Raw genomic sequence first — 56,027 nt, 5'->3', positions numbered from 1 at the left:
TGTCCATCATCACCAGAGAAAACCCACGCGGGCGCAGTTTGCGGCGGATCTCGGACGGGGTTGCGGGGTCGGTATCGGTGATCAGCACCACATCCCGCGCCGTCAGCTGCGGGTAAAGGTCGGGCAGGATCTCCATCTGCCGGATGAAATTCGGGTCGTGCGGATTGTCGGCAAAGACGATCACAGGGCGCCGAACGAACAATTCGTCTGCTTCGGAAATCTCTGAGGCAGGCACCGGGCCGAACGGGACGCCCAGATCGGGCAACTCTGCTGTCGGCTCTTCAGACGAGGCCTCCTGCGCCTGCAGGAGGGAGGGAACAAGGCCCGCAATTGCGGCCATGAGAACGAGGGAACGGCGGTCGAGCTTATGATCCATGCTCCGGATATAGAGTGGATCGGGCGAAACCCCAAGCGGCGAGATGCGTCTGATCGACAGATCGGGCCAGTCTGGCGAACGGAGTGACGAGAATGAGCGATCAGAACACCCCTGACCTGGCCTCCTGGGAGGCTCTGGCCTCGAAGGAGCTGAAGGGCAAACCTGCCTCCAGCCTGAACTGGCAGACGCTGGAGGGGATCGAGGTCAAGCCACTCTATACGGCGGCCGATCTGGAGGGGCTGCCGCAACTGGGCGAGCTTCCGGGTGTGGCGCCCTTCACCCGTGGTCCGCGCGCGACGATGTATGCGGGCAGGCCCTGGACGATCCGGCAATATGCGGGGTTTTCGACCGCTGAAGAGAGCAATGCCTTTTACCGCAAGAACCTTGCAGCGGGGCAGCAGGGCGTCTCGGTCGCTTTCGATCTGGCCACGCATCGGGGCTATGACAGCGATCACCCGCGCGTGGTGGGGGATGTGGGCAAGGCCGGTGTGGCAATCGATTCCGTCGAGGATATGAAGATCCTGTTCGACGGCATTCCCTTGGATAAAGTCTCGGTTTCCATGACGATGAATGGCGCGGTGATCCCGATCCTCGCCTCGTTCATCGTGGCGGGCGAAGAGCAGGGCCATTCGCGCAGCCTTCTTTCGGGCACCATTCAGAATGACATTCTGAAAGAGTTCATGGTCCGCAATACCTATATCTATCCGCCTGAGCCAAGCATGCGGATCATCGCGGATATCATCGAATATACCTCGAAAGAGATGCCGAAATTCAATTCGATCTCGATCTCCGGCTATCACATGCAGGAGGCGGGGGCGAATCTCGTCCAGGAGCTGGCCTATACGCTGGCCGACGGGCGCGAATATGTCCGGGCCGCGCTGGCGGCCGGGATGAATGTCGATGATTTCGCCGGGCGGCTGTCATTCTTTTTTGCCATCGGCATGAATTTCTTCATGGAAATTGCGAAACTCAGGGCGGCGCGGATGCTCTGGACCCGCATCATGCAGGAGTTTGAACCCAGGAAGCTGTCCTCGCTGATGCTGCGCACTCATTGCCAGACATCCGGCGTCAGCCTGCAAGAGGCCGATCCCTATAACAACGTGGTCCGCACCGCCTATGAGGCGATGTCGGCGGCTCTTGGGGGGACGCAGAGCCTTCATACCAATGCGCTCGACGAGGCGATTGCGCTGCCGACCGAATTCTCGGCCCGGATCGCAAGGAACACCCAGCTGATCTTGCAGGAAGAGACCGGCATCACCCATGTCGTCGATCCGCTGGCAGGGTCTTACTATGTCGAAAGCCTGACCGCGCAACTGGCAGAAGAGGCCTGGAAGCTGATTGAAGAGGTCGAGGCGATGGGGGGCATGACCAAGGCGGTTGCCTCGGGCATGCCGAAGCTGAGGATCGAGGAAACCGCGGCCCGGCGTCAGGCGATGATCGATCGCGGCGAAGAGGTCGTGGTCGGCGTCAACAAATACCGCAAGGCGAAAGAAGACCCGATCGACATTCTCGAGATCGACAATATGAAAGTGCGCGATGCCCAGATCGCGCGGCTTGATCAGATCCGCGCGACCCGTGACCAGGTGGCCTGTGATGCGGCGCTCCTGGAACTGGGGCGACGCACTGTCGAGGGCGGCAATCTGCTGGAAGCGGCCGTCGAATGCGCGCGGATGCGGGCTTCCCTTGGGGAAATCAGCCTCGCGATGGAAGGTACATTCGGGCGTCACAGGGCGGAGGTGAAGACTTTGGCAGGGGTTTACGGAGCCGCCTATGAGGGCGATGCGGGATTCGAGGCGATCCAGAAAGACGTCGAGGCTTTCGCGGAAGAAGAGGGCCGCCGGCCCCGGATGCTGGTCGTGAAAATGGGCCAGGACGGACATGATCGCGGTGCCAAGGTGATCGCGACCGCCTTTGCCGATATCGGCTTTGACGTGGATGTGGGGCCTTTGTTCCAGACCCCGGAAGAGGCCGCGCAGGATGCCATCGACAATGACGTCCATATCATCGGTATCTCGTCCCAGGCGGCGGGGCATAAGACACTCGCGCCCCTGCTGATCGCGGCGCTGAACAAGGCCGGTGCGGGGGATATCATGGTGATCTGCGGCGGCGTGATCCCGCAACAGGATTACGAATACCTGAAGACGGCCGGCGTGAAGGCGATCTTCGGGCCCGGCACCAATATCCCCGATGCGGCGAAAGAGATCCTCGACCTGATCCGGGCGACACGCGCCTGATACCGGCATTTTTACAGTGGAAAGGGGGCGATACCGCCCCCTTTTTCATTTGATGAGGTTTGCTTTGCGGCTTGCTGGGCTGATGGCCCTTTCACTGATCCTGCTATGGCTGAGACATTGCTCCTGGACCTTCTCGACCCGGGCGCCCGCGCCGCCCCGTCATACGGCTGTCCCGCCGGACATAGAGGCGAAGGCACAATGGCAGACAGACATCCCGGGCCGGGATCAGAATGCGTCGCAGGAGCGGCAATGCGCGATGATCCCGACGCATCCTCTCTCGCAAAAAAGGTGCAACACCGCGCGCCGCAGGCGTGGATCCGGCGGGCACGCTTTGGGGCCGCCCCTCTCTACCCATCCACGGGAAAGACAAGAGGCAGATGACATCGCCTCCATTCCCCTTCATCTGTCCTTAAATATCCCGGGGGACGCGGCAAAGCCGCGCGGGGGCAGGGCCCCCGACTGGCGCCCTCACTCCTCTCCCCGGCCGAGCCGGGCCGCGCGACCGCCCCGACGCTTGACCAGCGAGGCCGCGCGCGAGGGCAGCTCATCCATGATACGCCGGCGCTCGGGTGCGGTGATCGAGGACCAGGCGCCGATCTCTGAAAGCGTGCGGTAGCACCCGACGCAGATCTTCGCCTCGGAATGGATCACACAGATCTTCACGCAGGGGCTCTCGATTTCGTTGCGGGCCCAGATGTCGTCCTTCACGATCTGCCTTTCTGGCTTCGGCCCCGGATCTTTGGTCATCCGCTCACCGGTCCGGCTGTCACCGGTGCCTGGATCCTCAGAGACCCGATCATCGGGACCGCGCTCATCCATGGCGCGCGATCTGGTCCAGCCGGTCCAGTGCGCCTTGCAGAATATAGCCCGCCGCCACCGCGTCGATCACCTCTTTCCGACGCTTTCTCGACGCATCCGCCTCAAGAAGCGCCCTTTCTGCCGCAACGGTTGACAACCGCTCATCCCACCAGGTGATCGGCAGTGGCGTCAGCTTTTCCAGATTGCGGGCGAAGGCGCGGGTGGATTGTGCCCGCGGCCCCTCGCTGCCATCCATATTCAGCGGCAGGCCCAGCACGATCGCCTTCCCCTCGCGCGCCTTTATCAGATCCAGCAGCTTCGCCGCATCGAGGGTGAATTTCTCGCGCCGGATCACCAGGGTCGGCGTGGCGACCGAGCGGCGCAGGTCCGAGATCGCGACGCCGATGGTTTTGGTGCCCAGATCCAGACCGATAATCGCGCCGGAAGGCGGCAGTTCGGCTATAAGCTCCGAGATATCATCAAGGATCATGGCGTGACCTCGGCCGCGGGGATGGCTTTGGCGGCGGCTTCGATCAGCGCGCGCTCAGCGGCCCCGGATTCCCCTGGCTCCTCCGGCCAGGCGCTGCGGGCGCGCGTCAGCATGTCCCGCGCCTCGTCCATCCGTCCCAGCACCACAAGGCCGCGGATCAGCTGTGCCCATTCCGCGCCCGAGCCGCCCTCGCTTTGCAGCCGCGCGCCGAGGCCCGCAACCATTCCCGCCGCCATCTCGCTGATCTCGGCCTCGCTTTTACCGGCGGCGGCCGCGATGTCTTCGGCACCAGGCCCGCGCAGCGCCTGGTCTCCGGCTGCCGCTTCTGCCTCGGGCAGCTGATAATCCCAGGCCCCGGCGAACCAGGCCGCAGCCCGGATCTGATCACGCAGGCGCGGCACCCAGAACCCATCCAGCGGCCCCTGTTCGATCAGCGGCCGCCAGAGCGCGAAGGCCCGGTCCGGCCGCCCGCCCTGGGCATAAAGCTCGCCGGCAAAGAGAAAGAGGGGGCCGGTGGCCTCGCTGACCGGCGGCAGCGCCGTCAGCACCGCGCGGTCCTCGCCCCGGGGCTGGAAGCCCTGGGCTGCGGCCAGCAAAAGATCCGCCACCCGGTCAAGCCCGGCGCGCCCGTCAAGGCCAAGGCCCCGGACCACCTCGGCCTCGGCCTCGGGCGAGACATAGCCCGAGGCCTGTTCCACCAGCAAAAGCGTCAGAAAGCTGTAATCAGTTGCGCTGGCCTCAGCCCCGCGCACCTCGATCAGACGCCGCTGCGCGCGGATCGCATCGGCGTAATTCCCCAGCCGCGCCTCGATGGTCGCGCGCAGCCCGAGGCCCTGGAGGTTGTCAGTCACCGCCGGATCCACCGTTTCGCGCAGCTTTTGCAGCGGCTCGACCATGTCCGGCTCCGGCTCGGCCGGGATGATCGGGGGCAGATTTGCGACATAGACCGCCTGCGAGGGTCGGGTTGCCATGCGGGCTTCGGCCTCGGCCAACCGCGTCGCCATTGGCAGATCAGGCTGCCCGGGCCGCCCGAGCTGCAGATAGAGAAATACCGCCCCGGCCACCGCAATTACGATAACCGCGGCCGCCAGCACCAGATCGCGCGGCGAGCCGGCATCCGAAACAGCGCGCCGGTTCTGACGGTCTGCCTCCAGGAGCCGGCGCCCGATTTCCGCCCTGAGCCGCTGTGCCTCGGCCCCGGCAAGCGCCCCGCGCGCCTCATCCTTTCCGATCCCGGCAAGCTGCTGGCGATAAAGGCTGACATCCCGTGCGAGTTCCGGTTCCGGCGGGGTGCGGCGGGCAAAGAACAGGCTGAGGGTCAGGAGGATCGCAATCCCGCCCGCAAGCATCGCCGCCACCATCCAGAACCCGGTGGCATCGCCCAGTCCATCCATCATCCGCCCCATCATCCGCGCATCAACCCTGATGGTGATGTAATGGTTTTAGCCGCTTTGCAAAAGCCCGCCCTGCCGGGCCAATCGACGCAGCCCGGCGGGCAGGTGCTGGCCAGCGGCGCCACGAGGCCAGCGCCAGGTCGCTGTGTCGTAATTTTCCCGATTGTGCCGCGTGAAGGCGGTGGCGTTTTCCAGCTGTCGGGCAGAAGATAGGAGGCCGGATTCCGGCCCTGCAGTCCCCGTCCGCCACGGCCACGACAATGGGCCCCAATACTAGGCCGGGCAGGGGGCGGGACGGAAATCGGAGGCTATGAAAGCGACATGCGAAACGCGCGGCGGAGGTTCACCAGATGAGGCGTTATTCGGTCTTTGCCCTTGCCCGCGAGGCGTTGCGCTACCATTCCGGCTGGGGAAAGGCCTGGGCCTCGCCCGAGCCGAAGAAGCAATATGATGCCATCATCATCGGTGCTGGCGGTCATGGTCTCGCAACGGCTTATTATCTTGGCAAAAACCACGGCATCAGGAATGTCGCGGTGATCGAGAAGGGCTGGCTCGGCGGCGGCAATACCGGCCGCAATACGACCATCATCCGCTCGAACTATCTGCAGGATCCTTCCTCGGCCATCTTCGAAAAGGCGCGCGCGCTTTACGAGAACCTGAGCCAGGATCTGAACTACAATATCATGTTCTCCCCGCGCGGTCTTCTGATGCTGGCGCAGACCCATCATGAGGTCCGGGGCTATAAGCGCACGGTCCACGCGAACCAGCTGCAGGGCGTCACCACCGAATGGCTGGAACCCGCGCAGGTCAAAAAGGTCGTGCCGATCATCAATCTGCACGGGCCGCGCTATCCGGTTCTGGGCGGCCAGTGGCAGGCGCGGGGCGGCACAGCGCGCCATGATGCCGTGGCCTGGGGCTATGCGCGGGCCTGTTCCGACATGGGCATGGACATTATCCAGAATTGCGAAGTCACCGCCGTGCGTCAGGAAAACGGTGTCGTAACAGGGGTCGAAACCACGCGTGGCGAGATCTCCTGCAAAAAGCTCGGCATCGTCGTGGCCGGCCATTCCGGCGTGCTCGCGGAAATGGCGGGCTTCCGGCTGCCGATCGAATCAATCGCGCTTCAGGCGCTGGTCTCGGAACCGATCAAGCCGGTGCTCGATATCGTCGTGATGGCCAATACCGTCCACGGCTATATCAGCCAGTCCGACAAGGGCGAGCTGGTGATCGGCGGCGGCACCGACGGCTTTAACAACTATACCCAGCGTGGCTCCTTCCATCATGTCGAGGAAACGCTGCGCGCCCTGGTTGAGACCTTCCCGATCATCTCGCGGCTCAAGATGCTGCGCCAATGGGGCGGCATCGTCGATATGACCGGCGACCGCTCGCCGATCATATCGAAAACCCCGCTCGGAAACTGCTTCATCAATTGCGGCTGGGGCACCGGTGGCTTCAAGGCGATTCCCGGCTCAGGCTGGGCGATGGCCGAGCTGATCGCCAAAGGCGAGCCGGGCGCTTTGGCCCGGGAATTCGATATGTGGCGCTTCAAGGAAGGCCGCTTCATCGACGAATCCGTCGCCGCAGGCGTTGCCCATTGATGCGCCTGCTCATTCATCTGTCCAGAAATATCCCGGGGGTCCGGGGGCAGCGCCCCCGGCTCCTGGCCAGCCCGGGGGCACCCCAATGCTGATCCTTGAATGTCCCTGCTGCGGTGTCAAAGCCGAGGAAACCGAACTCGCCCCGGGTGGCGAGGCGCATCTGAAACGCTTCGGCCCCGGCTCCTCGGATGAGGAATTCGAGACCTATATGTTTGCGCGCAAGAACCCCAAAGGCGTGCATTTCGAACGCTGGCGCCATGCCTATGGCTGCGGCAAATGGTTCCTCGCCGCGCGCGACACCGCGACCCTCGAGGTCTTCGGGACCTATCCGGCCCAGACCACGGAACCCCCTGCAGAACTGATAGCAAAGATCCAGGCGAAACGGCCGGGTTGGAAGGGCTGGAAATGAGCGCGAGGCTGCAAAATGGCGGGCGCCTGATCAACAGATCGGCCCGGATGGAATTCACCTTCAACGGCAAAAGGCTGAACGGGCTTGCCGGCGACACGCTGGCCTCGGCGCTTCTGGCCAATGACCAGCTGCTGGTCGGGCGCTCGTTCAAATATCACCGCCCGCGCGGCATCATGGCCTCGGGTCCGGAAGAACCCAATGCGCTGGTCGCCCTGGGCGAGGGCGCAAGGTTTGAACCCAATCAGCGCGTCACCACGACCGAGCTTTTTGACGGGCTGACCAGCGCCAGCCAGAACCACTGGCCGTCTCTGGAATTTGACATCGGCGCGGTGAACAACAAACTCGCGCGCTTCCTGCCGGCGGGCTTTTATTACAAGACCTTCATCCATCCGCGTTCGGCCTGGAAGCACCTGTTCGAGCCGGTCATCCGTCGCTCGGCAGGCCTCGGCAAACCACCGGAAGAGGCAGATGCCGACCGTTACGAATATACCTATGGCCATGCCGATATCCTGATTGCCGGCGGCGGCATTGCCGGGCTTCAGGCCGCGCTGGTTGCGGGGGCTTCGGGCGCGAAAGTACTGCTCCTCGAGCAGACCGCACATTGGGGCGGCCGCGCGCCGGTCGATGGCGATATCATCGACGGCAAACCGGCCGAAGCCTGGATCGCCCAGGCGCTCCAGACCCTTGGCGCGATGGAAAATGTCAGCTTCCGCGCACGCACGATGGTTTCGGGCGTCTATGATCACGGCTATGTGCTGGCCGAAGAACGCATCGCCGACCATACCCCCGGCGACGGACGGCCCCGCAAACGCCTCTGGCGTATCCGGGCTGCGAAAGTCATCGCCGCGACCGGTGCGCTGGAACGCCCGCTGTCTTTCGCGGGAAATGATATTCCCGGCGTCATGCTGGCCTCTGCCACCCGCGATTATGCGGTGAATTTTGCGGTATCGCCGGGCGAGCGCACGGTTGTCGTCACCAATAATGACGATGCCTACCGCACCGCGATCACGCTGAAAGAGGCGGGGCTTGATGTCACCATAGTCGATGCGCGTGCCTCGACCTCCGGCGAGCTGCCGTCCCGTGCCCGCGCCATGGGCATCCGGATCGAGACCGGGCGCGGCATCGTCAAGGTGAAAGGCGGCAAGCGCGTCACCGGTGTCGCCATCGGCCTCCAGGCCGGTGAGGGCGGTGCGGTTGAAGAGATCGCCTGCGATGCGGTTGCGATGTCGGGCGGCTGGTCGCCGGTCGTGCATCTGTGGTCCCATTGCGGCGGCAAGCTGATCTGGGACGAGGCGCGTGCGCTGTTCCGCCCCGATGCCACCCGCCCGCCGCTGGGCGAGGATGGCACCGCCATGGTCTATCCGGCAGGTGCGGCCAATGGTGCGCTGGCGGCGGCAGAGGCGCTGAGCGATGCGGCCTCGCAGGCCGCGCTGGCGGTTGAGGCTGTCGGCCATAAGACGGACGCGGCAGCGACGGCTTCGGCGGATGTGGTCGAAGAGGGCGCGATGCTGCCGGTCTGGATCATGCCGGCCTCGGCCGGGATCGATCTGAAATCGAAGATGTGGCTCGATTTCCAGAATGACGTGAAGGTCTCTGACGTGCAGCTTGCCGCGCGCGAAGGCTATGTCTCGGTCGAACATACCAAGCGCTACACCACGCTGGGCATGGCGACAGATCAGGGAAAACTCTCGAATATCAATGGCCTGGCAGTGCTTGCTGAGGCTTTGGGCGAACAGATTCCCCGGGTTGGCACCACCACCTTCCGTCCGCCTTACGCGCCCGTGACCATCGGTGCGCTGACGGGTGAGGCACGCGGCGACATCTTCCAGCCGCTGCGCAAGACGCCGATGCATGACTGGCACCTGGCCCATGGCGCCTATATGGAGCCCGTCGGCCTCTGGCAGCGGCCCTATACCTATCCGCGCGCGGGCGAAACGCATGAACAGGCGGTCAACCGCGAGGTGGTCAACACCCGCGAGCGTCTGGGTCTGCTCGATGCCTCGACGCTGGGCAAGATCCTTGTGAAAGGGCCGGATGCGGGGAAATTCCTCGATATGCTCTACACGAATGTCATGTCTAATCTCGGGATCGGCAAATGCCGCTACGGGCTGATGTGCAACGAACAGGGCTTCCTGTCGGATGACGGTGTGGTGATCCGCATCGCCGAAGACACCTGGCTTTGCCACACCACCTCGGGTGGGGCGGACCGGATCCATGGGTGGATGGAAGACTGGCTGCAATGCGAATGGTGGGACTGGCAGGTCTATACCGCCAATCTGACCGAGCAATATGGCCAGATCGCGGTTGTCGGCCCCAATGCCCGGAAACTGCTGGAAAAACTTGGCGGGATGGATGTCTCGAAAGAGGCGCTGCCCTTCATGACTTTCAGAGATGGTGAACTGGCGGGTTTCCCCGTCCGCGTTCACCGGATCTCTTTCTCGGGCGAGCTGAGCTACGAGATCGCGGTGCCCGCGAGTCATGCGCTCGCCTTCTGGGAGCTTTTATATGCCGAGGGCGAGGAGTTCGGCCTCCAGACCTATGGCACCGAAGGCCTGCATGTATTGCGCGCCGAAAAGGGCTTTATCATGATCGGGGACGAGACCGACGGGACGGTGATCCCGCAGGATCTCAACCTCGACTGGGCGATTTCGAAGAAGAAAGAAGACTTCCTCGGCAAACGCGGCCAGCAGCGCACCTTCCTCGCGGCAAAAGACCGCTGGAAGCTGGTGGGCTTTGAAAGCCTGGACGGGTCGGTGATCCCGGATGGCGCCTATGTCATTGCTGCGGGCACCAATGAATACGGGTTCCGTAATTCCCAGGGCCGCATCACCTCGACCTATCATTCGCCGACGCTGAAAAGAGGCATCGCGATGGGGCTTCTGAAAGACGGCCCGGCACGGATGGGCGAGGTGGTCGAATTCACCGCCATGACCGGCGGCGTTTCGGTCGCGGCAAAGGTGGTTGACCCGGTTTTCTATGACAAGGAAGGGGAGAAGCAGAATGTCTGATCCGGTTTCTGCCCTGAAAGGCGCGGTTGCCCATGGGTTCGCCCATGTGGAAGAGATCGGCCCACTGGGCATGATCACATTGCGCGCCAAACCCGGCACCGAGGGTCTTGCGGCGGCGGTCAAAGCCGCAACCGGCTGCGACCTGCCCGGTGCGCGCAGGATCACCCATGCCGGCACGAACAGCTGCGGCTGGATGAGCAATGACGAATACCTTCTCGTGCTGCCATACGGCGATGTGGCGAAGGCCCTTGCCGCGATTGCTGCGGCGATGGCGGGCGCGCATCATCTGGCGGTTGATGTCTCGGATGCGCGGGCGGTGTTCCGCGTGACCGGGCCGCAGGCCGATCAGGTGCTGCGCAAGCTGACCCCGGCCGATCTGGATAAGGTGGAGGCGGATGAGATCCGTCGCTCGCGCTTTGCCCAGGTCGCAGCGGCCTTCTGGCCGGTCGCAGCAGAGGGGGCAGATGGTGGCTATACGCTGGTCTGTTTCCGCTCGGTTGCGGGCTATGTCATGGGCCTTCTGACACATGCGGCGCAGGCGGGCAGCGAACTCTGACCGGCGGCGCTTTTGGGCCTGGATTAATATTGCGCAGACCCGTTTCTGACGGGTCTGTCCTGAATTGCTTTTGAACCGCGAAAGCACATTGGCGTTAGCCAGAGACGCCCCCGTTTCCGCAATCGGGGCGAATGATTGCACATAAAGACGGATCGGCTAATCTCGCCTTGTATTGCGTACTGATCCGGAGATTTTGCAGATGCCGAGATTAACCCTTCTGGCTTTTTTCGTCTTCATTGTAACATCCTCCCTGGCCAGGGCCGAGATCGGCGTCTGGCGCTGTACGCTCGGACCTGTCACTGACCGGACCCCCTTTTTTTCGGGGAATCTTCTGATTGCCTATGACACCGAAACGACGCAGCTTTGGGTCAATGATGTCGGGATTGCCGGGATAGATAAGGGCTTTATCCCGGCAAAGGTCACGAACAGCGCAGGCGAGGTCGTTCTGCGCTGGAAGCTCAGACTGGCGCAGCATCTGGGCGAAAAAATCGTACGCTTTGCCTATAAGGCGCAATTTGATGCGACCGGGCGCAGCCTTACCGCAACCGGCTGGGTTGAGGGCTGGCGCGACCCGCCCGCAGCCACAGTTTCGGGCCCCTGCGTTAAGGCATAAGGCAAAACCCGCGCGTTTTGCGGCGCGCGATCAGGTGACCTTACAGGGCGTTGTTTCGCTTTGTCTTGCCCGCAGGGCTTGACCTTCGGGGCGGATACGCCCTTATTCCAGACGTAACGCCCCATCCGAACAGGAGTGAGTCCGATGACGTTTCATCTTCCCGATCTGCCCTATAAATACAACGCCCTTGAGCCGCTTGGCATGTCGATGGAAACGCTGGAATTCCACCATGACCTGCATCACAAGGCCTATGTCGACAATGGCAACAAGCTGATCGCCGGCACCGAATGGGAGAAGAAGTCGCTCGACGAGATCGTCGTCGGCACCTATCAGGCTGGCGCCGTGGCGCAGAACGGCATTTTCAACAATGCCTCGCAGCACTGGAACCACAACCTGTTCTGGGAAATCATGGGGCCTGACCAGGTCGGCATCCCGGGCGCGCTGGAAAAAGCGCTGACCGAAAGCTTCGGCTCGGTCGCGAAATTCAAGGAAGATTTCGCCGCAGCCGGCGCCGGTCAGTTCGGTTCGGGCTGGGCCTGGCTGGTGAAAGACAAAGATGGCGCGCTCAAGGTCACCAAGACCGAGAATGGCGTCAACCCGCTGGTCTTTGGTCAGACCGCGCTTCTGGGCTGCGACGTGTGGGAGCATTCCTACTATATCGACTTCCGCAACAAGCGTCCGGCTTACCTGTCGAACTTCCTCGAAAAGCTGGTGAACTGGGAAGCGGTCGCCGCGAAACTCTGATCCGCCACTGACGGACAGCAAAAGGGCCCCGCCGCATCGCGCTGGCGGGGCCTCTTTTTTTGGCGCGGCTTTGCCATGTGATCCTGCGCACCAGATCCTGGCCTTGCGCCGCTTGGCCTGTATCACCCCGGCGCGGCGCGGAAGTTCCGGACCTGTGAGGAACGCATCTTTCCTTTCCCCCGGCCCGGGGTGAAGGTCGTGGTCAGAAAATGGTTAAGGGCAGGAGCCGGCGGCATGGGATGGAGAAAGACGGTGCCTGCGCTTTGCCTGGCGCTCGGTGCAGCGGGCGCGCTGCCAGAACCGGCAGCGGCCCAGGACTGGTTCACGCGTGAGGCCTGTACCACGGGTGAGATCCGGGTCTGGCGCGAGGTTCTCTCCGGGGCGGATGAGGCGCGCTATTCCGCCATTGCCGGGGGCGTGCCGAACAGCCTGGGCCGGTTCTGGAAGATCACCGCGCCGGGCGGCCAGACCTCCTGGCTCTGGGGCACCTATCATGTCTCTGAGCGCCGCCTGCTTGCTTTGCCACAAGAGCTGCGCCAGGTGCTTGAAACTGCCGATGTGGTCGCGCTGGAGTTCAATCCGCAGCCTGACACCCGCGCTGATATCCGCCGCGCCAATGACCAGGCCTGGATGTTCATTAGCCCGGGAGCACCGCCGGATGACCGCGCGGATTTCCCGCCACAGATCCTGGACCATATCGCGCTGCGGCTTGAGACCTACGCCTGGGATCCTGGCTATATGTCGATGATGACCGATGCCGGTCTGTTCAGCCTGTTGCTGTCAGACCCCTGTTCGGATTTCACCCCATTCATGCCGGCCCAGGACTATTTCATCGCCCAGACCGGCTGGCTTGCGGGCGCGCGGATTACGGGGCTGCAAGAACCATGGGAGCTGGGCGCAGAGCTGACGGCGCCGGAGCGCGCGGCGGCGGCACGGGCGGCGCTGCTGCTTTACGGGCTTTATCTCGGTCCCGACTCCGCGCGCGCCGGGCTGCGGGAGACCGGTTTTGCGCTTTATCTCGAAGGGCGGATCGGGTTGATGGATGCTTGGTCGGATGCCTGGACCGGGCAGGTGCTGGGGGCTGCGCGCGGGCGTGAGGTGGTGGATCTTGCCGAAAGCTATCTGCTGGTCGAACGCAATGCGATCTGGATGGAAAAGATCCGGATGCTGGCCGATCAGGGCAATGCGGTGATTGCGGTCGGGGCCTCGCATCTGCCGGGAGATCTGGGGCTGGTGAGCATGATCCGCGATGCAGGCTACCAGGTTGAGCGGGTGGCGCTGCCGGGCGAGATGCCCTGAGCCCGGTCGCGGAGGCCCGGCTGTGGCCCGCCGGGGGTGCCTCCGGCGGGGATATCCGGATCAGGGCAAATGGCTCAGGCCGTGAGGCGGGCCTGGAGCGCGGCAGTGAGCGCCTCTGTCAGCGCGGGCACATCGGGGACGGCGCTGAACTGGGTCTTCAGCGAGGCATCGGCGAACCCTTCGCGGATGATATGGTCGATCAGCGCGAGGAGCGGCTGCCAGTACCCATCGGTATCGAGCAGGAAGATCGGTTTCTTATGCAGCCCGATCTGCGCCCAGGTCAGCACTTCGAAAAATTCGTCCAGGCTGCCGGCGCCGCCCGGCAGCACCACAATCGCATCCGAATTCATGAACATGACCTTTTTGCGCTCATGCATATCTTCGGTGATCACAAAAGTGGTCAGATCGCGTTTGCCTTTTTCAAGCCCGAGCAGATGCACCGGAATCACGCCCAGCGTGGTGGCGCCCGCCCCCTGGGCGGCGCGGGCGACCTCGCCCATCAGGCCGACATCGCCGGCGCCGTAGACGAGACGCCATTTTTGCGCGGCGATTTCGCGGCCAAAGCTCTGGGCAGTGGCGACATGTGCGGGATTGGATCCGGGGCGCGAGCCGCAGAAGACGCAGATTGAGGGAAGCTGCATGGAGACTCCTGAATTCGATTGCCAGCGGGGGCGATATCGGGGTTTGCTTTAGGGGAAAACCTGCCGGGATGCGATGGGAAACCTGACGAAGAAGCGTCGGGGAAACCTGTCCGGCCGGAAGGGAGCTGAGACCGCGCGGATCGCGCGACGGTGACGGAGAGGGGAACGGATGAAGGCCTGGAGTGACTTGGGCGCGGGCGCGCGTACGGTGGTATCGGTTGCGGGTGCGGGTGCGGTTCTTGCTCTGGGGGTGATGGTATCGGGCTGGCGGCCAGAAGCCGGTGGTGGCACGGGCGGAGGCGAGGGGACAGAGCCTGCCACGCAGATCGCGCAGCTTCCGCAGGATGGGCAGATTGAGACCAGCGCCGTGCAGGCAGGGCAGGAGGGGGCGGTTGCAGCCGCCGATGCGCCCTCTGCGGCTGCAGATATTGCGGCGCCGGTCATCACCACCTGGGCGGTGGCTCCGGGCGGTCATGCGACCATCGGCGGGCTTGGCGAGCCGGATGCGCAGGTGCTGGTTCTTGTAGACGGGGCAGAGATCGGCGCGACGCGGGCGACCCGTGGCGGCGAATTCGCGCTGGTGACCACGCTCGCGCCCAATCCGGCGCCCGCGATCCTCAGCCTTGTCATGGTGCTGGAGGATGGCAGGCGGATCCCTTCGGCCGAAGTGATCGCGATGGGGCCAGTGACTGGCGTCGTTGTTCCGCCTGCGCAGACTACTGCGGCGGAGACCGCAACGGGAGAGGCCGCACCAGAAGCGGCCGGCACGGCAGAGCAGCTTCCCGATATCGCACAGGTTGCGACTTTGGAAGCAGGCGCAGAGGGTGCTCCGGTGGCTCTGAAGATCAGCGAGGAAGGGGTCGTGCTCCTCCAGCCCTCAAACCCGGCGAACACAAATCAGATGCCCCCGGTTCTGGTCCAGACCATCTCTTATCTGTCGCCCGGGATCGTGCAGATTGGCGGCAGTGGCGCGCCCGGGGCCTATATCCGTCTCTATCTCGATGACCAGCCGGTGGGGCCGGCAGAGGTCGGGGTCGAAGCGGCGGGTGGCTGGCAGGCAGAGATCCCGGGCATTGCGGCGGGGCTTTACACGTTGCGGGTCGACCAGCTGGATGCCGGGGGCAAGGTGACCTCGCGGGTCGAGATCCCGTTCCGCCGTGAAACACCCGAGGCGCTGGCCACACTGGCCGGGGGCGGGGCGGATGCGGCAGGCACCGGTGAGGCGCCGGCCGAAATCGCGCTGCAGCCGTCAGTTGCGACCCATCCTGTCGTGGCGGCGGGGCCAGAGCCGGAGCCCGGGGCTCAGACCGCAGGCGAGACGGCGCCCGCAGAGCTTGCCGCGCTGACCGGAGCGGAACCCGCTTTGCCGCAAACATCAGAGCAGCCGCTCGCGTCAGCGGCTCCCGCCGTCGGCGAAACGCCCGCACCGGCCTTGCCGGGGAGCCCGGAGCAGGCCGCCTTGCCGGTGACGCCGGCTATTTCGGTTACGGTGCAGCCCGGCCATACGCTCTGGGCCATCGCGCGCGAGGAATTCGGGGAAGGGGTCTTGTATGTCCAGCTTTTCGAGGCCAATCGCGACCGTATTCTCGATCCGGATCTGATCTATCCCGGCCAGGTCTTTACGATTCCGGGACGCTGATCCGGGCCACTGACGGGCTGATCTGAGACGGGCCGGATCGCGCCGGGCCTGCCGCTTTATGGCGGCCCGGCTCTGGTCATATTGCCCTGGCAGCAGGCAATCACTTCGGGATGATCGGCACAGCAATCATTCAGCAAATGGGAAATCGCGGCTCCGAGGCCGCTGGGGTCGACCGCATAGAACACATTCCGCGCCACTTTACGCGCGGTGAGCAACCCGGCCTGTTCCAGTTGCGACAGGTGAAAAGAGAGCCGCGAGGCCGAAAGCCCGAGCCGTCGCGCGATCTCTCCCGCAGCCAGCCCGTCAGGCCCAGCGGGAACCAGCAGGCGGATGAGGTCAAGCCGGTCGCCATGCGACAGAGCCGAGAAGGCGCGCAGGGCCTGCCCGCGCTGAAGCGGATCAAAGGGCGCGGCCAGCCCGGTCTCGCCGGAGGGCGCCGCGCCTAAATCCGCGTTCGGAGCTGCCGGGGCCGGAAGATCCGGTGTGGCCAGTTGATCGGGGTCTTTACTCTGATCCATAATTCAACTATTCATGAATCCTTGAAATAACTCAAGCCATCATTGCGCCGGGCCGCAGAATTTGCGGCCACAGCCTGTAAAGCCCGCAATGGCAGCTCTTCGCGAAGGCCATCCATGTCCGCTCCCGACCCAATTCCCTCCGCATCGCCCGATGCGCCGGCCTCCGGCTGGCAGACCATCCTGCGGGTTGCACCGCATCTGTGGCCGAAAGACCAGCTCTGGGTCCGGCGCCGGGTAATGATCGCGCTGGCCTTCCTGCTGGTGTCCAAAGTGATTTCGGTGATCACACCCTGGTTTTACAAACTGGCGGTGGACGGTCTCGCCGGAGAGGGCGCGGCGGATCCGGCGCGGATCATGGCGCTTGGCGCGGTGGGGCTGGTGGTGGCTTACGGGCTGGCGCGGCTTGGCGCGGTGCTGTTCCAGGAATTGCGCGATGCGGTCTTCGTGCGGGTCGCCCAGAGGGCGCTCAGGCGGCTGGCGCTTGAGACCTTCAGCCATATCCACCGCCTGTCGATGCGCTACCATATCTCGCGCCGTACCGGCGGCCTGTCGCGGATTATCGAGCGCGGTGTGAAAGGGGTCGAGTTCCTCTTGCGGTTCCTCCTGTTCTCGATCGGGCCGCTGATCCTTGAACTGGTGCTGGTCACGCTGATCTTCGCCTTCGCCTTTGGCTGGAGCTATGCCGCCGTGGTGGCGGTGACGATCACGCTTTACGTCTGGTTCACCTTCGCGGTGACAGAATGGCGGGTGAAAATTCGTCAGGAGATGAATGATCAGGATACCGATGCCAATCAAAAGGCGGTGGACAGCCTCCTGAACTATGAAACCGTGAAGTATTTCAACGCGGAGGCTCGCGAGGCCGAGCGCTATGACGGCGCCATGCGGCTTTATGAGACGGCAGCGGTGAAGACCGGGCTCTCGCTCTCGCTCCTCAATGTCGGCCAGACATTCCTGATCACGGCGGGGCTGATCGCGGTGATGGTTATGGCGGCGCTCGGGGTGCAGCAGGGGCAGCTGACGGTCGGCGATTTCGTCATGGTCAATGCCTATATGATCCAGATCACCCTGCCGCTGGGCTTTCTCGGTACGGTCTACCGCGAGATCCGCCAGGCGCTGGTCGATATGGGGGCGATGTTCGGCCTCCTGTCGCAGCCGGCAGAAGTGGTGGACGCGCCCGATGCAAAGCCGATCGCGGTAAGCGGCTGCGAGATTACCTTCGACAATGTGTCCTTCTCCTATGATCCCTCGCGCGAGATCCTGAAAGGCGTGAGCCTGCGCGTGGCCCCGGGCGAGACGCTCGCGCTTGTCGGACATTCGGGGTCGGGCAAGTCGACCATCGCGCGGCTGATGTTCCGCTTCTATGACGTGACCGGGGGCGCGATCCGGATCGACGGTCAGGATATCCGCGATGTGACGCAAAGCTCGCTGCATGAGGCGATTGGCGTCGTGCCGCAGGATACGGTGCTCTTCAATGACACGATCCGCTATAATATCGGCTATGGCCGCGCCAATGCGACCGAGGCAGAGATCATCGCGGCGGCGCGGGCGGCAAAGATCCATGACTTCATCGAAAGCCTGCCGGACGGCTATGACACCACCGTCGGCGAACGCGGGCTGAAGCTTTCGGGCGGCGAAAAGCAAAGGGTCGGCATTGCGCGTACCATCCTGAAGAACCCGCCGATCCTGATCCTGGACGAGGCCACTTCGGCGCTGGACACCCAGACCGAGCGTTCGATCCAGGAGAGCCTGCATGAGATGGGCGAGGGCCGCTCGGTGATCACCATCGCGCACCGGCTCTCGACCATTGCAGATGCGGATTGCATCCTGGTGATGGAGGCGGGCCGTGTGATCGAACAGGGCCGCCATGAGGCGCTTCTGGCCAAAGGTGGCCGCTATGCCGCGATGTGGGCGCAGCAGCGCGCCGAAGAAGAGGATGCGGCGGCGTGACCTTTCTCCGGGCTTTGCAGCCCGGATGCCTCCGGCGGGGATATTTAAGAGACAGATGAATAATACTTTCCCTTTTCATCTGTCTCTAAATATCCCGGGGGTGAGCGGCGAAGCCGCGAGGGGGCAGGGCCCCCTTTCCTGCCCGGTCAGGATTACCGCATCCGGATGCGGGGATTTTCCCTTTGACCCCGGCGCGCGGCAGGGTGAGACTGGCGGCAGTTCCGGATCACCCAGATGCTGCGCCGCTTTCTCTTTGTTCTCCTTCTGATATTCGGCCTCGCCACGCCGGCTCTGGCCGAACGGCGTGTGGCGCTTGTGCTTGCCGCGCAGGACTATCGCCATTTGCGCCCGCTCTCGAACCCGGTGAATGATGCCCGTGCGATTGAGGATATGCTCAAGGGGCTGGGGTTTGAGGTCTGGACCGAGACCGACCGCGATCTGAGGCGGATGCGCCGGGCGCTGGAGGATTTTCGCGCGGATGGTGCCGGTGCCGATCTGGCGCTGGTGTTTTATGCCGGGCATGGCGTGGCGATTGACGGGGTGAATTACCTGCTGCCGGTCGATGCTGAAGCGAAAAGCGCCGCAGGGCTCGCGGCCACATCCCTGCCGCTGTCAGAGGTACAGGAGGCGCTTGCCGCCATTTCGCCCAATGCGGTCTTCCTGCTCGATGCCTGTCGCGACGATCCTTTTGCCGGCAATGGCGCCTCGGACCCGGACGGGCGCGGCGCGGTGGCTCTGGCGGATGACAGCGGTGATGCGCCAAAGACGGTGCCGGGGCTTGGTCGCATAGGGCGGGCCGATGGGGCGCTGATCGCTTTTGCCGCCGCCCCGGGCGAGACCGCCGCCGATGGCAATGGCAAAAATTCGCCCTTCACCGAGGCGCTTTTGCGTCATTTCGGCCGCGAAGGCACCGAGCTGCGCCTTTCACTGACCCTTGTGCAGCAAGATGTCTATGACCGCTCGCGCGGGCGCCAGATGCCCTATATCGAAAGCGGCTTGCCGCGTCTTGTCTATCTCTCGGGCGAGGGGGATCTGCCGGAACGCGAGCTTCTTCTGGTCGCGATGGAGAAATACCCGCCCGAGCTGCGCGGCGAGCTCGAGGCGGTGGCGGCGCAAAATGACATGCCGCTGGCGCCGCTTTACCGCGCGGTGGTGACGGGTGATCTGGAAAAGCTCTCGGCCGGGGAGCGCCTGATCAAGCTGGAAGAGGCCGCCCGGTCTTATACCGCCTTTGAATCCGATCTGCTCCGGCTGGCCTCGGATGATCCGCGGGTCTCGGAACTGAGGAGGAAGGCTGAGGAGCAATTCGCGCTTGGGGCCTCGGAGGCAGGCCGTGTTCTGATGGCCGAGGCGGCGGCAATCGATGCGAAATCGGAAAGCTCGATCCGCGATAATCTTGTGGCGCGCACCCTGTCGCAGGCGGCGACCCATGTGCTCAATGCCAATGCGGCGCGGGCCGGCCTGCGCTATGATCTGGCGATCAGCGACCTCACCCATGCGACCGAGCTTTACAACCGGGTCCGCGCCGGTCTGCCCGACCGTGATGCGAAAGAGGCCTATGCGCTTGCCCTCAGCGATCTGGCCTGGCTCTATCTTGTTGCGGGCAACAGCTCGTCCGCGCTGAGCATCACGCTCAGCCAGGTGGATTATCTTGACAGCCTGACCCGCGCCGAACCGGATGATATCGGCTGGCGCCGCCAGTTGATGTGGGCGCTGAAAGGATCGGGCGAGATCAAGGCGCAGCAGGGGTTTCTTGCCGAGGCCGATGCCGATTACGTCCGCGCCGACGAGCTGACCGCCGCGCTGATTGCGGCATGGCCAGATGACCAGGATCTGCGTCGCGAGCGCGAGGTGATCCTGAACAGCCGTGGCTCGATCCGGCTGACATTGTCGGATTTCCAGGGCGCGCTTGCCGCGCATCAGGCGGCGCTGGAAATTGCGCTGGCGCTTTATGATCTGTCGCCCGACAGCGTGACCCATGCGCGCGATGTCTCGTTCACCCAGGAAAAGCTTGGCGATGTCTGGTCGGCGCTTGGTGATTATGAGCGCGCCCGCGCGGCCTATGACATCGCGCTCGGGATCAGCCAGGACCTCGTGAACAGATATCCCGGCATTGCGGGCTACCAGCTTGATCTGGCCGTCGGCTATGAGCGGCTGGGCGAGATGCTGATGGGCGAGCAGCAATATGATTCGGCGCTGGCCGTGCTGATGGAGGCGCAGAAGATCCGCGATGAGCAGCAGGCGAAGGATCCGGGCAATGTCGTGCATAAGCGCGACAGCGCGGTGACCCTTTCGCGGATCGGTGATGTGCTGCTGGCGATGGGCGATACCGGCTCTGCCCTGATGAACTGGCAGCATGCGCTCGGGCTCCGGCGCGAGCTGGTCGATCTTGACCCGCAAAACGCGATCTGGTTGCGCGATTTGTCGATTTCCTATGAACGGATCGGTGGGCTCTATCTGGGCGAGGGCGCGCTTGACGAGGCGCTCGAGGCGGCGAATGAGGCGCTGATCCTGCGGCAGGCGGTGGTGGATATCGACCCGCAAAATCTGCCGCCGCAACGCGATCTGACGATCTCGCTGGAGCGGCTGGCACGGATTTACGGCGAGCTGGGCGATACGACCACCGCGCGCGAGTTTTATACCCGCTCGCTTGAGATCCGCCGCTGGCTGGCCGCGACCGCGCCGACGGTGCAGCTTTATCAGCTGGATGTCGCCTTTACCCTCGTCTCGATGGGCGAGGCGCTCTGGCGCAATAACGAGCCGGCGGCGGCGCTGCCGCTGCTGGATGAAGGCCGCGAGATCCGCGAGGCGGTGAGGGCCGCAGCACCCGCAGACCGGCCTGAGGATGTCTCGCTTCTGCGCGAGCTGAGCATTGGTCTGAACATCCAGGTCCAGGTTCTGCTGGCCTTGCAGGACATTCCCCGCGCAATCGATCTGGCTCGCCAGTCTGTTGAACGGATGGACCGGGTGGCGGTGCTGCGCCCGAATGATCCCACTTTGCATCTGGACCGGATGTTCGCTGCCAACCGGCTGGGGGGCGCGCTGGAAGCCTCTGGTGATCTGGCGGCGGCACTTGCGGCCTATCGCGAGGCGGCGGGCTATGCTTTCGCGGCGTCCTCGGCTGATCCCTGGAATGTGATCGCGGCCCAGGATTACGCCACGGCGCTGGAAAATGCGGGCCGGGTGCTGATGGCGCAGGAGAGTTTCACCGCCGCAAAACAGGATTACGAGGCGGCGGTGGCGCTGCGGAAATGGATCGCGGGGCAAAAGCCGGCCTCTGTCGCCGATCAGCGTGCTCTGGCCTATGCGCTGCGCTTTCTGTCAGACGCGAACTATTTTCTAACGGAACTCGAAGCCGGGCGCGGCAATGAGGAAGAGGCGCTGGCGATCCTGCGCTGGATTGCCGGGGTCGAGGCGGAAAACCCCTATAATGTGACCGATCTCGCACAAAGCCTTTATCGCGCGAGTTTCTATTACCGCGATGGGTCGGTCTATATCACCGAGTCGGTGGCGCTTTTGCGCGGGCTCGAGGCGGCGGGGCGGCTGCCGGAGGGGCCGTTCCGCGACTGGATCACGATTTACGGCGAACGGCTCGAGGCGTTGCGGGCCGGGACGGGGGCGGATGCCGCGCCGGTGCCCTGACCCGGCAGGGCGAAGGCGCGGGGGGCAGAGGCGGGTACCGGCACAGGTCATGGGGGCGGATAGGGGCCTAAAGGGGCGCGCGGGACTTGGCAAGTTTGCCGGAATCCCTGTAAGACGTGGCGGAACAAGGACTGACGGCAGGAAGGCCTGGGGCAAGTGAGCGACACCAACAGTTTCATTGACGAAGTCACCGACGAACTTCGCCGCGAAAAGCTGACACGGGCTTTCCGCCGCTGGGGCTGGGTCGGCGGCGTCCTGATCCTGGTGATCGTGGCCGGGTCGGGTTGGCAGCAATGGTCACAGGCGCGGGACGAAGCGCGGGCCGAGCTTTTTGGCGATGCGCTTCTTGAGGCGCTGGATACCGGCTCGCCCGAGGCGCGGCGCGAGGCGCTGGCGGCGATTCCCGCCACCGGCTCCCAGGCGGTGATCCGCGACATGATCGAAGCCTCGGATCCGCAGGAAGACAAGCCGGCAACGCTGGCGGCACTGGATAAGGTGATCGCCGATCAGACCCTTGACCCGGCCTGGCGCGATCTTGCGATCTTGCGGCGCGTGATCGTTGCAGGGGCCGATCAGCCCGTGGCCGAGCGTCGTGCGGCGCTTGAGGGCATTGCGGTCCCGGGCCGGCCCTACCGGTTGCTGGCGGCCGAACAGCTGGCCTGGCTGCTGATCGAAGAGGGCAATGCCACGGCGGCGATTGCGGCACTGAACAGCCTCTCGACCGATCAGGAGGCCAGCGCGGCCTTGCGGGGCAGGGCAGGGCAGATCGTCACGGTGCTGGGCGGCAATCCGGCCGAAGTGGTGAGCGATGTGGCTCCGTCTGACGCGGCGGCAGCTTCTGGCGCAGCGCCGGCGGGCAACGAATAAACGGCACAGACCACGTGCTGCGGGAGAGGCCAGAGTGCCGCCGGCAGAACAGAGAAACTGGAATGATGAGGCAGGGCGTGAGCATGAAACGGCGGATCGGCTGGCTGATGGGCGCGGTGGCGGGGCTGGCACTTCTGGGTGCCTGCGGGGAACGTGAACTGATCCTCTCCGGTGAGCGGATCGATGTGCGCGATGTGCTGGCCGGCTCTTCGTCGCGCGATGCAGGCCCCGTGGCACGTTCCGCCCCGATCAGCCTGCCTGCACAGCAAAACAATGCCGACTGGGCGCAGCGCGGCGGCAATGCCCGCCATGACGCGCCGCATGCGGCGCTGCGGGCCACGCCGCAACTGGCTTTCGCGACCTCGATCGGCGAGGGCTCTTCGCGCCGTCACCGCATTGCAGCCGCGCCGGTTGTTGCGGGAGGGCGGGTTTTCACCATCGACGCGGCCATGGTCGCCTCGGCAGTTTCCACCAATGGCGCGCTGTTGTGGCAGGCCAATCTGACGCCCGCTACCGATCGCGGTGGCCGGGTCTCGGGCGGCGGTCTCGCGGCGGATGGTGGCCGGCTTTATGCCTCGACCGCTTATGGCGAAGTGATCGCCATGGATGCGGCCACGGGCCAGATGCTCTGGCGGCAGCGCGTCGACAGCCCGATCCAGGGTGCACCTGCGGTGGCGGATGGCGTGGTCTATGTCGCGGGGCGTGATGGCGCGGCCTGGGCGATCAATGCCGCTGACGGCAAGGTGCAATGGCAGGTGATCGGAACGCCGGGCGCTGCGGGCTATATGGGCTCGGCCGCACCGACGGTTGCGGACCGCGCGGTGATCTTCCCTTCGGGCGCGGGTGACCTGCTGGCCGTGATGAAAATCGGCGGCGGCTCAAAAATCTGGCAGAAATCCATCGCGGGGCGCCGCCCGGGCATCGCCTATGGCGAGGCGCAGGACGTGACCGGCGACGCGGCCCTGGTGGGCGGCACGCTTTACACCGGCACCGCAGCTGGTCGCACGGTTGCGATGGATGTCAGCTCGGGCGAGCGGATCTGGGAGGCCGAAGAGGGCGCGCTCGGGCCCCTTGCGATGGGCGGCGGCTCGGTCTTTATCGTTTCAGACGAGGCGCGGCTGGCGCGGCTTAACGCCGCGACGGGCGAGGTGATCTGGGCGGTGGCACTGCCCTATTTCACCGCCGAGAAGGTGAAAAAGCACAAGGCGATCACCGCCCATTACGGACCGGTTCTGGCCGGTGGCCGGATTTGGGTGGCCTCGTCGGATGGCGTGCTGCGCGGCTTCTCGCCGGTCGATGGCGCGCTGGTTGCGAATGTCGAGATCCCCGGCGGTGCGGCCACACAGCCGGCGGTCGCGGGCGGAACACTTTACGTGGTCTCGAACAGCGGTGAACTTCTGGCTTTCCGCTGAGGCGATTGCCGTGTAACAGGGCGAGCTTCAGGAGAACCGTGTCATGAGCTTCACCCTCGCCATTGTTGGCCGCCCGAATGTGGGCAAATCCACGCTGTTCAACCGGCTGGTGGGCCGCAAGCTTGCGCTGGTCGATGACCAGCCCGGCGTCACGCGCGACCTGCGCGAGGGCGATGCAAAGCTGTTTGATCTGCGCTTTACCGTGATCGATACGGCGGGGCTTGAGGAGGTCACCGATGACAGCCTTCAGGGCCGGATGCGCCGCCTGACCGAACGCGCGGTCGAGATGGCCGATGTCTGCCTTTTCGTGATTGACGGACGGGCAGGGGTCACGGCGACTGATGAAACCTTTGCCGAGATCCTCAGGAAGAAAAATGCCCGCGTGATCCTTGGCGTCAACAAGGCCGAGGGCAAGGCCGGCGATTCCGGCGCGCTGGAGGCCTATTCGCTGGGCCTTGGCGAGCCGGTCCGCATGTCCGCCGAACATGGCGAGGGCATGGATGATCTCTATCACATCCTGCGCCCCTTTGAGGCCGAATTCGCGGAACGCGAGGCCGAGATCACGCCGCAAACCGATCTCGACCTGCCCGAAGACAGCGAGTTCGACAGCGATGACGAGGGCGCCGATGAGAGCTGGCGGCCCTCGCTCACCAAGCCATTGCAGATTGCAGTGATCGGGCGCCCGAATGCCGGAAAATCGACGCTGGTAAACAAGATCCTTGGCGAGGACCGGATGCTGACCGGCCCCGAAGCCGGGATCACCCGCGATGCGATCTCGATCAAGACCGACTGGATGGGCACGCCGATCCGGATCTGGGACACGGCCGGTATGCGCAAAAAGGCGCGGGTGGTCGAAAAGCTAGAAAAGCTCTCCGTCTCGGACGGGTTGCGCGCGGTGCGCTTTGCCGAGGTCGTGGTGGTCTTGCTGGATAATGAGATCCCCTTCGAGACCCAGGATCTGCGGATCGCGGATTTTGCCGAGACCGAGGGCAGGGCGGTCGTGGTTGCAATCAACAAATGGGATCTGGAAACGGATCGCCAGGACAAGCTGGCCGAGCTGAAAGAGATGTTCGAGCGCCTGCTGCCGCAGCTGCGCGGCGCGCCTTTGGTGACAATCTCGGGCAAGACCGGGCGCGGCATGGACCGGCTTCATGACGCGATTCTGCGCGCCCATGCGGTCTGGAACCGCAGGGTGGCGACAGCGCGGCTGAACTCCTGGCTCTCGGCTATGACCGAAGCGCATCCGCCGCCCGCGCCGGGCGGCCACCGGATCAAGATGCGTTACATCACCCAGGCCAAGACACGGCCGCCGGGCTTCGTGATCAAGTGCTCGCGGCAGGATGAAGTGCCGGAGAGCTATAAGCGCTATCTGATTAACGGGTTGCGGGATCATTTTGAGATGCCGGGCACGCCGATCCGTCTCTTCTTGCGTGGCCAGGGGGAGCAGAACCCGTTCCGTGAGAAGAAATTCCACACACCGTCGCGGCTGCGGAAACACCAGGGCAAACAGGTGAAGAAGTAAGAGAGGGGGCCAGCCCCCTCGCGGCTTTGCCGCTCACCCCCGGGATATTTTCAGACAGATGAAAATATCCCCGCCGGAGGCAAGGGGCCCGCGAGGGCCCCTGTTTTGTTTCAGACGAGGACCCCATCCGCGCCGATGCGGGTTTTGTCACCGAGATAGCGGTGCAGCACATCAGGAATCTCGACCGAGCCATCCGCCTGCTGGCCGTTTTCCAGGACCGCGATCAGGCAGCGCCCGACCGCAAGGCCGGATCCGTTGAGCGTCGCGATGAAATCGGGCTTGCCCCCTTCGGAAGGGCGGTAGCGTGCGTTCATGCGCCGCGCCTGGAACTGGCCACAGGTCGAGATCGAAGAGATTTCGCGATACCGGTTCTGCCCTGGGAGCCAGACCTCGATATCATGGGTTTTCTGTGCGCCAAAGCCCATATCCCCGGTGCAAAGCACCACGGTACGATAGGGCAGGCCCAGCTTTTGCAAAATCGCCTCGGCCTGTGCCGTCATACGCTCATGTTCCGCCAGCGCGGTTTCCGGCGTGCAAAGTGTCACCATCTCGACCTTTTCGAACTGGTGCTGGCGCAGCATACCAGTGGTGTCCTTGCCGGCCGAGCCGGCTTCCGAGCGGAAACATTGTGTATGAGCGGTCATGCGGGTCGGCAGCGCTGCCTCGTCGATAATCTCGCCGGCGGCCGAGTTGGTGAGCGTGACTTCCGAGGTCGGGATCAGCCACCAGCCATTGGTGGTCTCATAGCTGTCTTCGGCGAATTTCGGCAGCTGGTTGGTGCCGAACATCGCTTCCGACTTCACCAGAACCGGGGTCCACATTTCAGTCAGCCCATGTTCGTCAACATGCGTGTCGATCATGAACTGCGACAGCGCGCGGTGCAGCCGGATCACCGCGCCTTTCAACACCACAAAGCGTGCGCCGGAGAGTTTGGCGGCGGTGGCGAAATCCATGCCCGGTCTGACACCGGCAATCTCGAAATGCTCGACCGGTGTGAAATCGAAGGTTTGCGGTGTGCCCCAGCGGCGGATCTCGACATTGTCTGTCTCATCGGCCCCTTCGGGCACTTCGGCGAGCGGCAGGTTCGGGATCGTGGCCAACCGGTCGCGCAGGGCTTTGTCTTCGGCCTCTGCCTCAGAGGTCAGGCGGGCGATCTCGGCCTTTTTCTCCGCCACCAAAGCGCGCAGCCGCTCGAATTCGGCATCATCGCCACGCGCTTTTGCGGCGCCAACCTCTTTCGAGGCGCGGTTCTGATCTGCCTGAGCGGTTTCGGCCGCGAGGATCTTCGCGCGGCGGGCCTCATCCAGCGCCAGCAAGGCAGGCGAAAGAGCGGCCAACCCGCGACGGGAGAGCGCCGCATCAAAAGCGGCAGGGTTTTCGCGGATCATGCGGATATCATGCATGGAACTGGCCTCGCTGGCTTGCAGGAATTGCGGCGCTGTTTATGGCAGATGCCTGCGGGCGGGGAAAGAGGGCGAGGCGCGCGCCCCTGGCTGTGGGCGGATGCCTCCGGCGGGGATATTTAGAGACAGATGAAATCCGCACTGGTTATTCATCTGTCCTTAAATATCCCGGGGGGTGAGCGGCTTTGCCGCGAGGGGGCGAGCAGCCCCCTTCTGCTGCCAGACAGGGCTGCCATCACGCCTGTGCCTGTCATGGTGCGGTTCCTCTGGCGCAAGCGGCAAAAACCGCTTACATGGGCCGGTGATCAGGGAGGCGGGGCACGCGCCGGATGGTGCGACCTGCCTTCTCACTGCCAACCGACAGATGCCGGAGACATAGCCACAATGTTCGTGACCCCCGCTTTCGCCCAGGCCGCCGCGCCCGGAGCAGGTTCCGCCCTAGCTTCCTTTGTTCCGCTGATCCTAATTTTCGGCATCATGTATTTCCTCATGATCCGCCCGCAGCAAAAGAAGATGAAAGAGCATCGTGCCATGGTCGAGGCGCTGCGCCGGGGCGACCAGGTGGTCACCCAGGGCGGTATCGTCGGCAAAGTGGTCAAAGTGCAGGAAGACGGCATGGTCGAGGTCGAGATCGCCGAGGGCGTCAAGGTCAAGGTGGTGCGTCAGACCATCACCCAGGTCCTGAATCGCACCGAAGCTGCGGCGTCCTGAGACCCCGCGCAATCCCGGGCTTTGCCCGGGGCCGCACCTGATGCCGGTCCGCCTCCCGGTCCGGTATATGATATGTGAGTTCTGAGGCTGACATGACGCCGACCGAGACCTGGAAAAGAGTTCTGATCCTGCTGGTATGTGCCTGGGGGATCATCGCTGCGCTGCCCAATGCGTTTTACGACCGTGTGGAGCGGCATAATGATGCGGCAGCCGATATCGCGAAAGCCGATGGTGTGGCCACGACAGAAGAGGCCGCGGATCTGGCGCTCTGGCCGAACTGGGCGCCTTCGGCGCTGATGCCGCTGGGGCTTGATCTCAGGGGCGGCGCGCATCTTCTGGCGCAGGTCCAGGTCGAGGATGTTTACAAGGCGCGGATCGACGGGCTCTGGCCCGAAGCGCGCGATGCGTTGCGCGATGTGCGCGATGATGTCGGGGCCGTGCGCCGCGCGCCGTCGCCCGAAGATACATTGCGCATCACCATCTCGCGCCCCGAGAATATGGCGAAAGCCATGGCGGCGGTGCAAAAGCTCGCTTCACCGGTGATGACGCTGACCGGTTCGCAGGCCTCTGATATCACCATCACCTCGCAGGGTGCGGATATCGTGATCCAGCTGACCGCGAGCGAAAAGACCGCGACCGATGACCGCACGATGCAGCAAAGCCTCGAGATCATCCGCAACCGTGTCGACCAGGCTGGGACGCGCGAGCCGACGATTCTGCGCCAGGGCTCTGACCGGATCCTGATCCAGGTGCCGGGCATCGGGTCGGCGGCCGAGCTGAAATCGCTGATCGGCACCACCGCGAAACTGACCTTCAACGCCGTGGTTGGCAGCACCTCGGATGCCGGTGCCAATCCGGGGCCGCGCAATATGTTGCTGCCGTCGAAAGACCAGCCCGGCCTTTACTACATCGTCGAGGAGACCCCGGTGGTCTCGGGCGAGAACCTTGTCGACAGCCGCCCGGCCCAGGATGACATGCAGCGCCCGGCGGTGAGCTTCCGCTTTGACACGGCAGGCGGGCGCCGGTTCGGCGATTACACCGCCAATAATATCGGCAAACCCTTTGCCATCGTGCTCGACAATCAGGTGATCTCGGCGCCGACAATCCAGGCCCATATCTCGGGCGGGGCAGGGATCATCACCGGCCGTTTCTCGGTCGAGGAAACCACGGAACTTGCGGTTCTTCTGCGCGCCGGCGCCCTGCCGGCCAAGATGGACTTTCTGGAAGAGCGCACCATCGGGCCGGAGCTTGGCGCCGATTCCATAGAGGCCGGCAAGACGGCGGCGATCATCGGCCTTGCTGCGGTGCTGATCTATGTGGTCGCCTCCTACGGCCTGTTCGGCTGGTTCGCCAATGTGGCGCTGGTTCTGAACGTGATCATTCTTGTGGCGCTGTTATCGGCGATCGGGGCGACCCTGACATTGCCCGGGATCGCGGGGATCGTGCTGACCATGGGTATGGCCATTGACCAGAACGTGCTGATCTTCGAGAGGATCCGCGACGAATTGCGCGACGGCGCCAATCCGCAGCGCGCCTGTCAGGTCGGGTTTGAACGCGCTTTCTCGGCCATTATGGACGCCAATATCACCGCATTGATGACCGGTTTCATCATGTTCTGGATCGGTTCGGGTCCGGTCAGGGGCTTTGCGGTGACCTTCACGCTGGGCGTGATCACCTCGATGTTCACGGCCGTCTATGTGACGCGGCTGGTGGTCGAGCTGTATATCAACAACAAACGCCCGAAAACACTCGTGGTTTAAGGGGAGGATACGGTTATGGCATGGCGTCTTAAACTCGTCCCCGCAAAGACGAATTTCGACTTCTTCAAACATCAGTGGATCACCTTCTCGCTTTCGATCGGGATGATTGTCGCCTCGCTTGTCTGCGTGGCGGTGATGGGGCTGAATTTCGGGGTCGATTTCAAAGGGGGCACCACGATCCGCACCGAATCGACCGCAGCGGTCGAAGTGGCGGAATATCGCGAGGCGCTGGCCGCCCTGCAGCTGGGCGATGTCTCGATCTCGGAAGTGAAGGACCCGTCCTTCCGCCCCGATCAGCATGTCGCCCAGATCCGCATCGGTGCGCGCGAAGGCGAAGAGGCGGTGACGCCCGAAGTGATCCAGGAAATCGAAGAGGCGCTGAAAGCCGTCGATCCGGCGATCACATTCCCGTCGGTGGAATCGGTTGGCCCGAAGGTCTCGGGCGAGCTGATCTGGAAAGCGGTTGCCGCGATTTTTGCAGGATCGGCAGCGATCCTCGTCTATATCTGGATGCGGTTCGAATGGCAGATGGCGGTTGGCCTGGTGGCGGCGCTTTTGCATGACGTGATCGTGACGGTGGGGATCTTCTCGCTGTTCCAGATCCGGTTCGACCTCTCGATCGTAGCGGCGCTGCTGACGATCCTTGGCTATTCGGTCAATGATACCGTGGTGATCTTTGACCGGCTGCGCGAGAACCTTGCGAAATACAAGGCGATGCCGCTGCGCGAGATGATGAACCTCACCACCAATGAGACGCTGTCGCGGACAGTGATGACGGCGACCTCGACGCTTCTGGTTCTGATCGTTCTGCTGATCTGGGGCGGCGATGTGATCCGGGGCTTTGTCTTCGCGATGACGCTGGGCGTGGTGCTCGGTACCTGGTCGACGCTTTATATGGCGAAGAATATCGTGCTTTATCTGGGTGTTGATCGCGGTGACAAGCCAAAAGCCCCGAAGAAGTCGAGCGAATTCGCCGATGTCGATGCGTAAGGGCGGGGCATGCGCCTGACCGAAATCAGCTATGCCGAGGCCCGGCCGATTGACGGCTACGGGCCCGGCTTTTTCCGGGTGAATGATCATGTGCTGCGCGGGCCTGCGCTGATCACGCCCTGGGATGCCGGCCCCTGGGGCGGGCTCGGAGATACGGAGAGCCTGCTGGACCTGACCGGGCGGATCGATGTTCTGCTTCTGGGTATGGGCGCCGAGATCGCCTGGCCACCGCGCGCATTGCGCGAGACATTGGAGGCTGCCGGGATCGGCGTCGAGCCGATGTCTTCGCCCGCCGCCTGCCGTACCTATAATCTCCTGCTCTCCGAGGGCCGCAGAATTTCGGCCGCCCTTTTACCCCTCGGCTGAGGCAGCCCGGAATTTTTGAAAATTCCGGCCCAATTCCTTCACAGGAATTGGCGCGGCGCGCGAAACGGGCTAGGGCTGTGCGATGGAACTCAGGGTCGAAAATCTTGCAGTCGCCCGCGGCGGTCTGGTGGTGCTGGAGGGGATCAGTTTCACCCTGCGTGCCGGTCAGGCCCTGGTGCTGCGCGGCCCGAACGGTATCGGCAAGACCACTTTGCTGCGCACCATCGCGGGGCTGCAACCTGCCATTTCCGGCGAGGTCAGTACCCCCACGGATGGCCTCGCCTATGCCAGCCATGCCGACGGGCTGAAATCCGCGCTGACGGTGGACGCGAATATCTCCTTCTGGGCTTCGGTATTCGGCACGGGGCAGACGGCTGCGGGGGCTGCGCTGGAACGGCTGGATCTGACCGCATTGCGCCACCGCGCCGCCGGCCAGCTTTCCGCCGGGCAGAAACGCCGCCTCGGCCTTGCGCGGCTTCTGGTCACCGGCCGGCCGATCTGGCTGCTGGATGAGCCGACCGTCTCGCTTGATCAGGCCGCCGTTGCGCTTTTCGCCGGCGTCCTGCGTGCCCATCTCAAAGACGGAGGCGCGGCGCTGATTGCCACCCATATTGACCTTGGCCTCGATGAGGCGGGGGGGCTTGATCTCACGCCCTTCCGGCCAAAGCGCCAGCGTGCCGTCGCGGGTGGTTTCGACGATGCGTTCGGCGAGACCTTCGGAGGTCCGGGATGATTGCGCTCCTGACCCGCGACCTGTCGCTTGCCTTTCGCGCCGGGGGGGGCTTTGGCCTTGGTCTTGCCTTTTTCCTGCTTGTTGTGGTGCTGGTGCCTTTGGGCGTCGGGCCGGACAGCGCCATTCTTGCCACCATCGCGCCAGGCGTGCTCTGGGTGGGGGCGCTTCTTGCCTCGCTCCTCAGCCTTGACCGGATTTTTGCGCTGGATCATGAGGATGGCAGCCTTGACCTTCTTGCCACCGCCCCCCTGCCGCTTGAAGGGGTCGTGGCGGTCAAGGCGCTGGCGCATTGGCTGGTCACGGGGCTTGCGCTGACGCTGGCCTCGCCGCTGCTCGCGGTTTTGCTGAACCTGCCTGCCGCAGGATACCCCTGGCTTCTGCTCTCGCTCGCGGTTGGCACGCCGGCGCTTTCGGTGATCGGGGCCTTTGGCGCCAGTCTGACCATCGGCCTCAGGCGCGGCGGGCTTTTGCTCTCGCTCCTCGTATTGCCGCTTTACGTGCCAACGCTGGTTTTCGGGGCAGAGGTCGTGCGGCGCGGCGCGGCGGGGCTCGCGCTGGCGACACCGCTTGCGCTCCTTGCCGCGATTACGGCCGGTTCGCTGGCGCTGCTGCCCTTCGCCGCAGCCGCCGCAATTCGGGTTAACTTGCGCTGAATCAGTCTATAACAGGGTCTCGCGCGCTACAAAGCACTGGTGAGGCAGAACAGACGGGCCGATATGTCGATTTGGGAATTCGCAAATCCGAGAAATTTTATGCGGCTTTCCGGGCGGATCCTGCCCTGGATCGCGGCATTTGCCGGCCTGTCGCTGGGGATCGGCTTGACCTGGGGCTTTTTCTTCACCCCTGATGATTACAAACAGGGCTCAACGGTGAAGATCCTGTTCATCCATGTGCCCGCGGCGATGATGGCGATCAATGCCTGGATCATGATGCTGGTCACCTCGCTGATCTGGGTGATCCGGCGCCACCATGTCTCGGCACTTGCGGCGCGGGCGGCGGCCCCGGCGGGGCTTGTTTTCACGCTGATCGCCCTGGTCACCGGTGCGCTCTGGGGGCAGCCGATGTGGAACACCTGGTGGGAATGGGATCCGCGGCTGACCTCGTTCCTGATCCTCTTCCTGTTCTATCTTGGCTATATCGCGCTCTGGTCGGCGATCGAGGATCCTGAAACGGCCGCGGATCTGACCGGCATTCTATGCGTGGTCGGTTCGGTCTTTGCTGTGATGTCGCGCTATGCGGTCAAGTTCTGGAACCAGGGGTTGCATCAGGATTCGACCATCCTGAAAGTCGGTGAGAAAGACCCGCTGGATGTGGCCTATTACGTGCCCCTGGTGATCTGCCTGGTCGGATTCGTGTTGTTTTTCATACTGATCGTGTTGCTGCGAACCCGGATGCTGATCCGGGCGCGGCGGCTGATCGCACTTGAGGCAAGGGAGAGGCTCGGATGATGCCGGATCTTGGAAACTATGCGGCAACGGTGCTGGGCGCCTGGGGAGCGACGCTTCTGGCGCTGGCCGGGCTGCTTGTTCTGACGCTTTTGCAGTCGCGGCGGGTGGCACTTGCGCTGGCCGAGGCCGAGGCGCGGGCCCGCCAGGCGAAAGCGACGGAGGCGAAGGAATGAAACCCCTGTATCTGCTGCCGCCGCTGGCCTTTGCCTGTCTCGCCGCTGTCTTCTGGTTCGGGATGCAGCGCGAAGGACAGGGCGAGATCCCCTCGACCTTTATCGGGCGCGCGGCGCCGGTTCTGCCCACGACATCCTTGCCCGGAACACCGCTTCTGACGGGGGAAGACCTCCGGAAGGGGGAGGTGACGGTGGTGAATTTCTGGGCCTCCTGGTGCCCGCCCTGCCGGGCCGAACACCCGGTTCTCAAGGCGATGGCGGCGGATGGCATCCGGGTCGCCGGCGTGAATATCATGGATAAAGAGGCCGATGCGACCGGCTATCTCGAGAAAGACGGCAATCCGTTCTTCGCCATTGCCACCGATCCGGGCGGGCGCAACCGGGTGGAATGGGGCGTCTCCGCACCGCCCGAGACCTTCATCATTGATGGAGATGGCACGGTTCTGTTCAAATTTACCGGGCCACTGGTCGGCACCGATTACGAATCGCGCTTTGTCCCCGCCCTTGCTGCGGCTCTGAAGTGAGAGCCTTTGTCTTTGCCGCAGCGTTTCTGACCTGCGGGGTGATGGCACAGGCAGAGACGATCCGGCCCGACACCAGCTTTTTCACCGGTGTCTATGAACGGGTCGGGCGCAGCGGTGCCGAGGTTCCGGCGCTGATTGACGATCTGGTCCGGATCACGCCGGTCGATGGGACCTGGGCACTTGATGTCTTTCCCTGCGCGACCGTGGCGGATCAGGATGCGCCGATCCGCCTGAGCCCGCTGGATTTTGGGGAAGTGCCGAATATCCTGGAGGGGAAAGCCGGGCCTTCCGGCCTCTGGTGTCAGTATTTCACCGATCACAGCAATTACCCGATCCTTACCTGCCAGTCCGAAATCGGCGCGCGTTTCACGCTCTGGCCAATTACGGATGAGCGACTGACCGCCTGTATGATGGCGGCGGGACAGTCGCGGCCCTGAAACAGGGCGATATACCGGCAAGCGCCGCCAGACAGGCCCGCCCCGGAGAAGGACCGCGCTGCGCTCAGTTGAGAAGTGACAGCGTCAGCATCCCGAAAGGCATCAGCAATTCGGCAAAGGGCAATGCGGGCAGAGAGAACCGCCTGTTTGCCAGAGCCTTCGATACAAAGACGTTCCGTCTGGTCGTTTTCGCAAGCAAAGCTGTGCATTCCCCTTGCCAGATCGCGGATTGCGAGGGCAGGGGCGGGAAAAGGGCGCGGGCGGGGATCCCGCGGTCACGCATGTCAAGGCGTGTGGAATGGCGCATGGAAAAGCCCTTCTGGCTGAACCCGTCCAGATTGCGCGATTCGGGTAAATAGGAACTTAACCGGAACAAATGGGCCGGATCGCTCCGGCCCATTCGCGATAGTCCTTTGCCATATGCCCGATCAGGCGCTGGCGAGATTGCGCAGCACGTAATGCAGCACGCCGCCGTTTTCGACATATTCGATCTCGATGGCGGTATCGATGCGGCAGCGGATTTCGACGGTCCGCTCGCTTCCATCCGCCGCGCGGATCGTCATGGGGACAAGGCTCAGGGGCTTCAGACCGCCCGCGAGACCATGGATCGAGATTTCCTCATCCCCCTTCAGATTCAACGTCTTGCGGGTATCTCCGCCGGTGAATTCAAAGGGGATCACCCCCATGCCGACGAGGTTGGAGCGGTGGATACGCTCGAAACTTTCCGCGACGACCGCTTTGACCCCCAGCAGTGCGGTTCCCTTGGCCGCCCAGTCGCGCGAAGACCCTGCGCCATATTCCACGCCGCCAAAGATCACCAGCGGCCGGCCCAGTTCCTGCCAGGCCATCGACGCGTCGAAGATCGAGGTCTGCGCCCCGTCCGGCCCCAGAGTATAGCCGCCCTCGACGTCGCCCTGATCATTGGCCAGCATCTCGTTTCTGATGCGGATATTGGCGAATGTGCCGCGCATCATCACCTCGTGATTGCCGCGCCGCGAGCCATAAGAGTTGAAATCGCGCGGCGCCACCTGGCGTTCCTGCAGGTATTTCCCCGCCGGTGTCGTCGGTTTGAACGAGCCCGCCGGCGAGATATGGTCGGTCGTGATCATATCGCCGAGGATCGCCAGCACCCGCGCGCCTTCGATATCCGAGATCACGCCGGGGTCACGCCCCATATTCTGGAAATAGGGCGGGTTCTGGATATAGGTCGAGGCGGGCGGCCAGTCATAGGTTTCGGCCCCGGTGACCTCCACCGCCTGCCAGCGGGTATCCCCTTTGAAAACATCGGCATATTTGGCCTGGAACACCTCGCGCGTGACGACGGTGTCGACGATGTCACTGATCTCTTTCTGCGTGGGCCAGATGTCTTTCAGGTAGACGTCGCGGCCGTCGGGCGTCTGTCCGATCGGGTCGCGGGTCAGGTTGACGTTCATGTCACCGGCAATCGCATAAGCGACCACCAGCGGCGGCGAAGCGAGGAAATTCGCACGCACATCAGGGCTGATCCGGCCTTCGAAATTGCGGTTTCCCGACAGCACGGCCGCCGCGACCAGATCATTGTCGCTGATCGCTTTCGAAATCGCCGGATCGCCCAGCGGCCCGGAATTCCCGATACAGGTGGTGCAGCCATAACCCACCAGGTTGAAGCCGAGCGCGTCGAGATCTTCCTGCAGCCCTGCCGCCTGAAGATATTCACCCACCACCTGCGAGCCGGGCGCGAGCGAGGTCTTGACCCAGGGTTTGCGGGTGAGGCCCAGATCGCGGGCCTTCCGTGCCACCAGACCGGCGCCGATCATCACATAGGGGTTCGAGGTATTGGTGCAGGAGGTGATCGCCGCAATCACCACCGAGCCGTCGGTGAGGGTGTAATCCTTGCCCTCGACCGGCACCACTTTGCGCACATCCTTCGGCGGCGCGGTGATCGCGCCGCCCTCATCGCCCATATCCAGCGCGTCGGGGCTGACATCAATGCCGCGGTAATCGGCCACGACCTTGTAGAAACTGCGGGCCGATTCGGTCAGCGGCAGATAATCCTGCGGCCGCTTCGGCCCCGAGATCGCCGGGACGATGGTGCCCATGTCGAGCTCCAGCGTGCTGGTATAGATCGGATCGTAATCGGGCCCGCGCCAGAAGCCGTTCTCTTTGGCATAGGCCTCGACCAGCGCGATGCGGGCCTCGTCGCGACCGGTATTCCTCAGATAGCGCAGCGTCTCGCCATCGATCGGGAAGAAGCCGCAGGTTGCGCCGTATTCGGGGGCCATATTGGCGATGGTGGCACGGTCGGCAAGCGGCAGGTGATCTAGCCCTTCGCCGTAAAACTCGACGAATTTGTTCACCACGCCGTGTTTTCTGAGCATCGCCACGACCTTCAGCACCAGATCGGTCGCGGTGGTGCCTTCGACCATTTTCCCGGTCAGTCTGAAGCCGACCACTTCCGGGATCAGCATCGACACCGGCTGGCCCAGCATCGCCGCCTCGGCCTCGATCCCGCCGACGCCCCAGCCCAGAACGGCGAGGCCATTGACCATGGTGGTGTGGCTGTCGGTTCCGACCAGCGTGTCCGGGTAGGCCACCAGCTCGCCATTCTGGTCTGTGTCGGTCCAGATTGTCTGGGCCAGATATTCCAGATTGACCTGGTGACAGATGCCGGTGCCGGGCGGCACGACGCGGAAATTGTTGAACGCCTTCTGCCCCCATTTGAGGAAGGTGTAGCGTTCCATATTGCGCTCATATTCCAGGTCGACATTCATCTGGAAAGCGCGGGGATTGCCGAATTCGTCGATCATCACCGAATGGTCGATCACCAGATCGACCGGGTTCAGCGGGTTGATCTTTTGCGCGTCACCGCCCAGCCCGATGATCCCGTCCCGCATTGCGGCGAGGTCCACCACCGCCGGCACACCGGTGAAATCCTGCATCAGCACGCGGGCCGGGCGGTAGGCGATCTCGATCGGATTCCGCCCGCCCTGGGCGCCCCAGGTCGAAAACGCGCGGATATCATCGCTGGTGACGGTCTTGCCGTCCTCAAAACGCAGCATGTTCTCAAGCACCACTTTCAGCGAGGCGGGCAGGCGCGAGAAATCCCCAAGTCCGGCCGCCTGTGCCGCCGGGATCGAATAATAGCTGACGGTCTGGCCCCCCGCGCTCAGGGTTTTACGGGTTTTCTGGCTGTCATGTCCGACGGTGACGGTCATGTCTTCGCTCCTTGAAAAACTGGCGTGGCATCTTGCGGCTGCGGCGGGCGAGGCGGTGCCCGGGGGTGTCAGGAACTATGTATGCAGTCGTATACCAAATTTCCAGACCCCGGAGATGACGCGTTCCACAGCCAGAGCCGCAGGTCAGGCCCGGGATCGCTGGCCCGCCCCTTGAGGGCCTGCCCGTCCCGGGACCCGGGGCGCGGAGACAGGACCCGGGGGGGGCTGCAATGGCGGAAACGGCGGCAAAGGGGGCAGAAACGCCGGCGAAACTGCATTGCGATTGCAGCATGGCGGGGCCGGCGAGGGAAGGGGAAAACGGTCCGGCACGCGGAAGATTGCAGGCAATCGCAAAACCTTGATTGGCAGGCAGGGGGTCGGTTTCCTATACAGGGTTGAATACAGGGACGGGCGGGGTCCGGGCAATGCCCCGATATCCGCTGACGCCAGCCGGGAAAGACATGAGATGCGACATTTGCTCAGCGCCGCCTGCGGCCTGGTTCTGACCTGCGCGCTTGCAGGTCCGGGCGCCGCCGAAGACCTGGCAGAAAAGGCGGCGCCTCTGGCCGCCGGTGCCGGCCCGGTGGTGGTCGAACTCTTTACCTCGCAAGGCTGTGTTTCCTGCCCGCCGGCGGATGAGTTTTTCGCAAGCCTCACCAAAGACAAGCGTGTGATCGCGCTTTCGCTGCATGTCGATTACTGGGATTACATCGGCTGGGAAGACAGTTTCGGTTCGGCGGCGTTCACTGAGCGGCAAAAGGAATATGCCCGCACCATCGGATCACGCACGATCTATACGCCGCAATTCATCATCGGCGGTGTCGAACGAATCGAGGGCTTTGATCCGGAAGCGACGCTGAAGGCACTGGCCGATCACGTTGCCGCCAAAAGCCCGGTGACGCTGGTGGTCACGCGTGACGGCGACAACCTGGTGATCCGCGCCAAAGCCGACCCGCCGCTGGAGGCCCCGGCCCGGGTCGAGCTTGCGCGCTATATGCCCGAGGCAACGGTCGATATCGAGCGCGGCGAAAACGCCGGCAAGATCGTGACCTACCGCAATATCGTGACCGAATGGGAGAGCCTTGGCGACTGGGCCGGGCAGGAGCCGCTTGAGGTCAGCATCCCGATCACCGGTAGCAATCCTGCGGTGGTGTTCATTCAGGATGTCAGTGGCAAAGGGGCCAAAGCGGCAGGGCCGGGGCAGATCTTTGCGGCTGCGGTGACCCCCTGAGCCAGATCAGATCCGGGCTCTGTCTCCTGGTTGCTGCCGGAGCACGGGACGGGTCTGTCCCGGCAACCGTTATTTCAGGAAAAGCCAGACATTCTGCAGGCTTTGCCATTGTCAGAAATCAGCTTAAGCGGGTTATTCCGCATGTGATTGTCGCTGGTAATCCGTGACCGGTCCGCCCGTCATTTTATCGCAGCAAGCGGCGGCGGGATCATTCCAGTCCTGGGCATCAATCTGGTACAGGACCCAAAAGCGGCAGGAAAGAAACCAGGCAGAAAAGGCCCCGGGTCAGGTTTCGGCATCCGGCGACGGCAGTCTGGCGCCCCCGTGTTTCCAGCGTTTGTGGATCCAGAACCACTGGCCGGGATAGCGGCGCACCAGCGCCTCAAGGCTGTTATTCAGCGCCTGGGTCATGGTGACCGGGTCACTATGTGGGATCGGGTCCTCCACGATGACCTGGAAGGACAGCCCGTCCTGCTGGCGCACCGCATAGACCGGCACGCAAAGCGCATCATATTTCAGCGCGAGCTCTGCTGCCGAAAGCGCGGTCTGCGCCTCATGGCCGAAGAAACCCAGAAGCGGCGCGCGGGTCATATGCTGGTCGATCAGCATCCCGAGCATGCCGCCCTGGCGCAGGAATTTCACCATCTGCCCCAGACCCTCGCGTCCGCGCGGGAAAAGCGGTGTGCCAATGGTCGAAATCGCCCTGAGGTAATGTTCGTTGAAATAGCGGTTCGACATATTCATGTAGAGCGCGCCGACCGGAAAGCCGCGTGCGATCAGGGCGGCGCGGGTGGCGTCATAATTGCCGAAATGCGCGGTGACGAGGATCACGGGGCGGTTCGTGCGGCGGGCTTCCTCCAGCGCGGCGACGCCTGCGCCGGTCAGCGGCAATCCGGCGGCGCGGGCGATGAATTCCTCGCCTGAATAGATCTCGATCAGGGTGCGGCCGACATTGTCGGGCACGTCGCGGACGATTTTCTCGACCTCGGCCTTTGGCAGATCCGGCATCACGAGTGCCAGATTGCTCCGGATGCGGCGGCGGTAGCCGGCCAGTGGCGCGATCACGCCCGAGACGATCCTGCCGCAGAGCGGTACCCGGATGCGGTAAGGCAGCCGCTTCAGGCTCCAGATCAGCGCCCGGAACAGGCGGTCCTGCAGCCAGTGGCGTGGATTTGCCTCTTGTTTCTCGCTCATCATTCAGCCCGTTTGCAATCCCGGATCAGCGCCTGAGCAGGCGCGTTTCCCGGTGCCAGACATAGAGACCGGCCCCCACGATCACAAGCGCGCCGGTCACGGTCCAGAAATCGGGATATTCCGAGAAGAAAAGCGCCCCCCAGAGCGTGGCGAAAACCACACCGATATAGGTGAAGGGCGCGACGGTTCCGGCCTCGGCAATCGAGAGCGAGCGGATCATCAGCACCTGGCCCAGCGTGCCGATACAGCCGACAAAGACGAAAAGCGGCAGATCGGCAGCCGCGACCGGCACCCAGTTTGTGGGCAGAAAGACCGTGAAGGCCAGCGTCCCGAAGAGCCCGCCCCAGAGCATCGCCGTCCAGACCGGCTCATATTGGCCGATGCGCCGGGTCAGGAGCGAATTGGCCGCGAAAGAGACGGCTGCGGCAAGCGGCATCAGCGCCCACCAGGTGAACACGCCGCCGCCGGGGCGCACAGTGATCACGGCCCCGACCAGCGCCACGCAGATGGCAAGGATCCGCTTTGGGCCGAGCCTTTCGCCCAGAAACAGCGCAGCCCCAAGGGTGACAAGAACCGGGCTCGTGTCGGTGAGCGCGGTCGCTTCTGCGAGGCCGATGTAATTCAGCGAGGTGAAGAACAGCGCGGCCGTCGAGACCTGGAAAAACGCCCGCAGCACATGCAGGCCAGGATAAGAGGTGCGCCACATGATCAGCGTCCGCCCCCTCAGGATCAGAACGACGATCAGCACCTGGCCGAGAAAACGCGCCCAGATCACCTGCGGCGCCGGATAGCGCTGCAACAGGCCCTTGGCGCTCGCATCGAGCAGGGTGAAAGCGAGGATTGCGAGGATCATCAGCAGGATGCCTCGCGCGGGGTTCTGCGCAGTTTGCATGATGCCTGCGACGCTACCTGGCTGCCGGGGAAGAGACAAGAGAGGATGGCTGGCCCGGAGCCCATCTGGCGGGCTGGAATGCGGCTGGTTCAGAGCGGGCCCGTGGTGGCCTTCTCATAAGACAAAGGTCGGGAAGGCGAGGCAGGGGAGCGGAGTATTCCCGATGGGTCTGCGCCACTTGCATAGGGTCTGGCCGGAGCTGCAGGAAATGGGGCATGGGCTGCGCTGATTTTCAGGTGACGGGGTAGGTGGAATTGAGGCACCTCCTCCCGGCCGGGAGGAGCGTGCGGAGCGTAGTCTCGGTCGGGAGGAAGACCCGCATATGGATGCCCGAGGCGTGCGAGGGGCTCTGCTTCCACAATATGAGATGCGGCTGCGTGAGGTGCCGGGGGCTTGCGGCGCGGCCATGACAGAGTTCCGGGCGCAGAGAAACGCAAAGCCGGGATCATCCGTCGCGGTGCCAATGGCCCGTGGAAAGGCGCATGGGGTGAGATGTGATCCGGCGCCCCCGGCGGAGGCTCCTTGCGGAAAGCATCGGGCTGTTGCTGATGGGGTTTTGCGCCCGGGGCCCTGCATGCCATGCCAGTGGCCGTGCCTGACGACCTTGTTAAGGGAGCGTGATAGTCGAACACCCTCGGGCACCGGCCGTTTTGCGGCAATAGGGCCACCCAAAGACCTGCTGCGGGTATACCCGGTCGTTTCGCGCCGCGACGGGGACATGCCCGCAGAGGAGCCGCCGGATCTTTGTAGCGGAGATTTTTGCCCGGGGTTGCGGACAGAGAGACGTTTGGCCAGAGAGGCGTTTGGTCTGAGACGGGCTTTGCCAGAAAGGCGCGTTTGGCGCTGGCGGGTCATTCCTCCTCTTCGGGTAACATCATGATCAGCTCGCCCTGGGCCTCCAGGCTGCGGGCGGCGGCGACGATTGCGCCCATCGCGGTCTCGCCGTCCTTGTCCTTGATCTTCGGCGCCTGTTCGACCTCGTCACGGATGTTTTGCGCCATGCGCTGCGAGATACAGGCGAGGATGAATTCGCCGGCGGCCTCCAGCGGCGGTTTGCCTTTGCTATAGGCGATGGCGGTGACCAGCGTGGCCTGGTCGACCAGCCGCACGACTTTTGGAATGTCTCGGCCGGTGACTCGACCGGGGAAATGCGCGAAAGTGAAGATGGCGCGGCGCACCTCTTCGGCAAAACCGGCATCCGCGTCTTCCAGGCCCTTCAACACATCTTCGCGCACCTGGGCGGGAGAGACATTGAGGATCGCCCCCACACGTTCGACCGGGCCACGGTCAAAGGCCTTTTGCGGCTGCGCGTCGATCTGGCCGAGAATGGCAATGCCGATGCGGCGCACGGTATCGGGGTCGGTATTGGCGGTTTGCGAGACGGCAAAGGCAATGCGGCGCGCGCGTTCGCCAGGGAGTTTCCCCAGAAACTCCGCCGCCTTTTGCACCGGCATTTTCGACAGGATCACGGCGGCGACCTCGATCGCTTCATTTTCAAGCACCGGAACCAGCCGTTCGGGGGGCAGCGCGCCCAGCCGTTCCCAGGGATCACCGCGCGCGCCCACGCCCACTTTGCGGCGCAGCCGGCTCGCGGTGGATTGCGAAATATGGCCATCCATCGCGTTCAGCGCACCTTCCAGCCCGCCGGGAAAGGCGAGGCCGACCGAATCCAGTTCGGTCATGAATTCCGCGATGACCTGGTCCAGCGTTTCGCGGTCGACCAGCCGCATCTGCCCCATTTGTTCGGCCAATGCGGTCTGAAGATGGTCCGGCAGCTGCGCAATCGGCAGTTCGGCCCCTTGTGCCAGCATATAGCGCACCACCACCGCTGCCTTTTCGCGCGCGCTGAGCATCCGGCGCAACCCGTTTCCCTGCGCGCTGTGGTGACCACCCGCACCCGGACGCTGGGTCGGAGTTATCCGTGCCAGCTGAACCCCATGGGACATGTACTGCCTCTCAACCTGATCTCTGGCTGATCCTGGCAAAGCTGAGTTAACCGGAGATTGTCAGCACAGGGTGTTTTCGCAAGAAATGCGGCCTGAACGGCCGGGTCGCTTAGAATTTGCCCGCGACAGCCCTGCCGCGGGCAATCTCAGTGGGGCTTTGGGCCCGTCAGCTTGCGGGCCGGATCACGCAAGAGCCACTTGCCTCATCCCAGACCGCGCCGGGCGTACAAAGGGACGCCGTGCTGTCTTTCGGTTTCATACAATCGCGCGCCGAGGCGAGGCCGGGCATCAGCATCAGGGGAAGCACGGCGATCAGTGCGGCCCCGCGCAGAGGTCTCGTCATCTTAAATCCTCCTCTGTTCCGCCGCCGGAGTGGCGACCGCCGCAGGATGCCATGAAAAAAAACCGCCCGCAGCGAAACTGCGGACGGGGGGCATAATGCGGGTCACAACTGCGACAGCTGCGCCGTATCAGGACTTATTTGCCGAAAACGCGGGCAAAAATCGTATCGACATGTTTGGTATGGTAGCCAAGGTCGAATTTCTCCTCGATCTCGGCGGGGGAGAGCGCTTTGGTCACCTCTTCATCGCCAAGAAGCTCGGTCTTGAAATCCGCGCCCTGTTCCCAGACCTTCATCGCGTTGCGCTGCACCAGACGGTAGCTGTCTTCGCGCGACACACCGGCCTGGGTCAGTGCCAGAAGCACCCGCTGCGACATCACAAGCCCTTTGAACCTGTTCATGTTTTTCAGCATGTTTTCAGGGTAGATCACCAGTTTTTCGATCACACCCGCCAGCCGGTTCAGCGCGAAATCCAGCGTCACGGTGCTGTCAGGCCCGATCGCGCGCTCGACCGAGCTGTGCGAGATGTCGCGCTCATGCCAGAGCGCCACGTTTTCCATCGCCGGCACCACCGACATGCGCACAAGCCGGGCAAGACCGGTGAGGTTTTCGGTCAGGACCGGGTTCCTCTTATGCGGCATCGCCGAGGAACCTTTCTGCCCGGGCGAGAAAAACTCTTCCGCCTCGAGCACTTCGGTCCGCTGCATATGGCGGATCTCGATGGCGATGTTTTCAATCGACGAGGCGATCACACCCAGCACCGCGAAATACATCGCATGGCGGTCGCGCGGGATCACCTGCGTCGAGACCGGCTCCGGCTCCAGCCCGAGCTTCTCGCAGACATATTCCTCGACGCGCGGGTCGATATTGGCGAATGTGCCGACTGCACCCGAAATCGCACCGGTGCGGATCTCGTCTTTCGCGGCTTTCAGACGGCGCAGGTTGCGGTCCATCTCGGCGTAAAACCGTGCGAAGGTCAGGCCCATCGTGGTCGGTTCGGCATGGATGCCATGGCTGCGGCCGATGCGGACGGTGTCCTTGTGTTCAAAGGCGCGGGTTTTCAGCGCGGCCAGAACCCGTTCGACGCCCGCGATCAGGATGTCGGAGGCGCGCACCAGCTGGATGTTCAGCGTGGTGTCGAGCACATCGGAAGAGGTCATGCCCTGATGAACAAAGCGCGCCTCATCGGCGCCGATGATCTCGGCCAGATGGGTGAGGAAGGCGATCACGTCATGTTTGGTGACGGCTTCGATCTCGTCGATCCGCGCCACGTCAAAGGCCACATCCTTTGCCTTCCAGACGGCGTTCGCATTCTCGCGCGGGATCACGCCGAGATCGGCCTGGGCGTCGCAGGCATGGGCCTCGATCTCGTACCAGATGCGGAATTTGGTCTCGGGCGACCAGATGGCGACCATTTCGGGGCGGGAATAACGCGGGATCATCACGGACCTCTGACTGGCGGCTTGGTTGGCCTTCCCTTAAAGAGCGGTCGGGGCAGGTGCAAGCAATCGCAGGAACAGATGCGCAGAAATGGCGCACAGAAATGGCAGGTCGAAATGGCAGGACGGATGTGGAAAGCCGGGGCGCTGGTGTTGAGCCTTGCGGCCGGTATGGCGCATGCGGCGGCGGACTGGGCGACGGTGCCGGATGACCGGGTCGAGACGGTGCTGGCCGCACGGACCATCGGTTTTCCGGATGGCGTGACCTGGGGGTTCTTTGCCGATGGCCGTGTCCTCTCGGGTGAGACCTGGGGGCGGTGGAGCCTCGGCGACGAGACGGTCTGCCTGTTATGGCCCGGGGCCGAGGCCGTTTGCTACCGGCTTGACGAAAAGGGCATCGACCTGCGGTTTACCCCGGTTTCTGGCGGTGCGGCGCGGGTGGGGCGCTATATCGACCTCTGACGCACGCTCTGGGCGGGTGCCGTTGGTGCCGCAGCAGCCGCAGAAAAGGCCCTGGAATACGCGGCGGCTTGCAGCGATTCCTTAACTTCTGGGCTTCAGTCTCCGGGGAAGGACCCTATGGCGACTGAAGGAGCCGGCGATGAGACTGCTGCTGCGACCAGAGGACCGGAGCGACCGACACGACCGGAAAACCTCTCCCTGCGGCCAGGTCTTTGCTTCGGGCGGCATTCATCGCGCCATGTCGCAACGGGCGCCGGGGCAGGGTGGATCCACCCTGGCAGACACCGGCCCGAAGACACTGGTCGAGGCTGGCCTGACACAAATGCCCGCGACCGCCTGGCGGGTGCCCGGTTTCACCGGGCCCGCGCGGCTGAGCCGCAGTGACTGGCTGATCCGGGCCTTTGCATTGCTCGCCCGATCCGGGCATCCTGCGCTGAATATTGCGGTTCTCTGTGATTGCCCGGGGGCATCAAGGGCCGGGTTTTACGGGTTCTTCCCCGATCTGGCGGCCTATCGTCTCGAAGTGATTGCGCTGTGGGAGCGGACCTCGCAACAGCCGGTTCTGTCTCTCGCCCCGGCTGAAAGCGGCGCCCCCCGGCTCGCTTTGGCGCGCCTGCTGGAACTGGCGGATGAGGCCATTGCTCCCCCCTCCGCCGCAATCAGAGACGGTGACCCCGATGCGCCTTGTGCCGTGATGATCGAACGCGCGATTCGCGACTGGGCGCGGTGTGATGCCCTGGTGGCGGCGGCGCTTGCGCGTGTTGATGGCTGGCGGCTTGCGCAGGTGCAGGATCTGCTGGTGAGCGCAGGCCTGTCACAGCGCCGCGCGGCAGAGCGGGCAGCGGTTTTCTACGCGGCCCGGCTTGGCTTTGACCGGCTGCGCGACAGTACCGATATTGTCGCGGCGCCGCCGATGCGGGCGCTGGCACTGGCCATTCTCGGCGGTCGGGACATCGGCAGGGTGATGCCGATGTGCTGAGCCCGCCCGGTGCGGCATTCGGGGATGGTGGCCAGGTGATGGGTGCAAATTGATCCGCGTGTTGCCCGCTTTCGGACGGTAAGCAGGTCCGGGCCGAATTGCCTGCAAAACCCGGAACAATGCCATGATTGTGCCGGTTTCAGGTCTTTTCCCAGGCGCATTCCTGCCGCCTGACATTCCGGCAGGAGGGGCCCTGAGCAGGGGGGCGTCCGGGGCGTGAGTTGTGCAAGGGCCGGGGCCGCTGGTGTGGTTTCGCGATTTATGTGAGCGACGGATTTAAAGATGATGAAAAGTGACAGTGATGAGTCCCGTCCGGCAATCTGGGCAGAGGGCAGTCAGAAGCCCCCGTTCGAGCCGCGCGCTTTTGCCCGCGTCGCCCTGAAGATCGGGCGCGAGACTGTTTCTGGCATCCTTGCGCGCTGTGGCAGCAGTGCCAAGGATTTCGGCGGCGATCTGCGCGCCGGAAGATTGCGGATCCCCGAAGAGCGGCTCGGCCATACCGGTCGCTTTCTGCCTTCGGCGTCCGGCACCGGGCGCGCGGTTCTGGGCGGGGCCGGAATTCTGCACCGCGCGTCAGAGCTTACCCGGCCCAATGCTTTTGTCCGCGCGCCAAAAGACATTGACGCCGCCTATCGCGACCTGTTTCGGGGGCGCGTCGCGCCTGCCGGGGCCGCGCCCCTGGCGCAGGCCACAGCTCTCACCACGCCCCTCTGTACAGATCAGGCTGCGGCGGTGGCAGGGCAGTCTGAGACTGCCGGGGCGCCGCCCTTGACGGATGAGCTTGCCGCGATCCGGGATATGCTGCGCAACCCGCAGCAGGATGCGGCGGAGACCGCGAGAATACCGGGCCGCGCTGACGGCGTTCCGGAACAATTGCCCGGGACAAGCGCAGAGAGCATCTCTTTGACACGCAGCTTGCGCCATGCGGCGGGGGAAGGGGCTGCGCTCATCCTCGGCTGCTGGATGATCGCTTTCGCGTTACCCTATGGTGCGATCCGTGCCGGGCTCGCCCATTTCAGGGGCGAAGACCTGCGCAAGATCCGCAGCCGCAGCGAATAATCCGCAGACTTTGCAGCGAGGGGCGTCTCCCCGACGCCGGTCAATGCACCGCTGCCAGCAAGGCGGCATGTTCGTCCGCCGTCACCGTATCGGCCCGGACCAGCCAGGTATGGATCGCAAACACCACCGCCCTGGTGACCGGCAGCCGGATCAGGGCCTGCTTCTCGCAGCGGATATAGCGGTGCTCTTGTGGCCGTGGGCGCGGCTGGCTTTCGGGGCGCGGCTGATGCAGCTCCGGATCGTCATAGGTCAGGTAATTCATCCGCCAGAGCGGCTGTTCCGGCCGGATCGCATCAAAAAGCCGCTGCACCCCCCGGGCGAGGCGCTCATCATAGGGCTCGACCGGCTCATGGATGCGCAAAAGCGAGCGGCCGATCTTTTGCGAGAGCGTCCAGCCCGCCGGGAAACACAAAAGCGCGCCGGTCAGGCGATGGCTGTCCTCGCCGGTCTCTAAAATGCAGAGATCCTCCTGCACCAGCCGCCCGAGCGTCAGCAGCGGCTGGTCAGGTTCAGGGCGGATCGTGACGCCATCGGGGCGCGTGATCGCAGCACCATCCGCCGAAAACCGATAGCCCGGATCGCGAGCCAACCGCGCCAGGACCATGTCATAAAGCTCGCGCGCGGAAGGTTCTGCCTCGGGCAAAAGCGCATGGACGCGGTCGGGGATATCAGTGATCAGCGTGTCGCGCCGCGCCATCTGGCCGGCGAAAGCCTCGTCGCGCGCGATCCAGCTGTCATCGGTCAGGGGCTGGATGCCAGGCAGGCGGCTGCTGCGCGGATCCATCCAGGGCAAAAAGGGCAGGCGGGTCTGCAGGATGGCGGGATCGGCTGTCACTGTCATGTCGGTCTCTAAGGGGTATTGCCGCAGACCCTAATCCGGCTGGCCGCGCCAGGGCAAGGGCAGAGCCGGACGAGGAACCGTCCAAAGAAAAAGGCCGCCCCCGAAGGTGCGGCCCGTTCTCATCGACTCACAGGAAGATCAGAGCTCGTCCAGAGCCTCGACCGCCTTTTGCAGATCGTCTTTCGAGACGTCTTTCTCGGTCACTTTCGCGAGGCCGACGATGTGATCGACAACCTTGTCTTCGAAGATCGGTGCGCGCAGCTGCTGCTGGATCTGCGGGTTCTTCTGCACGAATTCGAAATAGGCGCGCTCCTGGCCCGGATACTGGCGGGCAGTCTGGATCACGGCCTGGGTCATCTCGGCATCGGACACGGTGACCTCAGCCTTGCGGCCGATTTCTGCGAGCAGGAGGCCCAGACGCACGCGGCGCTCGGCGAGCTTCTTATGCTCGTCGGTTGCTTCGATATTGCCGTGGTTATGGCCATGCTCTTCCGGGTGCTCTTCATGCCAGAGCTGATGCGCGATCTGGCTGGCTTCCGCCTCGACCAGTTTCGACGGCAGCTCGAACGACACGAGACCATCCAGCTGGTCCAGCAGGGCACGTTTCAGAACGGCGCGCGAAGCACCTTTATATTCGGCTTCGAGACGCTCACCGATCTGGGTTTTCAGACCTGCAAGATCTTCGGCGCCGAATTTCTTCGCCAGCTCGTCGTCGATCTCGGCGGCTTTCGGCGCCTTGACCTCATGCACGGTGCATTTGAAGAGGGCTTCTTTGCCGGCCAGATGTGCCGCGCCATATTCGGCCGGGAAGGTCACTTTGACCTCAACCTCGTCACCGGCTTTGGCACCGGTCAGCTGATCCTCGAAACCGGGGATGAAGCTGTTCGAGCCCAGAACCAGCGGATAGCCTTCGCCCTTGCCGCCCTCGAAAGCTTCGCCATCGACGAAACCTTCAAAATCGATCACGACCTGATCGCCCTCTTTGGCTTTCGAGCCTTTCTTGCGGGCTTCGAAATCTTTCGCATTGTCGGCGAGGTTTTTCAGCGCTTCGTCCACATCGGATTCGGCGGCCTTCACGACCAGCTTTTCCAGTTCGACTTTCGCGGTGTCGAGTTCCGGGATCTCGGGCAGGGTCTCATAGGCGACCTCGACCACGACGTCCTTCTCGGGCGACCAGCTTTCGCCGCCTGCCATCTTGACTTCGGGCTGCAGCGCCGGGCGGTCGCCGGTTGCCTCGAAATGGTCCTTCATGGCACCATCGACGGCATCCTGCATTGCTTCGCCCATCAGGCGGTCGCCAAACTGCTTGCGCAGAATCGCCAGCGGCACCTTTCCCTTGCGGAAGCCCTTGATTTCAATGTCGGGCTGCGCTTCGAGCAGCTTTTCCTGCACTTTCGCATCCAGCTCTGCCGCGGTCACCGTGATGGTATAGCCGCGCTTCAGGCCGTCTTTCAGGGTCTCGGTGACCTGCATCTGTTTACCTTCCCAATCCTCAAATGGTGCGGGTGGAGGGACTTGAACCCCCACGCCGTAAGGCGCCGGAACCTAAATCCGGTGCGTCTGCCAATTCCGCCACACCCGCATCGCTCATGTTCTTCCAGGATAACGAAACGGGGACCAGACCCTGATGTGACAGGCCGGCCCCCGCATATGCCCGGAAAATCCGCGCCCTTCTAGCAAAGGCTCGATTGGGATGCGAGCGGAAAATCATCGCGACAATCCAGCCGGAAGACGGACATTCCTGCCACAAAACCGGTGCATCTGGCGGCAAAAGCCTGGAAATAAGCGCAGCCCTGACCAATTCCTGCCATAGTTCGGGGCAAAACTGGGCCGGATAGCGCGAAGATCAGGGATTGAGACCATGATGATCGAAAGCCTCCTCAGCGTTGAAACCGGCCTTCCGGCTGTCGAAGCCACCGCAGAGACCGGTCTTACGGTCGGCACCACTGTCCTCACCCTTGAGGGTGATTTGCCGGTTCAGTTTCTCGCCCCGGGTGACCATGTTATCACCCGGTCCGGCGCTAAAGTTCTGAAATCGATCAAAGTTTCGGTGATGCGCGATGCCGGTATGATCCGCGTCAACGCGTCGGCGCTTGGCCATGACCGCCCGGAAGCCGATTGCTTCCTTGCGCCGGGCCAGAAAATCATGCTGCGCGACTGGCGCGCCCGGGCCCTTTATGGTCAGGACGTTGCCATGATCGAGGCACGGCGCCTGTGCGACGGCGATTACATCCGCTTTGAGACAGTGTCGGAGATCCGCCTTTTCACGCTGGCCTTTGATGGCGACGAAATCATCTATGCAAATGGCATGGAACTGCATTGTGCCGGGGCCCCGGTCACCGCCTGATCCGTGCTCCTGGTTTAAAGGCGCCGCGCCCTGGCCTGCCGCGCTTTGCCATGTCACCCTGACACAAAGACGCCTGCCGGAGGCGACCCGAAGGCGGCCAGAGGCTCCCTCCACCGCCCTGTCGCGCTGAGAACCTTTGGCAGCGCCTCAGGCAGATCTTCCGCGATCAGCCCCGGACCAAAGCTGCGCGCCGCTTCTACATGAAGCCAGGCGCCGAGACAGGCGGCTTCAAATGCACCGATCCCGCGCGCCAGCACTCCGGTGATGATCCCGGCAAGGACGTCCCCTGATCCTGCTGTCGCGAGCCAGGGCGCCTCTCGTCCATAGGCTGCCGAATTGATGACCACGGCGCCAGCAGGATCGGCGATCACAGTGTCGCGCCCCTTCAGCAAAACGATACAACCCGCCTGCCGCGCCGCCGCGCGCGCGGCGTCTATGCGCGAACAGGCTGGTGCCGGGCCGGGTGGTGCCGTCAGTTGCGCTGCAATTTCGGGAAAGAGACGCGCGAATTCGCCACCATGCGGAGTCAGAACCGTATCCTTATGCAATCGCGCAAAGAGGTCGGGATGGCCTGCCAGCAGGGTCAGTGCATCTGCATCCAGCACCGCAGGCCGACCGGTGTCCAGCACCGCCCGAAGCAGCCCGGCCTCGCGAGAACCGGTCCCAAGGGCAGGGCCAATACAAAGCGCGTTGATCCGCGGGTCTTCAAGCAAAGCGGACAGGGCCGCAGCATCGGCGACCGGTGACAGCATGATCGCATCAAGCCGCGCCGCGTTCTCGGCCATTGCCTCCGGCGGGCTTGCCAGGGTCACAAGGCCTGCACCGATCCGCAACGCGCTGCGGGCCGAAAGCCGCGCCGCACCGCTGCGCCCGGCGGCCCCGCCTGCGACCAGCGCATGGCCATGGCTGAATTTATGGCCGCCGGTGTCTTGCCAGCCCTTGTCGAGCCTGCCTTTCCTGCCCGAAAATCCCGGGCGTAGGCTGCGGCCATCTTCGATCCGGATCAGCGCAGACATGTCATATTCCCCGTGCCTGCCGTTGGTATAACTGCGGCGAAAAAGCCGTGACGGCGCCTGCGGATCCAGCCCGATATCGCAGCAGACAAGCCTGCCGGAAAAGGAGGGGCCGTCTGCGAGAAAATGGCCGCATTTGAAAAAGCCGAAGGTGACGGTCAGGTCGACAGCGATCAGGTTGCCGAAGGCCTTACCGCTGTCAGCACAAAGCCCCGAGGGAAGATCGACTGCGAGTGAAAGTACCTCTGCCAGCGCCACTGCTTCGCTGAGCTTTTCCAGCGCGGTGAGCATCGCCCCGGATATCGGGCGCGAGATGCCAGTCCCGAGCAGGGCATCCACCACCAGATCGGGCCTGGCATCCCAGGGATCGCAGGCGGCAGGGTCCCGGATCGGGCCGAGTTGCAGCCAGCGGTCGCGGTTGATGCGCGCATCCGCCGGCAGGCGTGCCGGATCGCCGGTCAGAAAGACATCAACGCTCCAGCCCTGATCATGCAGCAGCCGCGCGATGACAAACCCATCGCCGCCATTATTGCCCGGGCCGCAGAAGATCATGGCACGCCCCGACAGCGGTCGCGCGGCGGGCCATGAGGCGATAATCGCATCAACCACCGCCTGACCGGCGCGCTCCATCAGTTCCAGCCCGGTGACCGCTCCCGAGGCAATGGCGTCATTTTCAACCGCCCTCATCTGCGCCGAGGTCAGAACTATGCTCATTTTTTGCCTGTTTGCTGCATGGGCGTTCCAGCGTCGCCTGTTTTTGTGACTGTGTGCTTAATTATTGTGCATGTCGCGCGAATTTCCGCCCGGCTTGCGCGCTTGCCGGGGCATCGCGATTGCCCGTCTGATGCGAAAATGGTCGATGGTCAGAGACAAGAACGGAGGAGTCGGCGGATGAAGAAGGTTGAGGCGATCATCAAGCCCTTCAAACTTGATGAGGTCAAGGAAGCCCTGCAGGAAGCCGGAATCCAGGGGCTCTCGGTCACCGAGGTCAAAGGATTCGGTCGCCAGAAGGGCCATACCGAGCTTTATCGCGGGGCCGAATATGTTGTCGACTTCCTGCCCAAGGTGAAGATCGAAGTGATCCTGGCGGATGACATGGTCGAGGCGGCCGTCGAGGCCATCGTTTCGGCCGCGCGCACCGACAAGATCGGCGACGGCAAGATCTTTGTCTCTCCGGTCGAACAGGCGATCCGCATCCGCACCGGCGAAACCGGCGATGATGCGATCTGACCCGATGATCTGATCCGGCGATCTGATCATACGAATTTCCGAATACGGGCAGGCGCAGACGGCGCGGGCCCGGCGAGTGTTAACCCTGAACGAAAGGCAGTCAGATGAGCGCGGTTGCGAAGGCTCTCAAACTGATCAAGGACGAGGAAGTCGAATATGTCGACGTCCGCTTCACCGACCCGAAAGGCAAGCTCCAGCATGTCACGCTGGTTGTTGATCTGATTGATGAAGACTGGTTCGAAGAAGGCTTCATGTTCGACGGCTCGTCGATCGCGGGCTGGAAGTCGATTGATCAGTCCGACATGAAACTGATTCCGGATCCGACCTCGATCTATCTCGACCCCTTCTATGCCGAGAAAACGCTCGCGGTGCATTGCAACGTGGTCGAACCCGACACCAACGAGGCCTATGACCGTTGCCCGCGTCAGACCGCGACCAAGGCAGAGGCCTATCTGAAAGCCACGGGGATTGGCGATACGGCTTTCTTCGGCCCGGAAGCTGAATTCTTCATCTTCGACGACGTGCGCTATTCGATCACGCCGCAGAAGGTGTCGTTCCAGATCGACGCCGAGGCGGCTGCCTGGAATACCGATGCCGAAATCGAAGGTGGCAACCTCGCCCATCGCGCCGGCCATAAAGGCGGCTACTTCCCGGTCAATCCGGTGGATGAGGCCCAGGACCTGCGCGGCGAGATGCTCTCGACCATGAAGCGTATGGGCATGAAGGTCGACAAGCATCACCATGAGGTCGCCACCTGCCAGCACGAGCTGGGGATGATCTTCGGTGGTCTGGTCGAACAGGCCGACAACATGCAGAAATACAAGTATGTGATCCACAATGTGGCGCATGCTTACGGCAAGACCGTGACCTTCATGCCAAAACCCATGAAGGGTGACAACGGCTCGGGGATGCATGTGAACATGTCGATCTGGAAGAACGGCAAGCCGCTCTTCGCAGGCGATAAATATGCTGACCTGTCACAGGAAGCCCTGTGGTTCATCGGCGGCATCCTGAAGCATGCGAAAGCGCTGAACGCGCTGACCAACCCGTCGACCAACAGCTACAAGCGTCTGATCCCGGGCTTTGAAGCACCGGTTCTGCGGGCATATTCGGCCCGCAACCGCTCGGGCTGCGTTCGTATTCCGTGGACGGAATCGCCGAAGGCAAAGCGTGTCGAAGCGCGTTTCCCCGATCCGGTCGCGAACCCCTATCTGGCGTTTGCAGCGCTGCTGATGGCTGGCCTTGACGGCATCAGGAACAAGATAGATCCGGGCCCGGCATCGGATAAAGACCTCTACGACCTGCCGCCCGAAGAACTGGCCGCGATCCCGACCGTTTGCGGCTCGCTTCGTGAGGCTCTGGAAGAGCTGGAAAAGGACATGGACTTCCTGGTCGCAGGCGATGTGTTCACCAAAGACCAGCTGCAATCCTATATCGCCCTGAAATGGGAAGAGGTTTATGCCTATGAGCATACGCCGCACCCGATTGAATATGCGATGTATTATTCCTGCTGATCGGCGGGAACGAATTGGAAAGGGCGGCCTTCTGGCCGCCCTTTTTTCTTTGGTCTGCTGTGTTTGCCTGCCTCGTTTCTGTGTTGTGCGGGGTCAGTGCGCGTTCATCTCGGAGACGATCTCTGCCCCGCTGAGACCGGCCGGATAATAGGTGGGCCAGTTGGTCAGCTCTTTCAGCAGTTCTGCACGGTCATCGCCGAAATAGAGATGGAAATGCCCGGATTTTTCGGGGGCGATGATATGGTCGCTGAACTGGATGAAGCCTGGCGCCTGCGCATCGCCGGCGGTCTTTCTGAAGATGAAGCGAACACCCCGATTGCCCTTTTCATAGGACAGGATCTCATAACCATCCGCGGCATAGGTGCCGGTTGCCGCGCCTTCAGCGGTCTGGAAGGTGATCTGGTCGCCGGTGATGGTGATGCGGTCGGTTTCGGTGGCATAGCCAGTCTCGTAATAGGCTTTGTATTCTGCCGCAGATTTGTCGCCATGCGCGGCCTTTTCAGCCATAACAGGGTCAAGCGTGCCGTCTTTCAGCAGCGGATAGACCGATTGCCAGTCGCCTTCCCAATCCGAAAGCGCGCGGTCGCCGATCTGGCTGTCTTCGAAGTATCCCTTGTAAATCTGGCTCTTCGCCTCGTCATGGCTGTGGGAATGGTCATGCGAATGGTCATGATCTTTCTTTGCAGTATCGGCCATGGCAAGCGAAAGCGAGGCGGTGAAAGCAAGCACGCCGAGGAGCAGCGGGCGGTGAAGGAGGGTGGCCATGGTCTTTATCCCCTGGATCGGGCGGAAGGCTCCGCGATTCGTTATGTGATAGTATAACTATTTTTGACTAACGAGGAGCACAGGGCAGGGCAAGGGAAACCTGCCGGCCGGGGCAGGGATCCGCCGCAGGGATCCGCGAATGAAAAAGGCCGCGCCCGGTGGGGCGCGGCCTTTCGATCCGGAGATCCGGATTTGATTATTCGTCTTCCGACGCGGCAGAGCCCATCTCGTCGAACAGCTCGGAGATCTCGAATTCCGCCTGGGCTTCCGCCTCGGCTGCGAGTTCCTGGACCGACTTGCCCGAAGCCTGCAGAGCAGCTTCTTCGACCGAACGGGCCACGTTCACCGAAACGCTGACCGAAACTTCCGGATGCAGCACGACGGTGATCGGGTGGATGCCGAGATACTTGATCGGCTGGTCCTGTGCGACCTGGCCACGGGCGATGGTGTAGCCCGCAGCGGTAGCCGCTTCGGATACGTCACGACCGGTGACCGAACCGTAAAGCGCGCCCGATTCGGAGGCCGAACGGATCACGATGAAGGTCTGACCGTCGATCTTTGCAGCGGCGGCTTCGGCTTCTTTTTTGGTCTCGAGGTTGTCGGCTTCGAGCTGCGACTTGCGCGCCTCGAAGGACTTGATGTTGGCCTCATTGGCGCGCAGCGCCTTGCCTTGCGGCAGGAGGTAGTTGCGGGCATAGCCCGGCTTGACGTTGACGACTTCGCCCATCTGGCCGAGTTTCGCCACGCGCTGGAGCAGGATCACTTGCATGGTTCGGTGCTCCTCACTTCACGGCATAGGGGAGAAGCGCGAGGAAACGTGCGCGCTTGATGGCCCGTGCCAGTTCACGCTGTTTCTTCGCCGAGACGGCGGTGATGCGCGACGGAACGATCTTGCCGCGCTCGGATACGTAGCGCTGCAGGAGACGGGTGTCTTTGTAGTCGATTGCCGGTGCATTGTCGCCCGAGAAGGGGCAAACCTTGCGGCGGCGGAAAAACGGTTTATTCGCCATGGTTTATGGACCTTTCTTCAGGCGTTGATCAGCGACGCTCGCGGCGTTCGTAACCGCCACGGTCGCCGCCTTCGCGGTCGCCACGGCCTTCACGCTCGTCACGTTTCTGCATCTGAACCGAGGGGCCTTCGGTATGCTTATCGACCTTGATGGTCAGGATACGCATCACGTCGTCATGCAGACGCATCAGACGTTCCATTTCCTGCACTGCAGCAGCCGGAGCATCCGACTTCAGCAGGGTGAAATGGCCCTTGCGGTTCTTGTTGATCTTATAGGCCATCGTTTTGACGCCCCAGTACTCGTGCTCGACGACTTTGCC

At 63.3% G+C, this 56,027-nt stretch carries 52 protein-coding genes and 1 tRNA gene (2 of these 53 only partly in view); 31 read left to right on the top strand and 22 right to left on the bottom strand.

All coding sequences use genetic code 11. From position 1 onward, the window contains the following. Positions 1–376: the 5' portion of a DUF4174 domain-containing protein gene (locus M3484_RS09500; RefSeq protein ID WP_249496690.1), read on the bottom strand. Its footprint begins 122 nt before the window's first position; the window shows 376 of its 498 coding nt (coding positions 1–376); its start codon is at positions 374–376; the stop codon falls past the left edge of the window. Positions 377–468: 92 nt separating this feature from the next. Here M3484_RS09500 and scpA point away from each other — a divergent pair, with 92 nt between their 5' ends. Then, positions 469–2,610, top strand: a complete 2,142-nt coding sequence (gene scpA / locus M3484_RS09495) for a methylmalonyl-CoA mutase (protein WP_092896520.1) — start codon at positions 469–471, stop codon at positions 2,608–2,610. Between the two features lie 468 nt (positions 2,611–3,078). Here scpA and M3484_RS09490 read toward each other — a convergent pair whose 3' ends face one another. The 3 genes from M3484_RS09490 to ccmI are packed head-to-tail and all read right to left on the bottom strand — an operon-like array spanning position 3,079 to position 5,295. Beyond that, positions 3,079–3,429 (bottom strand): DUF1289 domain-containing protein, encoded by a 351-nt coding sequence (locus M3484_RS09490; protein ID WP_249496689.1) that lies wholly within the window; start codon positions 3,427–3,429, stop codon positions 3,079–3,081. Beyond that, on the bottom strand, positions 3,422–3,898 hold the full coding sequence (gene ruvX / locus M3484_RS09485) for a Holliday junction resolvase RuvX (RefSeq protein ID WP_249496688.1): 477 nt from the start codon (positions 3,896–3,898) through the stop codon (positions 3,422–3,424). The genes M3484_RS09490 and ruvX overlap by 8 nt, the downstream gene beginning before the upstream one ends. Beyond that, positions 3,895–5,295 (bottom strand): c-type cytochrome biogenesis protein CcmI, encoded by a 1,401-nt coding sequence (gene ccmI / locus M3484_RS09480; protein ID WP_249496687.1) that lies wholly within the window; start codon positions 5,293–5,295, stop codon positions 3,895–3,897. Before ccmI ends, ruvX begins: the two co-directional genes overlap by 4 nt. Before the next feature lie 347 nt (positions 5,296–5,642). Here ccmI and M3484_RS09475 point away from each other — a divergent pair, with 347 nt between their 5' ends. From M3484_RS09475 to M3484_RS09445, 7 genes are all read left to right on the top strand, one after another. Then, the gene (locus M3484_RS09475; RefSeq protein WP_092896528.1) at positions 5,643–6,890 is read left to right on the top strand and encodes a sarcosine oxidase subunit beta family protein; all 1,248 of its coding nucleotides are present in this window, start codon (positions 5,643–5,645) and stop codon (positions 6,888–6,890) included. An 85-nt stretch (positions 6,891–6,975) separates the two neighbouring features. After that, complete coding sequence (locus tag M3484_RS09470; protein WP_249496686.1) at positions 6,976–7,299, top strand: sarcosine oxidase subunit delta; 324 nt, start codon at positions 6,976–6,978, stop codon at positions 7,297–7,299. Next, a complete protein-coding gene (locus M3484_RS09465; RefSeq protein WP_249496685.1) occupies positions 7,296–10,307 on the top strand; it encodes a sarcosine oxidase subunit alpha family protein in 3,012 nt (1,003 codons plus the stop codon). Before M3484_RS09470 ends, M3484_RS09465 begins: the two co-directional genes overlap by 4 nt. Further along, positions 10,300–10,863, top strand: a complete 564-nt coding sequence (locus M3484_RS09460; protein WP_092896534.1) for a sarcosine oxidase subunit gamma — start codon at positions 10,300–10,302, stop codon at positions 10,861–10,863. Before M3484_RS09465 ends, M3484_RS09460 begins: the two co-directional genes overlap by 8 nt. Positions 10,864–11,062: 199 nt before the next feature. Then, positions 11,063–11,476, top strand: a complete 414-nt coding sequence (locus M3484_RS09455; protein WP_249496684.1) for a hypothetical protein — start codon at positions 11,063–11,065, stop codon at positions 11,474–11,476. A 144-nt stretch (positions 11,477–11,620) separates the two neighbouring features. Beyond that, complete coding sequence (locus M3484_RS09450) at positions 11,621–12,220, top strand: superoxide dismutase (protein ID WP_092896538.1); 600 nt, start codon at positions 11,621–11,623, stop codon at positions 12,218–12,220. Between the two features lie 234 nt (positions 12,221–12,454). Further along, positions 12,455–13,519, top strand: a complete 1,065-nt coding sequence (locus M3484_RS09445; protein ID WP_249496683.1) for a TraB/GumN family protein — start codon at positions 12,455–12,457, stop codon at positions 13,517–13,519. A gap of 74 nt (positions 13,520–13,593) precedes the next feature. On the opposite strand, the gene M3484_RS09440 is transcribed toward M3484_RS09445, so the two are convergent. Then, a complete protein-coding gene (locus M3484_RS09440) occupies positions 13,594–14,160 on the bottom strand; it encodes an LOG family protein (protein ID WP_092896542.1) in 567 nt (188 codons plus the stop codon). Between the two features lie 169 nt (positions 14,161–14,329). On the opposite strand from M3484_RS09440, the gene M3484_RS09435 reads away from it, so the two are divergent. Further along, a complete protein-coding gene (locus M3484_RS09435) occupies positions 14,330–15,799 on the top strand; it encodes a LysM peptidoglycan-binding domain-containing protein (RefSeq protein WP_249496682.1) in 1,470 nt (489 codons plus the stop codon). 56 nt (positions 15,800–15,855) lie between these two features. Here the strand turns inward: M3484_RS09435 and M3484_RS09430 are convergent, their stop codons facing one another. Further along, positions 15,856–16,317, bottom strand: coding sequence for an ArsR/SmtB family transcription factor (locus M3484_RS09430; RefSeq protein WP_249496681.1), 462 nt, complete (start codon positions 16,315–16,317; stop codon positions 15,856–15,858). A gap of 114 nt (positions 16,318–16,431) precedes the next feature. Between M3484_RS09430 and M3484_RS09425 the strand changes: the two genes are divergently transcribed. From M3484_RS09425 to der, 5 genes are all read left to right on the top strand, one after another. After that, on the top strand, positions 16,432–18,264 hold the full coding sequence (locus tag M3484_RS09425; protein ID WP_249496680.1) for an ABCB family ABC transporter ATP-binding protein/permease: 1,833 nt from the start codon (positions 16,432–16,434) through the stop codon (positions 18,262–18,264). A gap of 234 nt (positions 18,265–18,498) precedes the next feature. Beyond that, positions 18,499–21,906, top strand: coding sequence for a caspase family protein (locus M3484_RS09420; protein WP_249496679.1), 3,408 nt, complete (start codon positions 18,499–18,501; stop codon positions 21,904–21,906). Between the two features lie 156 nt (positions 21,907–22,062). Further along, on the top strand, positions 22,063–22,773 hold the full coding sequence (locus M3484_RS09415) for a tetratricopeptide repeat protein (RefSeq protein ID WP_249496678.1): 711 nt from the start codon (positions 22,063–22,065) through the stop codon (positions 22,771–22,773). 83 nt (positions 22,774–22,856) lie between these two features. Further along, positions 22,857–24,185, top strand: a complete 1,329-nt coding sequence (locus M3484_RS09410; RefSeq protein ID WP_249496811.1) for an outer membrane protein assembly factor BamB family protein — start codon at positions 22,857–22,859, stop codon at positions 24,183–24,185. Positions 24,186–24,228: 43 nt separating this feature from the next. After that, positions 24,229–25,707, top strand: a complete 1,479-nt coding sequence (der, locus tag M3484_RS09405; RefSeq protein WP_092896550.1) for a ribosome biogenesis GTPase Der — start codon at positions 24,229–24,231, stop codon at positions 25,705–25,707. A 110-nt stretch (positions 25,708–25,817) separates the two neighbouring features. Here der and serS read toward each other — a convergent pair whose 3' ends face one another. Then, the gene (serS, locus tag M3484_RS09400) at positions 25,818–27,110 is read right to left on the bottom strand and encodes a serine--tRNA ligase (protein WP_283258382.1); all 1,293 of its coding nucleotides are present in this window, start codon (positions 27,108–27,110) and stop codon (positions 25,818–25,820) included. A gap of 384 nt (positions 27,111–27,494) precedes the next feature. Between serS and yajC the strand changes: the two genes are divergently transcribed. From yajC to M3484_RS09350, 10 genes are all read left to right on the top strand, one after another. Beyond that, a complete protein-coding gene (gene yajC, locus M3484_RS09395; protein WP_092896554.1) occupies positions 27,495–27,821 on the top strand; it encodes a preprotein translocase subunit YajC in 327 nt (108 codons plus the stop codon). A 92-nt stretch (positions 27,822–27,913) separates the two neighbouring features. Then, a complete protein-coding gene (secD, locus tag M3484_RS09390; RefSeq protein ID WP_092896556.1) occupies positions 27,914–29,581 on the top strand; it encodes a protein translocase subunit SecD in 1,668 nt (555 codons plus the stop codon). 15 nt (positions 29,582–29,596) lie between these two features. Continuing rightward, positions 29,597–30,571, top strand: a complete 975-nt coding sequence (gene secF, locus M3484_RS09385) for a protein translocase subunit SecF (RefSeq protein ID WP_249496676.1) — start codon at positions 29,597–29,599, stop codon at positions 30,569–30,571. 9 nt (positions 30,572–30,580) lie between these two features. After that, positions 30,581–30,937, top strand: a complete 357-nt coding sequence (locus tag M3484_RS09380) for an Mth938-like domain-containing protein (RefSeq protein ID WP_249496675.1) — start codon at positions 30,581–30,583, stop codon at positions 30,935–30,937. 82 nt (positions 30,938–31,019) lie between these two features. Beyond that, positions 31,020–31,670, top strand: coding sequence for a heme ABC exporter ATP-binding protein CcmA (gene ccmA, locus M3484_RS09375; protein ID WP_249496674.1), 651 nt, complete (start codon positions 31,020–31,022; stop codon positions 31,668–31,670). Further along, positions 31,667–32,323, top strand: coding sequence for a heme exporter protein CcmB (ccmB, locus tag M3484_RS09370; RefSeq protein ID WP_249496673.1), 657 nt, complete (start codon positions 31,667–31,669; stop codon positions 32,321–32,323). The genes ccmA and ccmB overlap by 4 nt, the downstream gene beginning before the upstream one ends. 63 nt (positions 32,324–32,386) lie before the next feature. Continuing rightward, positions 32,387–33,118: a heme ABC transporter permease gene (locus M3484_RS09365; RefSeq protein ID WP_349306270.1), complete on the top strand. Its 732-nt coding sequence runs from the start codon at positions 32,387–32,389 to the stop codon at positions 33,116–33,118. Further along, positions 33,115–33,291 (top strand): heme exporter protein CcmD, encoded by a 177-nt coding sequence (gene ccmD, locus M3484_RS09360; RefSeq protein ID WP_249496671.1) that lies wholly within the window; start codon positions 33,115–33,117, stop codon positions 33,289–33,291. The genes M3484_RS09365 and ccmD overlap by 4 nt, the downstream gene beginning before the upstream one ends. Next, the gene (locus tag M3484_RS09355; protein ID WP_249496670.1) at positions 33,288–33,815 is read left to right on the top strand and encodes a DsbE family thiol:disulfide interchange protein; all 528 of its coding nucleotides are present in this window, start codon (positions 33,288–33,290) and stop codon (positions 33,813–33,815) included. The genes ccmD and M3484_RS09355 overlap by 4 nt, the downstream gene beginning before the upstream one ends. A gap of 41 nt (positions 33,816–33,856) precedes the next feature. Continuing rightward, complete coding sequence (locus M3484_RS09350) at positions 33,857–34,252, top strand: hypothetical protein (protein ID WP_249496669.1); 396 nt, start codon at positions 33,857–33,859, stop codon at positions 34,250–34,252. Positions 34,253–34,316: 64 nt separating this feature from the next. Here M3484_RS09350 and M3484_RS09345 read toward each other — a convergent pair whose 3' ends face one another. Together M3484_RS09345 and acnA are read right to left on the bottom strand one after the other, a co-directional pair. Next, complete coding sequence (locus tag M3484_RS09345; protein WP_143040435.1) at positions 34,317–34,559, bottom strand: hypothetical protein; 243 nt, start codon at positions 34,557–34,559, stop codon at positions 34,317–34,319. 121 nt (positions 34,560–34,680) lie between these two features. Beyond that, entirely contained in the window at positions 34,681–37,446 is a 2,766-nt protein-coding gene (gene acnA, locus M3484_RS09340) for an aconitate hydratase AcnA (protein WP_249496668.1), read from the bottom strand. Between the two features lie 466 nt (positions 37,447–37,912). On the opposite strand from acnA, the gene M3484_RS09335 reads away from it, so the two are divergent. Beyond that, complete coding sequence (locus M3484_RS09335; RefSeq protein WP_249496667.1) at positions 37,913–38,677, top strand: DUF1223 domain-containing protein; 765 nt, start codon at positions 37,913–37,915, stop codon at positions 38,675–38,677. A 285-nt stretch (positions 38,678–38,962) separates the two neighbouring features. Here M3484_RS09335 and M3484_RS09330 read toward each other — a convergent pair whose 3' ends face one another. The 5 genes from M3484_RS09330 to purB form a co-directional block, all read right to left on the bottom strand. Beyond that, entirely contained in the window at positions 38,963–39,871 is a 909-nt protein-coding gene (locus M3484_RS09330; protein WP_249496666.1) for a lysophospholipid acyltransferase family protein, read from the bottom strand. Positions 39,872–39,896: 25 nt separating this feature from the next. Beyond that, complete coding sequence (locus tag M3484_RS09325) at positions 39,897–40,763, bottom strand: DMT family transporter (RefSeq protein ID WP_249496665.1); 867 nt, start codon at positions 40,761–40,763, stop codon at positions 39,897–39,899. Between the two features lie 851 nt (positions 40,764–41,614). Then, positions 41,615–42,709, bottom strand: coding sequence for a flagellar motor switch protein FliG (locus tag M3484_RS09320; protein WP_249496664.1), 1,095 nt, complete (start codon positions 42,707–42,709; stop codon positions 41,615–41,617). Positions 42,710–42,875: 166 nt separating this feature from the next. Continuing rightward, positions 42,876–43,052 carry a hypothetical protein gene (locus tag M3484_RS09315; RefSeq protein WP_249496663.1) on the bottom strand — a complete coding sequence of 59 codons (177 nt, stop codon included), beginning with the start codon at positions 43,050–43,052 and terminating at the stop codon, positions 42,876–42,878. Between the two features lie 134 nt (positions 43,053–43,186). Next, positions 43,187–44,491, bottom strand: a complete 1,305-nt coding sequence (purB, locus tag M3484_RS09310) for an adenylosuccinate lyase (RefSeq protein ID WP_249496662.1) — start codon at positions 44,489–44,491, stop codon at positions 43,187–43,189. A gap of 78 nt (positions 44,492–44,569) precedes the next feature. On the opposite strand from purB, the gene M3484_RS09305 reads away from it, so the two are divergent. The 3 genes from M3484_RS09305 to M3484_RS09295 all read left to right on the top strand — a co-directional run bounded on the left by M3484_RS09305 (position 44,570) and on the right by M3484_RS09295 (position 46,988). Beyond that, positions 44,570–44,950: a hypothetical protein gene (locus tag M3484_RS09305; RefSeq protein WP_249496661.1), complete on the top strand. Its 381-nt coding sequence runs from the start codon at positions 44,570–44,572 to the stop codon at positions 44,948–44,950. 139 nt (positions 44,951–45,089) lie between these two features. Next, positions 45,090–45,929 (top strand): hypothetical protein, encoded by an 840-nt coding sequence (locus M3484_RS09300; RefSeq protein ID WP_249496660.1) that lies wholly within the window; start codon positions 45,090–45,092, stop codon positions 45,927–45,929. Positions 45,930–46,211: 282 nt separating this feature from the next. Continuing rightward, on the top strand, positions 46,212–46,988 hold the full coding sequence (locus M3484_RS09295) for a hypothetical protein (RefSeq protein ID WP_249496659.1): 777 nt from the start codon (positions 46,212–46,214) through the stop codon (positions 46,986–46,988). A gap of 40 nt (positions 46,989–47,028) precedes the next feature. Here M3484_RS09295 and M3484_RS09290 read toward each other — a convergent pair whose 3' ends face one another. The 3 genes from M3484_RS09290 to M3484_RS09280 form a co-directional block, all read right to left on the bottom strand. Then, complete coding sequence (locus tag M3484_RS09290; protein ID WP_249496658.1) at positions 47,029–47,829, bottom strand: heme-dependent oxidative N-demethylase family protein; 801 nt, start codon at positions 47,827–47,829, stop codon at positions 47,029–47,031. 138 nt (positions 47,830–47,967) lie between these two features. Then, entirely contained in the window at positions 47,968–49,302 is a 1,335-nt protein-coding gene (tig, locus tag M3484_RS09285; protein ID WP_249496657.1) for a trigger factor, read from the bottom strand. Between the two features lie 24 nt (positions 49,303–49,326). Beyond that, positions 49,327–49,411, bottom strand: a tRNA-Leu gene (locus M3484_RS09280). 282 nt (positions 49,412–49,693) lie between these two features. Here M3484_RS09280 and M3484_RS09275 point away from each other — a divergent pair. Then, positions 49,694–50,176 (top strand): Hint domain-containing protein, encoded by a 483-nt coding sequence (locus M3484_RS09275; RefSeq protein WP_249496656.1) that lies wholly within the window; start codon positions 49,694–49,696, stop codon positions 50,174–50,176. Between the two features lie 53 nt (positions 50,177–50,229). On the opposite strand, the gene M3484_RS09270 is transcribed toward M3484_RS09275, so the two are convergent. Next, a complete protein-coding gene (locus M3484_RS09270; protein WP_249496655.1) occupies positions 50,230–51,903 on the bottom strand; it encodes an NAD(P)H-hydrate dehydratase in 1,674 nt (557 codons plus the stop codon). 177 nt (positions 51,904–52,080) lie between these two features. Here M3484_RS09270 and M3484_RS09265 point away from each other — a divergent pair, with 177 nt between their 5' ends. Together M3484_RS09265 and glnA are read left to right on the top strand one after the other, a co-directional pair. Continuing rightward, positions 52,081–52,419, top strand: coding sequence for a P-II family nitrogen regulator (locus M3484_RS09265; RefSeq protein ID WP_092896596.1), 339 nt, complete (start codon positions 52,081–52,083; stop codon positions 52,417–52,419). Between the two features lie 104 nt (positions 52,420–52,523). Next, on the top strand, positions 52,524–53,933 hold the full coding sequence (gene glnA, locus M3484_RS09260; protein WP_092896598.1) for a type I glutamate--ammonia ligase: 1,410 nt from the start codon (positions 52,524–52,526) through the stop codon (positions 53,931–53,933). A gap of 93 nt (positions 53,934–54,026) precedes the next feature. Here glnA and M3484_RS09255 read toward each other — a convergent pair whose 3' ends face one another. The 4 genes from M3484_RS09255 to rpsF all read right to left on the bottom strand — a co-directional run. Further along, complete coding sequence (locus M3484_RS09255; protein ID WP_249496654.1) at positions 54,027–54,698, bottom strand: ZinT family metal-binding protein; 672 nt, start codon at positions 54,696–54,698, stop codon at positions 54,027–54,029. A 196-nt stretch (positions 54,699–54,894) separates the two neighbouring features. Then, positions 54,895–55,467, bottom strand: a complete 573-nt coding sequence (rplI, locus tag M3484_RS09250; RefSeq protein WP_092896601.1) for a 50S ribosomal protein L9 — start codon at positions 55,465–55,467, stop codon at positions 54,895–54,897. Between the two features lie 13 nt (positions 55,468–55,480). Further along, positions 55,481–55,708, bottom strand: a complete 228-nt coding sequence (gene rpsR, locus M3484_RS09245; protein WP_022704737.1) for a 30S ribosomal protein S18 — start codon at positions 55,706–55,708, stop codon at positions 55,481–55,483. Positions 55,709–55,736: 28 nt separating this feature from the next. Then, positions 55,737–56,027: the 3' portion of a 30S ribosomal protein S6 gene (gene rpsF / locus M3484_RS09240; RefSeq protein WP_249496653.1), read on the bottom strand. 102 nt of this gene lie beyond the right edge of the window; the window shows 291 of its 393 coding nt (coding positions 103–393); its start codon lies off the right edge, out of view; it ends in the stop codon at positions 55,737–55,739.

The sequence above is a fragment of the Pseudomonas sp. GX19020 genome (assembly GCF_023371075.1).
In the GTDB taxonomy this organism is placed as follows: domain Bacteria; phylum Pseudomonadota; class Alphaproteobacteria; order Rhodobacterales; family Rhodobacteraceae; genus Pseudogemmobacter.
This window is presented reverse-complemented; position numbering and strand designations above follow the sequence as displayed.

Bases quoted from the DNA above. Each gene is read 5' to 3' on its own strand.
- der (WP_092896550.1), top strand. From the start codon at position 24,229: ATGAGCTTCACCCTCGCCATTGTTGGCCGCCCGAATGTGGGCAAATCC.
- M3484_RS09445 (WP_249496683.1), top strand. From the start codon at position 12,455: ATGGGATGGAGAAAGACGGTGCCTGCGCTTTGCCTGGCGCTCGGTGCA.
- M3484_RS09350 (WP_249496669.1), top strand. From the start codon at position 33,857: ATGGCACAGGCAGAGACGATCCGGCCCGACACCAGCTTTTTCACCGGT.
- M3484_RS09305 (WP_249496661.1), top strand. From the start codon at position 44,570: ATGCGCAGAAATGGCGCACAGAAATGGCAGGTCGAAATGGCAGGACGG.
- M3484_RS09425 (WP_249496680.1), top strand. From the start codon at position 16,432: ATGTCCGCTCCCGACCCAATTCCCTCCGCATCGCCCGATGCGCCGGCC.
- M3484_RS09275 (WP_249496656.1), top strand. From the start codon at position 49,694: ATGATCGAAAGCCTCCTCAGCGTTGAAACCGGCCTTCCGGCTGTCGAA.
- M3484_RS09355 (WP_249496670.1), top strand. From the start codon at position 33,288: ATGAAACCCCTGTATCTGCTGCCGCCGCTGGCCTTTGCCTGTCTCGCC.
- tig (WP_249496657.1), bottom strand. From the start codon at position 49,302: ATGCAGGTCACCGAGACCCTGAAAGACGGCCTGAAGCGCGGCTATACC.
- acnA (WP_249496668.1), bottom strand. From the start codon at position 37,446: ATGACCGTCACCGTCGGACATGACAGCCAGAAAACCCGTAAAACCCTG.
- M3484_RS09475 (WP_092896528.1), top strand. From the start codon at position 5,643: ATGAGGCGTTATTCGGTCTTTGCCCTTGCCCGCGAGGCGTTGCGCTAC.
- M3484_RS09335 (WP_249496667.1), top strand. From the start codon at position 37,913: ATGCGACATTTGCTCAGCGCCGCCTGCGGCCTGGTTCTGACCTGCGCG.
- M3484_RS09450 (WP_092896538.1), top strand. From the start codon at position 11,621: ATGACGTTTCATCTTCCCGATCTGCCCTATAAATACAACGCCCTTGAG.
- M3484_RS09315 (WP_249496663.1), bottom strand. From the start codon at position 43,052: ATGACGAGACCTCTGCGCGGGGCCGCACTGATCGCCGTGCTTCCCCTG.
- M3484_RS09365 (WP_349306270.1), top strand. From the start codon at position 32,387: ATGTCGATTTGGGAATTCGCAAATCCGAGAAATTTTATGCGGCTTTCC.
- M3484_RS09490 (WP_249496689.1), bottom strand. From the start codon at position 3,429: ATGGATGAGCGCGGTCCCGATGATCGGGTCTCTGAGGATCCAGGCACC.
- M3484_RS09255 (WP_249496654.1), bottom strand. From the start codon at position 54,698: ATGGCCACCCTCCTTCACCGCCCGCTGCTCCTCGGCGTGCTTGCTTTC.
- M3484_RS09455 (WP_249496684.1), top strand. From the start codon at position 11,063: ATGCCGAGATTAACCCTTCTGGCTTTTTTCGTCTTCATTGTAACATCC.
- ccmD (WP_249496671.1), top strand. From the start codon at position 33,115: ATGATGCCGGATCTTGGAAACTATGCGGCAACGGTGCTGGGCGCCTGG.
- rpsR (WP_022704737.1), bottom strand. From the start codon at position 55,708: ATGGCGAATAAACCGTTTTTCCGCCGCCGCAAGGTTTGCCCCTTCTCG.
- M3484_RS09470 (WP_249496686.1), top strand. From the start codon at position 6,976: ATGCTGATCCTTGAATGTCCCTGCTGCGGTGTCAAAGCCGAGGAAACC.
- M3484_RS09440 (WP_092896542.1), bottom strand. From the start codon at position 14,160: ATGCAGCTTCCCTCAATCTGCGTCTTCTGCGGCTCGCGCCCCGGATCC.
- M3484_RS09410 (WP_249496811.1), top strand. From the start codon at position 22,857: ATGAAACGGCGGATCGGCTGGCTGATGGGCGCGGTGGCGGGGCTGGCA.
- glnA (WP_092896598.1), top strand. From the start codon at position 52,524: ATGAGCGCGGTTGCGAAGGCTCTCAAACTGATCAAGGACGAGGAAGTC.
- secF (WP_249496676.1), top strand. From the start codon at position 29,597: ATGGCATGGCGTCTTAAACTCGTCCCCGCAAAGACGAATTTCGACTTC.
- M3484_RS09330 (WP_249496666.1), bottom strand. From the start codon at position 39,871: ATGAGCGAGAAACAAGAGGCAAATCCACGCCACTGGCTGCAGGACCGC.
- M3484_RS09270 (WP_249496655.1), bottom strand. From the start codon at position 51,903: ATGAGCATAGTTCTGACCTCGGCGCAGATGAGGGCGGTTGAAAATGAC.
- rplI (WP_092896601.1), bottom strand. From the start codon at position 55,467: ATGCAAGTGATCCTGCTCCAGCGCGTGGCGAAACTCGGCCAGATGGGC.
- M3484_RS09290 (WP_249496658.1), bottom strand. From the start codon at position 47,829: ATGACAGTGACAGCCGATCCCGCCATCCTGCAGACCCGCCTGCCCTTT.
- ccmB (WP_249496673.1), top strand. From the start codon at position 31,667: ATGATTGCGCTCCTGACCCGCGACCTGTCGCTTGCCTTTCGCGCCGGG.
- purB (WP_249496662.1), bottom strand. From the start codon at position 44,491: ATGATCCCGCGTTATTCCCGCCCCGAAATGGTCGCCATCTGGTCGCCC.
- ccmI (WP_249496687.1), bottom strand. From the start codon at position 5,295: ATGATGGATGGACTGGGCGATGCCACCGGGTTCTGGATGGTGGCGGCG.
- serS (WP_283258382.1), bottom strand. From the start codon at position 27,110: ATGCATGATATCCGCATGATCCGCGAAAACCCTGCCGCTTTTGATGCG.
- M3484_RS09345 (WP_143040435.1), bottom strand. From the start codon at position 34,559: ATGCGCCATTCCACACGCCTTGACATGCGTGACCGCGGGATCCCCGCC.
- secD (WP_092896556.1), top strand. From the start codon at position 27,914: ATGACGCCGACCGAGACCTGGAAAAGAGTTCTGATCCTGCTGGTATGT.
- M3484_RS09460 (WP_092896534.1), top strand. From the start codon at position 10,300: ATGTCTGATCCGGTTTCTGCCCTGAAAGGCGCGGTTGCCCATGGGTTC.
- M3484_RS09380 (WP_249496675.1), top strand. From the start codon at position 30,581: ATGCGCCTGACCGAAATCAGCTATGCCGAGGCCCGGCCGATTGACGGC.
- ruvX (WP_249496688.1), bottom strand. From the start codon at position 3,898: ATGATCCTTGATGATATCTCGGAGCTTATAGCCGAACTGCCGCCTTCC.
- M3484_RS09420 (WP_249496679.1), top strand. From the start codon at position 18,499: ATGCTGCGCCGCTTTCTCTTTGTTCTCCTTCTGATATTCGGCCTCGCC.
- M3484_RS09265 (WP_092896596.1), top strand. From the start codon at position 52,081: ATGAAGAAGGTTGAGGCGATCATCAAGCCCTTCAAACTTGATGAGGTC.
- M3484_RS09295 (WP_249496659.1), top strand. From the start codon at position 46,212: ATGATGAAAAGTGACAGTGATGAGTCCCGTCCGGCAATCTGGGCAGAG.
- scpA (WP_092896520.1), top strand. From the start codon at position 469: ATGAGCGATCAGAACACCCCTGACCTGGCCTCCTGGGAGGCTCTGGCC.
- M3484_RS09320 (WP_249496664.1), bottom strand. From the start codon at position 42,709: ATGTCCCATGGGGTTCAGCTGGCACGGATAACTCCGACCCAGCGTCCG.
- M3484_RS09465 (WP_249496685.1), top strand. From the start codon at position 7,296: ATGAGCGCGAGGCTGCAAAATGGCGGGCGCCTGATCAACAGATCGGCC.
- ccmA (WP_249496674.1), top strand. From the start codon at position 31,020: ATGGAACTCAGGGTCGAAAATCTTGCAGTCGCCCGCGGCGGTCTGGTG.
- M3484_RS09300 (WP_249496660.1), top strand. From the start codon at position 45,090: ATGAGACTGCTGCTGCGACCAGAGGACCGGAGCGACCGACACGACCGG.
- M3484_RS09325 (WP_249496665.1), bottom strand. From the start codon at position 40,763: ATGCAAACTGCGCAGAACCCCGCGCGAGGCATCCTGCTGATGATCCTC.
- yajC (WP_092896554.1), top strand. From the start codon at position 27,495: ATGTTCGTGACCCCCGCTTTCGCCCAGGCCGCCGCGCCCGGAGCAGGT.
- M3484_RS09435 (WP_249496682.1), top strand. From the start codon at position 14,330: ATGAAGGCCTGGAGTGACTTGGGCGCGGGCGCGCGTACGGTGGTATCG.
- M3484_RS09430 (WP_249496681.1), bottom strand. From the start codon at position 16,317: ATGGATCAGAGTAAAGACCCCGATCAACTGGCCACACCGGATCTTCCG.